The following is a 55815-nucleotide window of genomic DNA, read 5'->3' on the forward strand; positions in this document are numbered from 1 at the left end:
CCCGCGGTGACGCGGTCGATCGCCATCCTGCGATTGCTGGGCCGTGGCGGCGAGGCCATGACCTTGAAGGCGATCTCGCAGGAACTGGGCATGGTGACCAGCACCTGCCTGCACATACTTCGCGTGCTGGTCGAAGAGGGGCTGGTCAAGGTCGATGCCGGCAGCAAGCGCTATAGCCTGGGTGTGGGGATGCTGACGCTGGCGCGCAGCGTGATTGAAAGCAGCCCGTTCCCGGCGCTGGTGCAGCCGGTGCTGGACAAGCTATCCAGCAGCGCCAACGTCACGGCCATCGGCGTGGAAGTGGCCGGCAGCGATCACATGGTCGTGCTGGCGCTGTCGCGCTCGACCGCGCCGTTCCGTCTGCATGTGGATGTAGGCAGCCGTTTCCCGGCGCTGATCAGCGCGACGGGCCGGCTGGTCGCCGCGTTCTCCGATCTGTCGGACAAAGAGCTGGAACGCCGCTTCAAGGCCTTGCGTTGGGACCAGGCTCCGGAATATGCCGAGTGGAAAGCGGACTTGGACGCCGTGCGCCGCGATGGCTACAGCCTGGATCGCAACCACTACATCAACGGCGTGGTCGTGATCGCGGTGCCCGTGCTGAATCCGCAGAACCGGATGACGCATTCGCTGGTGGCGGCGGGCCTGGCCGAACAGTTGGACGATGCGCGCGCGCATGCCTTGGCCAAAGAGCTGCAAGCCGAAGCGCACACGCTGTCGCAACTGCTGTCTGCCCGGAGCTGAGGCCATGGACGCCACCGCCGAATCGCTCGCCGCCCAAGGGTGGCATCAACGCAAGCTGCCGGGCTTCGCCGGCTTGATCGGTCCCTTGTGGGTGCGCAAGGAAGCAGAGGCGTGGTCGTATGGCTTGTTGGCAACCTCAGATCACCTGAACCCGGCCGGCGTGGTGCATGGCGGCTTGCTCACCGCGCTGCTCGACCACGGCCTGAGCGCCATCGCCTGGCAGGCAATGGACCGCCGCGCCTGCGTGACCGTGCAACTGGACACGCATTTTCTGGCGGCGGCAGAGGCGGGACAGTTCCTGGAGGTGCGCGGGCAAGTGATGCGCGCCACGTCCAGTCTGGTGTTCATGCGCGGGGAGTTGAGCGTCGCCGGCAACGTGGTGGCGACGGGGGCGGCGGTGTGCAAGCTTGTTGGCGCGGCGACCGGCCGCACGCCTGCGGATAACGTGGCGACAAGCTGATCGCATCTGCCGCCGTGTCGGGCAGCGCATGTCGAGCCGCCGGCGGGAACTTGAACCGCCGGCGATCCAGATCGTCAGAGTTGCACGTCTACATGCACGCGGCCTTCCATCAGCACGCGCGCGCTGCGGCTCATGATGGCCTTGGTGACTTTCCATTCGCCATCCACCAACTGCGCTTGCGCGCCGACGCGCAGGGTGCCGGACGGATGGCCGAAGTTGACGTTGTCGCGCTCGGTGCCGCCAGCGGCCAGATTGACCAGCGTGCCGGGCACCGCGGCGGCGGTGGCGATGGCGACCGAGGCCGTGCCCATCATCGCGTGATGCAGCTTGCCCATCGACATTGCGCGCACCAGCACATCGATATCATCCGCGCCGATCTGCTTGCCGCTCGATGACACATACGCCTTGGGCGGCGCCACGAAAGCGACCTTCGGCGTGTGCTGGCGGGCAGCTGCTTCTTCCAGTTTTTCGATCAGGCCCATGCGCAGCGCGCCATGCGCGCGGATGGTTTCGAAGCGGGCCAGCGCGGCGGCGTCGCCATTGATGTCGTCCTGCAATTCCGTGCCCGTATAGCCCAGCGCGGACGCTTCCAGGAAGATGGTCGGGATGCCGGAGTTGATCATCGTGGCCTTGAACGTGCCCACTCCCGGCACTTCCAGGTCATCGACCAGATTGCCGGTGGGGAACATCGAACCGCCATCGCCGTCTTCGGCCGGGTCCATGAATTCCAGACGCAATTCGGCGGCGGGAAAGGTCACGCCATCCAATTCAAAATCGCCGGTCTCCTGCACCGCGCCGTCCGTCATCGGCACGTGCGCGATGATGGTCTTCTTGATGTTGGCCTGCCAGATGCGCACCACGGCCACGCCGTTCGCGGGCACGCGCGCCGGGTCCACCAGGCCGTTGGTGATGGCGAAGGGGCCGACGGCCGCCGACAGGTTGCCGCAATTGCCACTCCAGTCCACGAACGGCTGATCGATGGAGACCTGGCCGAACAGGTAGTCCACGTCGTGATCCGGCTGCGTGCTCTTGCCGATGATGACCGTCTTGCTGGTGCTGGACGTGGCCGCGCCCATGCCGTCTATCTGCTTGCCATAGGGGTCGGGGCTGCCGATTACGCGCAGCAATAGCGCGTCGCGCGCCGGGCCGGGCACGCGCGCGGCCTCGGGCAGGTCGGTAAGTTTGAAGAACACGCCTTTGCTGGTGCCGCCGCGCATGTAGGTGGCGTTAATCTTGATCTGGGGTGCATGGGCCATGGGGATGTCCTGATGTCTTGAAAGAGTCGCGGCGGGCGCATTGGCGCCCGCCAGTCCGAGTGCGGGTCAGCCGGCCTTCTTGGTCGAGCCCGTCACGGACTCGGCTTCCAGGAAGTCTTGCGCAAAGCGTTGCAGCACGCCGCCGGCTTCGTAGATCGACACTTCTTCCGCCGTGTCCAGCCGGCACGTCACGGGCACCTGCACCGTTTCGCCATTGCGGCGATGAATCACCAGGGTCAGGTCCGCGCGAGGCTGGCGTTCGCCGATGACGTCGTAGCTTTCGGTGCCGTCCAGCGCCAGCGTCTTGCGATTCACGCCCGGCTTGAATTCCAGCGGCAGCACGCCCATGCCGATCAGGTTGGTGCGATGGATGCGTTCGAAGCCTTCGGCGACGATGGCCTCCACGCCCGCCAGCCGCACGCCCTTGGCCGCCCAGTCGCGCGACGAGCCCTGGCCGTAGTCCGCGCCCGCCACGATGATCAGCGGCTGCTTGCGTTGCATGTACGTTTCGATCGCTTCCCACATGCGCATGACGCGGCCTTCCGGCTCCACGCGCGCCAGCGATCCCTGCTGCACCGCGCCGTCCGCGCCCGTCACCATCTCGTTAAAGAGCTTGGGGTTGGCGAAGGTGGCGCGTTGCGCGGTCAGGTGGTCGCCCCGATGGGTAGCGTAAGAGTTGAAGTCCTCTTCGGGCAGGCCCATCTTGTGCAGATATTCGCCGGCCGCGCTATCCATCAGGATGGCGTTGGACGGCGACAGGTGATCGGTCGTGATGTTGTCGCCCAGCACCGCCAGCGGCAGCATGCCGCGCAGCGTGCGTTCACCGGCCAGCGCGCCTTCCCAGTACGGCGGACGGCGGATGTAGGTGCTTTGCGGGCGCCAGTCGTACAAGGGGCTGACCGCCGCCTTGCGCTCGTTCTGGATGCCGAACATCGGCGCATAGACCTTGCGGAATTGTTCCGGCTTGACGGCGGCCTTGACCATGGCGTCGATCTCTTCGTCGCTGGGCCAGATGTCTTTCAGGCGGATTTCCTTGCCGCTGGCGTCCACGCCCAGCACATCGCGTTCGATGTCAAAGCGGATGGTGCCGGCGATGGCATAGGCCACGACCAGGGGCGGCGACGCCAGGAACGCCTGCTTGGCGTAGGGATGGATGCGGCCATCGAAATTGCGATTGCCCGACAGCACGGCCGTGGAATAGAGGTCGCGGTCGATGATCTCTTGCTGGATCGCCGGGTCCAGCGCGCCCGACATGCCGTTGCACGTGGTACAGGCAAACGCGACCACGCCAAAGCCCAGCGCTTCCAGATCGGGCAGCAGGCCGGCCTCTTCCAGGTACAACTGCACGGCTTTGGAGCCGGGGGCCAGCGAACTCTTCACCCAGGGCTTGCGCGCCAGGCCCGCGCGCCGTGCGTTGCGCGCCAGCAGGCCGGCGGCGATCACGTTGCGCGGGTTGCTGGTGTTGGTGCAGCTGGTAATGGCGGCAATGATGACGGCGCCATCGGGCATGCGGCCCGGTTCGTTCTCGACGACGCCCGAGATGCCGCGTTCGGCCAGGTCGGACACGGGCAGGCGGCGATGCGGGTTGGACGGGCCGGCCAGCGTGCGCACGACGGTCGACAGGTCAAAGCGCAGCACGCGTTCGTATTCGGCGGTCGCCAGGCTGTCGGACCACAGGCCCGCCGTCTTGGCGTAGGTTTCCACCAGCGCGATCTGTTCGTCTTCGCGTCCGGTCAGGCGCAGGTAGTCGATGGTCTGCTGGTCGATCGAGAACATCGCGGCGGTGGCGCCGTACTCGGGCGCCATGTTCGAAATGGTGGCGCGGTCGCCCAAGGTCAGGCTGGCGGCGCCTTCGCCGAAGAACTCCAGATACGCGCCCACGACTTTTTCGCGGCGCAGGAATTCGGTCAGCGTCAGCACGACGTCGGTGGCGGTGATGCCGGGCTGCGCGCGCCCGGTCAATTCCACGCCGATGATGTCCGGCAGGCGCATCCACGACGCGCGGCCCAGCATCACGTTTTCAGCTTCCAGACCGCCTACGCCGATGGCGATGACGCCCAGCGCATCCACGTGCGGGGTATGGCTGTCGGTGCCGACCAGCGTATCGGGAAACGCCACGCCGTCCTGCGTGTAGATCACGGGTGACATCCGTTCCAGATTGATCTGGTGCATGATGCCGTTGCCCGGCGGCACGACTTCGATATTGCGAAACGCCTGCTTGGTCCAGTCGATGAAATGGAAACGGTCTTCGTTGCGGCGGTCTTCCACCGCGCGATTGCGGGCGAAGGCGTCCGGATCTGTGCCGTCGAATTCCACGGCCAGCGAATGGTCGACGATCAGTTGTACCGGCACCACCGGGTTGACCTTGGCGGGGTCGCCGCCTTTTTCGGCGATGGCATCGCGCAGGCCCGCCAGGTCGACCAGCGCAGTCTGGCCCAGGATGTCATGACAGACCACGCGCGCCGGAAACCACGGAAAGTCCAGATCGCGGCGGCGTTCGATCAACTGCTTGAGCGCGTCGGTCAACATCGCCGGATCGCAGCGGCGCACCAGGTTTTCGGCCAGCACGCGCGACGTGTAGGGCAGGCCGGCGTAAGCGCCGGGCGCGATGGCTTCGACGGCGGCGCGCGCATCGAAATAATCCAGGCGAGTGCCGGGCAGGGTCTTGCGGTACGAATGATTCATCATGCCTCCGTGCGCTGTAGCGTGCTTTGCGCGATCTGTTGTTCGATGTTGATGCGGGATGCGCGGATATGTCGGCGCATCAGGATTTCGGCAAGCTCGCCATCGCCGTCGGCAATGGCGTCAAGAATGCGGTGGTGTTCGGCATAGGCCTGCCGGGGGCGGTTGGGCGTGGTCGAGTATTGGATGCGGTACATGCGAGCCAATTGATAAAGCTCGTCGCACAACATGCGGAACAGCATCTGGTTGCCGCTGCCCTTGACGATGCGATAGTGGAAATCGTAATCGCCTTCCTGCTGGTAGTAACCCACGCCTGCCTGAAAGGCGGCATCGCGTTCGTGCGCGTGCAACACCTCGCGCAGCTCGGCGATTTCAGACGGGGGCATGCGCTCGGCCGCCAGCCGGCACGCCGTGCCTTCCAGCGATTCGCGGATTTCATATAGCTCGGACAGTTCCTGGCGCGATAGCGACACGACCCGCGCACCCGCATGCGGCACGCGCACCAGCAGCTTCTGGCCTTCCAGCCGATGCAGCGCTTCACGCAAGGGGCCACGGCTGACGCCATACAGGCGCGCCAGCTCGGGCTCGGAAATCTTGCTGCCCGGCGCGATCTCGCCTTTGACGATAGCGGCCTGGATCTTCTTGAAGATGTGATCGGACAGGGTCTCGCCGTCGCCGGGTGCGGTGCCGGGGAGGGTCAGCACTTTGCTCATTGTGTTGACAATCTTGGTCAGTTTTACGGGCTTTGGCCGACGGAAGCGTCGGTTTGGCGCTGGATTGTCAACAATTTAACGTGAGTGGGTGACGGGTGCAAGCGCCGGGGGCCGGGCGGCGTGCGGCAGATCCTGGACAGCTAACTCGCGTATCGCGGTCTCCCTGCCAGTGGGTCGTGCTTAACCAGCCGTCTCGCGGTCCATCGAGCGCAATGCGCGCGGGATGCGGTAGCGCTTGCCGTCGTACGTCAGCGTGTGGCGCGCCTTGCCTTGCTTGATGGTCTTTTCCATGCAGTCGCCTTGCTGCACGGCGGCGCGGCTGGCCGAGTGCGATTCGGTGGCGATCAGGTCGCGGTAGCCGTGGCGTTGCCCATTGCCGATGGCCAGGCTGACGGCGCTTTCCGAAAACTCGCCGGCGCAGGTGGTGTCCCATTGGCCGGATGAGCGGTTGACGCTCAGGCCGTCCAGCACCAGGCGCAACTGGTCGCCTTGCACGGCGAACAGCCGCAAGCTGGTCTCATCGAACGGGTTGGCGCGCGAGGCGCCCTCGCGTTCGATGCGGATGCCGAACGCGCGCTGCTCGGGCGTGAGGTCGTAGCGGGCGGTATCGAACGCCAGGCTGGCGATGCGCACGGCGTCGTCGGACATCAGATCGGGCAGGCGTTGCCGCTGGCGCACTTGCAGCGTGCCGGCATCGAGCACCAGCACGTCCAGATCGCCGACGTGGCCGTTTTCCGGGTCGGGCGTGTCTTGCATCAGCGGCACCGCCACCAACAGCAGGTCCGGGTTCGCCGGCCATACCTTGCACGCGACGGCGAAGGGCGCGCCTACGTCAGCATCGGAGAACGTGATGATGGCGTGGTTTTCCTTCAGGCGTATGCGGCCGTGCGCGTCGGGCTTGTCGCTGTTCTGGTAGACCGCGCGGACGATGTCGGCCGCCTGGGGGCAAGGGCCGCTGGCGGCTTGCGCCGCGTTGGCGGCCAGCGCCGCGCACAGGGTCAAGGCACCGGTCAGAAGCGTATAGGGACGGAGCATGGAGTCGCGGGCGGCAAGGGAGAAGACCGAATTCTAATCAGGCCCTTGTTGCGCGTCGCGCCCCTTCGCTACCGCCCGCTACAGATCGCTACAGGTCGACCCGCACCTTGCCCGCCTGCACCAGTCCAGCCACGTCGCGGATTTCAGCCAGCAGCGATTGTTGCAACTGCGCGGGCGTGCCGCCCGTGGGCTGGAAACCCTGTTCGGCCAGCTTCGCGTGCACCGCTTCGGTTTTCAGGGCGCGGTTGATGCCCTGGTTCAAGGCCGCGATGGTCGCCTCGGGCGTGCCGGCGGCGCAGTACGTGCCGAACTGGATCTGCGCGTCGAAGCCGGCATAGCCGCTTTCCGCGACGGTGGGAATGTCGGGATACTTCGCCAGCCGTTCGCGGCTGGTCACTGCCAGCACGCGCAGCCGCCCGCCTTTCAGATAAGGTTCGACCGCCGCCACCGTGGCCACCACCACCTGGATCTGTCCGCCCAGCAGGTCGGTCATCATCGGGCCGGTGCCGCGATACGGCACGTGCAGCATGTCGATGCCGCAGCTCGCTTGCAGCAATTCGGTGGCCAGATGTTGCGGCGTGGCGTTGCCGGGCGATCCAAAGGTCAGACCCTTGGGGTCGCGTTTGGCCTGGGCGACCAGTTCGGCCAGCGTCTTGACGGGCAGGTCGGCGTTGACGGCCACCATATAAGGCGAGCGCGCGATCGGGCAGACGGGGGCCAGTTGCTTGAGCACGTCCTCGGGCGGGCGGGCGTAATAGCGCACCGACGGCACCAGGCCGGCGAACAGCAGCACGCTGCCATCCTTGGCGCCGTTGGCGGTGTAGTCGGCGCCCAGCATGCCGCTGGCGCCCGGCTTGTTCTCGACGACGACGGGGCGGTCCAGCGCGCCTTCCAGGGTGGCGGCAATGACGCGGCCCAGCACGTCGGTACCGCCGCCCGGTGGAAACGGCACGATCACGCGCAAGGGCGCTTCGCGTGCCCAGACGGGGCGGCCCAGCGACAGCGCCACGGGCGCCATCGCGCCCAGGGCCAGGTGCTTCAAAACGGTTCTGCGATTCATGGTTTGTCTCCTTTGCGCCCCTTAGTCCGGGCGTGGGCCTGTCGCCTCTATCGAGCGGGCGATTCAGCGGGGGCTTCGGTGTTCAGGTCGTCATGCGGATGGGGGGTCGGCAAAAGAAAGGCATGCAAGGCCGTGGCGATGGCGTCGGGAGCTTCAACCGGCAGCATATGCCGCTGGCCGTCGACCACGCGCAGGCGGGCGTCGGGCAGCGCGCGCGCCAGGCCGCGCGACATGCGGGGCGTGGAGCCGACGTCCTCCTCGCCCGTCATCACCAGCGTCGGGCACGCGATGTCGGGCGCGGCCTGCGCCAGCACCGGGTCGCCATGGGCAAAGAGCCGATAGGCCGCCAGGAAGTTGGCGCGGTCGTTCTGCACCAGGCGCTGGCCGATGGCGGCGACGCGTTCGGGGCGCGCGGCCTGGAATGCGGGCGTGAACCAACGCTGCAGCGATACCGCCGCCGCAGCCTGCACGTCCTGCGTGGCTGCGGCTTCCAGGCGCGCCATCACGGCTTGCACTTCGTCCGGAGTGCGTTGGAACACCGTGCTCAACAGCACCAGCCGATCGACGCGCTGCGGCCTGGCGGCGGCATACGCGCCCGCGATCAGGCCGCCCATCGAATAGCCCAGCACGCAGGCCTTGCGCCAGCCGGCCAGATCCAGTTCCGCATCGAGCTGCGCGATGAAGTCTTCGATGCGGGCGACTCCATGGATGCCGGGCGCTGCGCCGTGACCCAACAGGTCGTAGCGCAGCACGTCGAAGCGCGCTTCCAGCAACGGCGCCAGCTCATCCCATAAGGTATGGTCCAGCCCCACGCCGTGCAGCAGCACCAGCGGCGCGCCCCGGCCGGATCGACGGCGCGGCGTGCTCATTTCGCTTGCGCCTCTTGCGCCAGTTCCTGCAAGTCGGAATAGCGGTTGCCGATGCGGTGGTGCGGCCTGCCGGACGTCGCCGCACCCAGTGCGATCACGATTTCATCGGGGGCAGGCGCGTCGTTGATGTTGGTCTGCACGGTCAGGTAGTGCGAACGCAGGCCTTCGTCCTCTTTGTGCATCAAGGGCACGGAAATCACGCAGCCGGGGCCGCCACGCGTGTTCGTGAAGGCCAGGTAGCTGGTGCCGCCCACGGCGTTGCGGTAGGCGTTGCCAAAGCGCAGCGTGTGGATCAGCGCGGACGCGTGTTCGACTTCGCCCGCCGTGCCCACCACGGCGGCCTTGCCATAGGCTTCGATCTGGTCGGCGGAACCCGCTTGGCGCAGGATCTCGGCCACCAGCAGCTCGCCCAGCGGCGGCGCGTTTTCCATGATCTGCGGGCGCAGGTCTTCCTGGAACGGCAAGCCTGCCCACGGGTTGCGGATCACGGCAGCGGCCACGATCATGATCAGCGGCCGCTCGGCCGGCTTGCCGCCTTCGATGCAGGTCTTTTCGACGTAACTGACGATCTTGCGTACTTGCAGGGCCATTCCAATGCTCCAAACGTTAGGGCTGACGATGCACCTATTGTTCAGGCCGGGCCCAAATTTTGACAATCCAAATTAACTCAAGTTAATTTCAGAAAACCTGAATTTGTCCGCGTGCCGCCATGCCTGTTCCCTTGAAGATCCAACACCTGCGCCAGTTCTTGCTGGCTGCCGACCACGGCAGCTTTCGCCTGGCCGCCGAAGGCACGCATCGCTCGCAGGCGGCCGTGTCGGCGGCTATGCAGGATCTTGAGCAGCAGCTGGGTGCGCCGCTCTTTGAAGCCGGCAAGCGCGCGCAGCTGACGCCGCTGGGCGTGGCGGTGGCGCCCCTGCTGCGAGAGCTGCTGGCCACGCACGACCGCGTGCTGGATGCGGCGCGCCAGTTGGGCATGGGCCATACCGGGTCCGTGTCGATGGCGGTGATGCCGTCGCTGGCCGATGAGTGGCTGCCGCGTCTCTTGGCTCGCTATGCGCGCAGCCATCCCGGCATCCGGATTCGCGCGCTGGACGAATCCTCGCAGGATGTACACCGGCTGGTGCTGTCCGGCGAAGTCCACGTCGGCGTGGCGGGACAGGTGCCGCGCACGGCGGAAGTGGCGTTCACGCCCGTTGCACGCGATGCGTTCGGCTTGGTGTGCCGCAAGACGCATCCCTTGGCGCGTCGGCGCGGGCCGGTGCCGTGGTCGGCCTTGCAAGAAGAACGGCTGATCGGTAACGCCACCTTCGACACGTTGAAGAACCGTCAGCTGGGCGGCTATATCGACGATCCGGCCATGGTGGTGTCGAACCGGGCGTCGCTGCTGGCCAGCGTGGTCGGCGGGCTGGGGGTGACGGTGCTGCCCGTGCTGGCGCGCCCGGCCGTCAGCAGCGGGCTGGCGTTCGTGCCTTTATGCGAACCCACGGTCGAGCGCATCGTGGGCGTGCTGACCCGCAAGGAAGAAACCCTGCTGCCCTCGGTGGCCGCCATGCACGAGCTGGCCTTGGGGTCGCTGGCCCAATTCACCCGGCGCAAAGGGGCGGTGCGGGTGTAGTGCCTGCTTCCCAGGGCCTAGGGTTGTCACTACTTCGGCCGCCGTGAAGCCCAGCTTAATAAATCCTTAATTGGCAGTCCCTCGGCGCTGCGTCAGAGTGCGCAACAGAGAAAACGGCCGTCAGATGCCGTCCTGGTCGGCAGACCTTTTTGCCGCACCGATCACCCCGCACAGCAAAACCCTGACAAAACCAACCCGGGATACACCGGGCGGCTTGCTATCGACCGTCGCCACGTGGTGGCGGTTACCCCGTTGGTCCGAGGAGACAACAATGAGCAAGAGCTGGAAGATGTTTGCAAGTGCGGTGGGCGCGGTGGCGATCATGGCGGGCGCGCAGGCCGCCGATCCACCCCCCGATATCAAGCTGATGCAGCTGTCCGTGGGCAAGATCGAACTGGACAAGGGCTTCATGACCGCCATGGTCGATGTGGGCACCAAGATCAAGATTCCCGTGCCGGCCTACGTGATCCAGCATCCGCGCGGACTGGTCCTGTTCGACACCGGTATGAACCAGGCCACCGCCGACGGCAACTGCGCCAACTACTGGGGTCAGGGCCTGTGCGGCGCGTTCAATTCGATCCAGGGCCGCGACGAAGTCGTCGACCGCCAGCTGAAAGCCGCCGGCTTTGACGTCAGCGACGTGAAGTACGTGGTGTATTCGCACTTCCACCTGGACCACGCCGGCAACATCAAGATGTTCCCCAAGGCCAAGCACGTCGTGCAGAAGGCCGAATTGCGCGCCGCCTGGTGGCCCGAAAAATTCCAGCGCGCCGCCTATGTCATGAAAGACTTCGACACCACGCGCGACTACGACTTCATCCAGGTCGATGGCGACTTCGACCTCTTCGGCGACGGCACCATCGTGCTGCTGGACACCAAGGGCCACACGCAGGGCCACCAGTCCTTGCAGGTCAAGCTGAAGAACACCGGCACGGTGCTGCTTGCGGCTGACGCCATCTACACCGGCGAAAACGAGGCAGGCGTGATCCCGGGCATCACCTGGAACACGGCGGCGTCCATGCAGTCCATCGACCGGCTCAAGCAGATCCGCGATGCGCGCCAGGGCCAGCTCTGGTACAGCCACGACGCCGAGCAGCACGCGCAGAACGCCAAGACCAAGGTCTTCGACTGAGGCCCGGCGCGCGCCGTCACCGATGCACTGACCACGTACCGACCAACGCAAGTCCGACCCAAGGCGTCCCATGCAGCCGGCTGTTGCTTTGCACGAGGTCTGCAAGTCGTTCGGACCCCGTCAGGTCCTGCATTCCCTCAGCCTGTCCGTGGCGCCGGGGGAAATCGTGGGCCTGTTGGGGCCGAACGGCAGCGGCAAGACCACCACCCTGCGATTGATGGCCGGGTTCTACACACCCGACAGCGGCCGCGTCACGGTGCGCGGGCAGGAACCCGCGCCGGGCCGGGGCAATGCCGACATCGGCTACCTGCCTGAACGCGCGCCGCTGTACGACGCGCTGACGGTCATGCAGTACCTGCAATTTGGCGCGGGCGTGAAAGTGCCTGGCGGGGCGCGCGCGCGTCGCCAGGCCATCGAGCGCGCCATCGACGGTTTCGATCTGCAAGCCGTGGCCGGCAGCGCGATCGGCCGCTTGTCCAAGGGTCAGCGCCAACGCGTGGGCCTGGCGCAAGCCGTGCTCAACGACCCGCCCGTGCTGTTGCTGGACGAAGCCACCAACGGCCTGGATCCGCTACAGATCATCGAAGCGCGCGCCATGATCCGTCGCTGCGCCGAAGGCCGCGCGGTGGTGTTCAGCAGCCATCTGATGCAGGAGGTGGAGGCGCTGTGTACTCGCATCGCCATCCTGCAACAGGGACGGCTGATCGAAGACGCCGCGTTGGGGCAGGCGCAGGCCGCGCTGCAATTGCAACTTGCCTTGCCCACGGCCCATCACGCCGCGTTGCGCGCGGCGCTGCTGGCGTGCCCGGAGGTACGAGGCGTGGACGCCATTGCGCAGGATGGCGCATCCAGCAAGTGGCGCATCAGCTGGAATGCAGAGGGCGCGCCCGACGCTGCCGTGTGCGACCGCGTGCTGCGCATCGTGTTGGCGCATGCGCAGGTGCGCGCCGTGCTGTCGCTGCATGACGCGGTGGAAGCGCGATTGCTGGCCGCGCTGGCTCCGAACGATCCCGTGATGCGGAGGCGGGCATGAAGGGCTTTCTGGCCTTGTACCGAAAAGAATTGCGGACCGACTTCGGCTCGCCGGTCGCGCTGGTGGTGGTCGCCGTGTTCTGGGCGCTGTCGGGTTATCTGTTCAGCTTCAACCTGTTCTTCGTCAGCACCGGGCAGATGGTGACCGCGTTTCACAACATGACGATTCTGTTGATCCTGGTGATGCCGCTGGTCAGCATGCGCGCGTTTGCCGAAGAGGCGCGCCAAGGCACGCTGGAACTGCTCTTGACCTTGCCGTTGTCCGACGCCACGCTGGTCGCCGCCAAATACGCGGCCGGCCTGACCGTGCTGGCCCTGATGCTGGCGGGCACGACCGCCGCCGTGCTGCCGCTGGCCTGGTACGGGCAACCCGACTACGGACCCATCGCGGGCGGCTACATCGGCGTGTTCCTGTACGGCGCGCTGTTCCTGGCCATCGGCATCGCCGTGTCCAGCGCCTGCACCAATCAGATCGTCGCGGCCAGCGCCACCTGGGGCATCCTGGTGCTGCTGTGGTTCATCGACTACCCGGCCGCGCTGGACGCGTTTCCCGCCTTGTCGCCGTTCTTCCAGGCGCTGTCGCTGTCTGCGCAGCACGTGGACTTCATACGCGGCGTGCTGCCAGGGCCCGCCACCGTCATGCTTGCCAGCGTGGCCGTGCTGGCGCTGATGGTGGCGGCCGTCAACCTCAAGCGCTGGAGGCTGCGATGAACCGGGCGCGTGTCGGCAAACGCATGGCGCTATGGCTGCCCGTGCTGGCGGTGGCCGCGCTGTTGCTGGCGCTGAACCTGTGGGCCTCGCGCCACCTGGGCCGGCTGGACCTGACGGCGCAGCGGCTCTACAGCCTGTCGCCCGAAAGCCTGGAAGTTGCCCGGCAGATCAAGCAGCCGGTGGACGTGACCTGGTTCTACGACCTGCGCAACAAAAGCATGGTGGATGCGCTGGAGCTGCTGCGCCAGTACGAGCACGCCAATCCGCTGATCCGGGTGCGTGGGGTGGACCCCGCGCTGCGGCCCGCCGAGGCGCGTGAAGCCGGCATCCAGTTTGCAGGCAGCGCGGTGCTGGCCGCCGACGCCCGCCGGATGACGATCAATGGCGGCACCGAAACCGACTTCACCAATGCGCTGATCCGCATCAGCCAGCGCGGCGCGCAGACGGTGTGCTTCACGCAAGGGCATCGCGAAGCCATGCTGGACAGCCTGACCTCGCTGGACGATCTGGAAGATCACGGCGACGACGAAAATCTGGTTGCGCGCGTCGAAGTCCACGAGCAGCACGGCCTGGCGATGGCGCGCAACGCTTTGCAGACCTTGGGGTTTGCGACGCGCGCGGTGAATGCGGGCGGCCTGGCGCAAGCCTTGCCGGCCTGCGCCGTCGTCGTGGCGGCCGGGCCGCGCACGGCGTTCGGCAACGATGACGCCGACGCGCTGCGACGCTGGACCGCCAGTGGCGGCAAGACCCTGTTGCTGTTGGAGCCCGACACGCCCCACGGCCTGGCCGCGCTGCTGGCCGATTTCGGCATCGCGCGGCCGATGGGCGCGTTGATGGACCCCGGCAGCCATTACCGCAACGATCCCGGCAGCCCCGCCGTCAGCGACTACACGCGCCACAAGATGACGCGCGGCCTGCCTCTGAGCTTCTTCCCCGGCGCGGCCGGCCTGGAACCCGCGGGCGAGGGCTTGCCCCAAGGCGTGACGGTCACGCCGCTGGCGCAAACTTCTGCTCAGGCGCATCTGCCTGGGCAGGCCCCGGGACGCTACACCTTGATGGCGCTGGCCACGCGCAACGCCCAGGCATCCAGCGCGGACGGGTCGGCGCGGCCCACGCTGCTGGTCGCGGGCGACAGCGACTTCGCCACCAACCGCCATTTCGCCACGCTGGGCAACGGCGCGCTGTTCACCAGCGCCGTCACGCTGCTGGCGGGCGAAGATGCCTTGCTGACGATCCGCCCGCGCAATTACGAGAACCGCCGGGTCGAACTCACCAATCGTCAGATGCGCACCGTGTTCTGGACCAGCACCGTCGCCTTGCCGCTGCTGGCGCTGATGACGGGCCTGCTGCTGTGGTGGAGGCGGCGTTGAACCTCGCTCGCCGTCGTCGGCCGCTTGCATTGGCTTGGCCACTATTGCTGGCCGCAGGTCTTGCGCTGTCGGCCTGGCAATGGCGCGAGGCGATGGAGTCGCCTGGCGCGCAAGCCGGCCACAGCCATCTGCACGACGACACAGGCAAGCCCGCCCGGTTGTACGCCTGGAATGCGGCCAACGCCGCGCGCATCACGCTGTCCACGCCCACGGCGACTTCCATGCACGCGCGCGCCGGCCAGGGCTGGACCACGACGTCCGGCGACGCGGCGTCGAACTTTGATGCGGACGACTTCCTCTCCTTGTTCTCGCAAGCGCGCAGCGATCGCGTCCTGGTCCCGCATCCGGGCGAATCGTATGGCCTGAACCCGCCCGCGCTGCGCATCGCCATCGACGATGCGCGAGGGGTTGCGCTGGCCCGGATGGACGTCGGCGCGCTGACGCCGGATGGACTAGGCCGTTACGTGCAATTGCCGGATGAACGCGAGCTGCGCATCATCCCCGATTACCAGACGCGCGCGCCGATGGCCGCGATGATTCAGGTAAACCCGAATGCGGGCGGCGCCACCTCCACGGCCACTCTATCGCTTGTGAAACCCGGCTTGCGCAAAGATAAATAGGCGCTGAAAAGGGGCATCCCTATACTTCGATTCCACATCGGATAAGTACGAAAAGTGGCTTCGTGCCAGTGATCGGACCCGTCCATATAAGCGCCTGCCGTCCTGCTCCGATTCGCGTTGGAGCAGGGTTCGGCAAGGTTCATAACGAGACAAGGGCGCGCCCTGCGCGTGCCCCGGGCTGACAGCCCGCGCCGCCTTGCCGGCGATGCACGTTGCCGCGGCAACGCATCGCAGACGGGCAGGTGTTCAGCGTATTGGGAGAAGACGCTTGACCTTGGATCTACTGCCTCTCGCCTTGGTGGACGGCGTGGCATACGCCAGTCTGCTGTTCCTGGTGTCGATGGGGTTAACCCTGGTGTTCGGCGTGATGGGCATCTTGAATGTGGCCCATGGCGCGTTCTACGCCTTCGGTGGTTACGCCGCCGCCAGCCTCGTCATGTTCCTGGCGCCCAAAACAGATTCCCCATTCCTGCTGTTCGCCTCCTTGTTCGTGGCCGCCATCGCCATCGGCCTGGTGCTGGGCAGCATCATGGAATTCGTGCTGATCCGCCGCGCGCAGAACTACGACCCCATCCTGAAACTGCTCATCACCTTTGGCGGCTTCCTGATGCTGGAAGACATCCAGCGCATGCTGTGGGGCGCGCAGCCCTATAGCGCCAGCGAAGTCGTGAACCGGCTGGGCAATATCGAAATCGGCGACATCACCTACACCACGTATCAGTTGGTAGTGGTGCCGGTGACGGCCGTGCTGGCCTACGTATGCCTGGAATTTTTCCTGCGCCACACGAAGCTGGGCAAGCAGACGGTAGCCACCACGCACAACCGCGAAGTGGCCACATCGCTGGGCATCAACGCCAAGAAGATCGGCTACGTCACCTTCGTGATCGCCACCATCCTGGGCGCGCTGGGCGGGGCCCTGGCCGCGCCCACCACGTCGCTGGTGCCCGGCGCGGGCACCGACATGACGGTGCTGTCGTTCGCCGTGGTCGCCACCGCAGGGCTGGGGCAGATTACCGGCGCGCTGATCGCCGCGCTCTTGATCGGCATCATCCGCGCCATCGCCGTGTACGCCGCGCCCGAACTGGAAGTGGCGGTGCCGTACATCATCATGGTGCTGGTGCTGATCATCCGGCCGCATGGCTTGTTCACCGTCGCCCAAGCCCGGAGGATCTGATGAAAGTCGTCGTACTCAGCCTCGTGGCCGCGCTGGCCACGCTATGTCTTGGCTATACCTTGTCGTGGACCATCACGCCGATCGTCATCGGGCTGACCTACGCCATCGCGGCGCTGGGCGTCTCGGTGATGGCGCGCGCCGGCCAGATCTCGTTCGGCCACGCCATGTATTCCTGCATCTCGGCCTACACCGTCGCCTTCCTGGCGCGCGCCATGCCCGGCACGGATGCGCTGGTGCTGATCCTGGCGGGCGTTGCCGCCAGCTTCCTGGCCGCCATCGTGATCGGTCTGTTCGTCGTGCGCTATCGCGGCATCTTCTTCGGCATGCTGAACCTGGCGTTGAGCATGGTGCTGTTCGCGCTGCTGGGCAAGCTCTACACCTTGACGGGCGGCTCGGACGGCATGCGCATCGTGCGTCCGGCGATGGCCGGCGTCTTGATGGAGCGCGAATCTTTCGAGCGCGCCTTGCTGGTGCTGACGCTGGTGTTGTCGATGGTGCTGGCCTGGTGGGTGCAGCGCTACTTCCGTTCGGGCAGCGGCCAAGCCCTGTCCGCCATCAAGACGAACGAAACGCGTATCGAATACCTGGGGTTCTCCGCCTACTTCATCATGTGGAAGGGCTATCTGCTGTCGGCGGTGGTCGTGGGCTTTTCGGGTGCGATCCTGGCCTTGATGCAGGGTTTGGTCACCCCCGAAATCGGCTCGTGGCTGCGCTCGGGTGAATTCGTGTTCATCACCATTCTGGGCGGCGCGGGCCATGCGGCCGGGGCCTTCCTGGGCGCGGTGGGCTTTGAAACCGTGAAGCTGGTGTCGGCGGCGTACTTCCCCGGCCTGTGGCAGTTCCTGCTGGGCCTGACGCTGATCCTCGTGATCTTCATGTTCCCCACGGGCTTTGTCGGCCAGATCATGAAGCGCGTGGCCACGCGCAAGCGTGACGAGGCGCGTGCCCGGGCGCGCGCCAACGCCAGCGTGCAGTCGCGCGTCCAAGCCCATGCGCAAGCACCGGTCAGGAATTGAAGATGAAACCGCTTATCCAAACGAAAGACCTCTACCTGGCCTTCGGCGGCGTGATCGCGGCCGACAACATCAACTTCGAACTGCACGAAGGCGAACGGCTGGCCGTGATCGGCCAGAACGGCGCGGGCAAGACCACCTTCATCAACATCTGCACGGGCTACCTTGCGCCGTCCAAGGGCCGCGTGTTCTTCGACGGGCGCGACGTCACGGCGATGGCGCCGCGCAAGATCGTGCGGCTGGGACTGGGCCGCTCGTTTCAGTTGCCGCAGCTGTTCACCGAACACACCGTGCGCCAATGCGTGCAGATCGCCGCCGCGCGCCGCAACAAGGAACTGAGCTGGTTCCGTTCGCTGGAAAGCACCATCGACGACAAGGAAGTGGACGCCACGCTGGACCTGGTGGGCCTTTTGCCCGAGGCCGATGAGGCGTCCATCGAATTGCCCGAGGGCAAGCGCAAGCTGCTGGACGTGGCGATGGCGCTAGCGCTGCGCCCCAAGCTGCTGATCATGGACGAGCCCACCAGCGGCGTGGCGTCCGAAGACAAATTCGCCTTGATGGAAACCGTGATGCATGCGCTGGATGAACGCCGCGTGACCAGCTGGTTCGTCGAGCACGACGTGGACATCGTGTCGCGCTACGCCACGCGCGTGGCGGCCTGGATTGCGGGCAAGGTGGCCGCCGACGGCACGCCGGACGAAGTCTTGAACAACCCGCAGATCAAAAGCGAAGTGCTGGGGGCCTGAACCATGTTGAACCTATCGGCCATCAATGTCGACCTGGCGGGCAATCGCATCCTGCGCGATGTCAACGCCAGCTTCGAATCCTCCAAGACCATCGGCATCGTGGGGCGCAACGGCGCGGGCAAGACCACCTTGCTGCGCACCATCATGGGCCTGACCAAGATCAAGTCCGGCAAGATCGCGTTCGATGGCGCGGACCTGACCGCCATGCCCGGCCACAAGCGCGCCGCGCTGAAAGTGGGCTATGCGCCGGAAGACCGCGTGATATTTCCCACCATGACCGTGGCGGAAAACCTCAACCTGCCATGCGAAGTGCAAGGGCAGTCCAAGAGCGATATCGCCGCCCGCATCCAGACCGTGCTGAAGGTGGTGCCGCAGCTGGAACCGATGCTTGGCCGCTCGGGCTCGGCGCTCTCGGGCGGGCAGGGCAAGATGGTGGCGCTGGCGCGCGCCATCATGGTCGGCACGCGGCTCTTGATGCTGGACGAACCGTTCCAGGGCCTGGCCCCGAAGCTTGCGCGCGACTACACCGAGGCGCTGGGCCGCCTGAAGGAATTGCAGCCTGACCTGTGCGTGGTCATCACCGAGTCGAACGTGAAGCTGCTGGGCGACATCCCTGACCAGATCTGGACGATCGAGCGCGGCTCGATCACCTTGAATTGAACTCCCGGAGACATTGCATGACGCAGATGATTATCAACGGCCGCCAGGTCGATGCCCATGACGGGCGCACCATCGAGGTGGTGTCGCCGGTCGATGGCGACGTGTTCACCACCATTCCGCGCGGCCAGCAGGCCGATGTGGACGCCGCCGTCAGCGCCGCGCGCGCCGCGCTGGAAGGCGACTGGGGCCGCATGACCGCGCTGGAGCGTGGCCGCCTGCTGCTGCGCCTGGGCGAATCGGTGCTGGCGCATCACGAAGAACTGGCGCAGCTGGAATCGCGCGACACCGGCAAGCCCATGTCCACCGCGCGCGGCGACATCACGGTGCTGGCGCGCTATTTCGAGTTCTATGGCGGCGCGGCCGACAAGGTGCACGGCCAGACCATCCCGTTTCAGAAGGACTATTCCGTCCAGCTGATCCGCGAGCCGCTGGGCGTGACCGCCCACATCATTCCGTGGAACTACCCGGCGCAGATGTTCGGCCGCAGCGTCGCGCCGGCCCTGGCCATGGGCAACGCCAGCGTAGTCAAGCCGGCCGAAGACGCCTGCCTGTCCATCATCCGCGTTGCCGAACTGGCGCTGGAAGTGGGCTTTCCGCCCGGCGCGCTGAACATCGTGACGGGCCTGGGCGAAGAAGCGGGCGCCAGCCTGTCGCGCCACCCGGACATCAACTTCATCACCTTCACCGGCTCGAACGAAGTGGGCGTGCTGATCCAGCAGGCCGCCGCCGTCAACGCAGTCAAGTGCGTGCTGGAGCTGGGCGGCAAGTCGGCGCACATCGTGTTCGACGACGCCAACTACAAGCTGGCCATCCCTGCGATCGTCAAGGGCATCGTGCACAACACGGGCCAGACCTGCACGGCGGGCAGCCGCCTGCTGGTGCAGCGTGGTGTCTATGCCGACTTCATGCGCGCGCTGGCCGAGGAATTCTCGAAGGTGCGCGCGGGCACGCCCGACATGGACCTGACCTGCGGCCCGGTGGTCAACAAGGCGCAGTTCGAACGCGTCAACCGCTACATCGCCAAGGGGCTGGCAGATGGCCTAACCGTGGCGGCCGAAGGCGCGATTGCGGACGGCGTGCCGGCGGGCGGCTACTTCGTCAAACCAACCTTGTTTTCCGCGCCGTCGCATGACAGCACGCTGCTGACCGAAGAGATCTTCGGCCCGGTGCTGGTGGCGCTGCCGTTCGACACCGAAGCCGAAGCGATCAAGCTGGCCAACGCCACCGACTACGGCCTGTTGGGCGCGGTCTGGACCGAGAACGGCGGCCGCCAGCAACGCGTGGCGCGCGGCATCAAGTGCGGCCAGGTCTACATCAACGGCTTTGGAGCGGGCGGCGGGGTGGAGTTGCCGTTCGGTGGGGTCAAGAAGAGCGGCCATGGCCGCGAGAAGGGCTTCATCGCGCTTGAAGAAATGAGCACGACCAAGACGCTGATCCAATTCTATGGCGAGTGATCGCCGCGCTATCCGGAGTCAAAAATGAGCCAGTTGCAAGGTAAGGTCGCCATCGTCACGGGTGGGGGCAGCGGTTTCGGCGAAGGCATCGTCAAGCTGTACGCCAAAGAGGGCGCCAAGGTCGTCATCGCCGACATCAACAAGGAAGCCGCCGACCGCGTCGCCGGCGAAGTGGGCGCGTCCGCGCTGGCCGTCAAAGCCGACGTGTCCAGCCGCGCCGATATCGACAACGTCGTGCGTCAGTGCCAGGAAAAGTTTGGCTCGGTGGACATCGTGGTCAACAACGCCGCCATCACCCACAAGAACCAGCCGATGCTGGACGTGGACGAGGCCATGTTCGACCGCATGTTCGAGATCAACGTGAAGTCCATCTATCACATGGCGCAGGCCGTGGTGCCCGTGATGCGCAAGCAAAAGCGCGGCGTCATCCTGAACGTGGGCTCCACCGCCGGCATCCGTCCGCGTCCCGGCCTCAGTTGGTACAACGCGTCCAAGGGCGCGGTCAACGTGCTGTCCAAGTCCATGGCCGTGGAACTGGGTCCGGACGGCATCCGCGTGAACGCCATCTGCCCCGTGATGGGCATCACCGGCATGTTCGAACTGTTCATGGGCCTGCCCGACACGCCGGAGAACCGAGCCAAGTTCGTTTCCACGATTCCGCTGGGCCGCTTCTGCCAGCCTTCGGACGTGGCGGCGGCGGCCTTGTTCCTGGCCAGCGATGCGGCCGAGTTCATCACCGGCGTGGAATTCCCCGTGGACGGTGGACGCACGGTTTAAGGGTCTTGCCGCGGCCGGCAAGCGCCGGTCGCATGGCTTCTACTTGGATGTCAGGCGCATGAAAATCAGAGCGGCGTTGTTGCGTACTACAGGCGTGCAGGGTCCGTATGCCCAGACCCGGCCATTGACCATCACCGAAGTCGAACTGGATCCGCCCGGCACCGGCGAGGTGCTGGTGCGCATCAAGGCGGCGGGCCTGTGCCATTCGGACTTGTCCGTCATCAACGGCGACCGCCCGCGCGGCGTGCCGATCGTGCTGGGGCATGAGTCGTCTGGCGAAGTCGTCGAGACCGGCCCCGGCGTCACCGACCTGAAACCCGGCGATCACGTGGCCATGGTGTTCGTGCCCAGCTGCGGCTGCTGCAACCCCTGCATGGAAGGCCGGCCGGCGCTGTGCGAACCGGGCGCGGTCGCCAACACCCAAGGCACCTTGCTGGGCGGTGACCGCCGTTTGCACATCGGCGATGAATACCTGAACCATCACACGGGCGTGTCGTGCTTTGCCGAATACGCCGTGGTCTCGCGCCGCTCTTGCGTCAAGGTCAACGTTGAACTGAGCCACCGCGAGGCCGCGCTGTTCGGCTGCGCGGTGCTGACAGGCGCGGGTGCGGTGCTGAACCGCGCGCGCATCAAGGCGGGCGACACCGCCGCCATCGTCGGCCTGGGCGGCGTCGGGCTGTCGGCGTTGCTGGCGGCGGTAGCGGCTGGCGCGCGCCGCGTCGTCGCCATCGACCTGAGCGACGAGAAGCTGGCGCTGGCGCGCGAGCTGGGCGCTACGCACGTCGTAAACCCCAAAGAGGTCAAGACCGATGACGACCTCTTCGACATGGCGGGTGGCCGCGTGGACTACGGCTTTGACATGGCCGGCGCCGTGCCCGCGTTTGAAACCGCCTACAAGCTGACCCGACGCGGCGGCGCGACCGTCACATCGGGCCTGCCCAATCCGAAGTTCAGCTTTCCGCTGTCGCTCTCGCAGATGGTGGGCGAAGAACGCGAGATCCGGGGCAGCTACCTGGGCTCGGGCGTGCCCGCCATCGACATCGGCCGCTACATCGACCTGTACAAGGCTGGCCGCCTGCCGGTGGATCGGATGATGGGCAAATCGTTTTCGCTGGACCAGATCAACGAGGGGTTCGATCACCTCGCCACCGGCGGCAGCCTGCGCGACGCCATCGTTTTCTAAGGGCATAGACCCGACTACAACACTGGAGACAAAACCATGAAGACTTCAAGACTGGCTGCCTTGCTGGGCGCCACCCTGCTGTCGGGATTCACGGCGCTGGCCGTGGCCGCCGACAAGCCCAAGGAATTGAACATCGGCATCTCGACGTTCCTGTCGGGCTCGGCGTCGGTGTTCGGCGTGCCCGCGCGCGACGCGGCCGAGATCCTGATCCAGGACATCAACGCGGCCGGCGGCATCGACGGCGTCAAGCTGGTGCCCAGCTATATCGACGAAGGCGGTGGCGGCGAGAAGCTGCTGTCCGAATATCGTCGCCTGGCCGAAGGCGGCACGCGCGTCATGCTGTCGGCGATTTCCAGCGGCCACTGCAACATCGTGGCCCCCGTCGCCGAAGACCTGAAAGTGCTGAACGTGTTGTGGGACTGCGGCACGGAGAAGGCGCTGGAAGGAAAGAAGTACAAGTACGTGGTGCGCACGCAAGCCAACGCCACCACCGAAATGGTCGCGCAGGTGCTGTACCTGATGAAGGTCAAGCCCGACTTCAAGACGATCGCCATCGTCAACCAGGACTACGCCTGGGGCCGCGATTCGCGCGATATCTTCCTGGCCGCCTTGAAGAAGTTCAAACCCGACGTGAAGGTCGTGGCCGAGATGTTCCCCAAGTTCGGCGCGGCCGACTTCTCCACGGAGATCAGCCGCCTGCAAGCGCTGCGTCCGGACGTCATCGTGTCGACGTCGTGGGGCGGCGACCTGGACAACTTCGTGCGCCAGGCCTCGCAACGCAACCTGTTCAAGAACTCCACCTTCGTGCTGTCGCTGGCCGAAAGTTCGCTGGAGCGCCTGGGCAACGCCTTGCCCGAAGGCGTTTACGTCGGCGCGCGCGGCGATCACTACTTCCTGCATCCTGAAACCCGCGATGACCCGCAGCATCAGGCCTTCGTGAAGAAATTCCACGACAAGACCGGCGCCTACCCGATCTACTCGGTCTATCACATGGTGCAAGCCATCCAGGGCCTGAAAGCCGGCTACGAGAAGGCCATCAAGGACAACGGCGGTGCCTGGCCCACGCCGGAACAGGTGGCTGCCGCCATGCACGACGTGACCTTCAAGGGCTACGGCCGCGACGTCAAGATGCACCGCGCCGACGGCCAGGGCCTGGAAGCGCAGCTGTTCGGCGTGACGAAAAAGAGCGACAAGTACCCGTTCAAGGTGCTGGCCGACATCACCATCGTGCCGGCTGAACTGGTCACCCCGGGCGTGGAAGATACGTCGATGGGCTGGATCGAAAAGAGCCTGACGCCGGATGTGCTGAAAAGCGATCAGATCAAGGTGTATTCGAACTGAGCAAGCTGTGTTGTGTGTGCAGGGACTGCCCGGCGAGCAATCGCCGGGTTTTTTTATGCGCGCGTCAACGCGCCAGATAGGCGCGCGCGAGCTCCATCAGATACTGGCCCTGCGGCGTGGGCGTGCTGTCTCGCCGCCGCACGATATACACGTCGCGCGTGATGTCGGGATCCAGCACCGGAATCGACTTCAAGCCATAGCCATGCGCTTCGAACAGCGCCGGCATGATGGTCACGAAATTGCCCGACTGCACCAGTCCGATCATGGTGGCCAGCTGATCCACCTCGATGGTCCAGGGCAAGTCCAGCCCACGTGCATTGAGCACGCTGTCGATCTGCAAGCGGGTGGAACTGACCGGGTTCAGTCCGACCACCGGAAGGCCATGCAGCTTTTTCCATGACAGCTTGCGGCTGCGTGGGGCCAGCGCGGAACGCTCGGCGTAGACCAGGTTGAAGCCATAGGTGGCGATGCGTTCGGCTTGCAGGGTGGGGCCGAATGACACCGGCGTGGTGATGCCGAATTCCACCTCGCGCTCTTCGACCAGTGCGGTCGTGACGGTGGCGTTGCCGTCTCGGATGGACAGATACACCTGCGGATGGCGGGCGTAGAACTCGGGCAGCACATTGGGCAGCACCGAATAGCCGACCGAGGCCACCGTGCTCACCATCAGCGTGCCTTCGTGCCCACGCGCGCGGCGGGCGGCTTCGGTCAGGCTGGCATCCATCTGGGTCACGATAGGCAGCACGCGCTCGTACAGCGCGCGGCCCACCGATGTCAGCACCACGCTGCGCGTCGTCCGTTCGAACAAGCGCCCGCCAATTTCCGATTCCAGCTTGGCAATGCGCCGGCTCAACGCCGACGTCGTAACGCATAGCAGCGCGGCGGCCGAGGTGTATTGCCCCATGCGCGCCACGCAGCAGAACGCGCGGATATCTTCCAGGTCGTAATTGATTCGCATGGATCAATAATTATTGAGATTTTTTCGATAGACGTAATTATATCCGCTGCCTGAACATGCTGGCATCACATAGACGAGCCATCATGAATTCACAAGGCAAGGGCATTTCCCTGAAATCGATGCGCAGCTTTTTCGTGGGCGGTGCAACCGCCGTGCTTGAAGGGCTGCCCGTCGAATACCGCAGCATGGTCCTGAACGGATCGCCGCGCGAGGTCAACCCGAATGGCGAGCAGGTCTACGGGCAGATGTACGTGCAGGAATACCGTCTGGCGCAGCCGCGGCACCCGGATCCGGTGCTGTTGTGGCATGGCGGCGGCATGACGGGCTGTACGTGGGAAACGACGCCCGATGGCCGCAACGGCTGGCTGTGGAAATTCCTGGAAGCGGGCTACGACGTGCTGGTCAGCGATGCGGTGGAACGCGGCCGTTCGTCCTGGGCACGCTTTCCGCAGGTGTACCGTGAAGCGCCGGTCTTTCGCACCAAGCGCGAAGCCTGGACAACGTTTCGCATCGGCCCGGCCTACGACCCGGATCCGCAGCGGCGCGAGGCTTATACGGGGCAACAGTTTCCCATCGAGGCGTTCGACGCATTCGCCAATCAATGGGTGCCGCGTTGGCCGGGGCACGAGTCGATGATCCTGGCGGCCTATGAAGCCTTGATCGATCGCGTGGGGCATTGCCATATCGTCGCTCACAGCCAGGGCGCCGGCTTTGCCGCCGAGATTGCGCGCCGCCGGCCGCAAGTGGTGCGCAGTGTGGTGGGCGTGGAGCCGGGCGGCATGCCGCAAGCGGCGCCGATCGAGGCGCTGCCGCCGCATCTGGTGGTGTGGGGCGACTTCATCGAACCCTCGGGCTCGCACTGGGTCGGCTACCGCCAGCAGGCCGAGCGTTACCTGGAATCCATACGCACGTGTGCCGACGTATCGGTGTTGGACCTGCCCGCCAGCGGCGTCGCGGGCAATTCGCACCTGCCGATGATGGACCGCAACAGCGACGAGATCTTCCAACGCGTCCTGGCGTGGTTGCAGCGCTGAAGAACGATCAACGACAACAACAGGAGACAAGCATGACCATTCGAACGCTTTCCCGCGCGGCGCTGCTGGGAACATTTATGTTGGCAGGAACAGGTGCGGCGCATGCGCTGGCGTACCCCGCGCATCCCATCAAGCTCATCGTGGGCTACGCGCCTGCCGGCTCCGTGGACACGTTCGCCCGCATCATCGCGCCCGAACTGGGCCGCGAGCTGGGCCAGACCATCGTCATCGAGAACGTCGCGGGGGCTGGCGGCATCATCGGTGTCACTCGCGCCGTCAATGCCAAGCCCGATGGCTACACGGTGCTGATGGGCATCGTGTCCGACGTGGTGATCGCGCCCATCCTGCAATCGTCGGCCAAGTACACCTACCGCGATCTTGCCGCCGTTGCGCCGCTGGGCACGAGCGGCGTCGGCGTGGTGGCGAACCCGAACCTGGGCGTGAAGTCCTTTGGCGACCTGATCGCCCGCGCCAAGGCGAACCCGGGCAAGCTGACCTACGGCGCCACCGGCGTCGGCTCGCTGCCCGCCATCGCCATGGAGAGTTTCAAGCTCACGACCGGGACGGACATCACGTTCATCCCGTATGCGAGCGCTTCGAAGATCGCAACCGACGTCATCGGCGGGACCGTGGATATCGCGGTGTCGGGGCTGCCGGCCTTGCTTGAACTGATTAAAAGCGGGCGCGTGACGGGCGTGGGCGTCATGAGCCACGACCGCGACATCGGCAGCCCGGACTTGGCGTCAGCGGGCGAAACACCGGAACTCAAAGGGATGGACTATTACTTCTGGACCGGAATTTTTGCGCCGACGAACATACCGGAACCCATCGTCCAGACATTGAATGCCGCGTTCAGCCGCGTCATGGCAAAGCCGGATATCCAGGCGCGGTTCAAGGAGCTGGGCGTCAAGGTCAGCCCGGCGACCTCGCCGGCGGAGTTTGGGAAGTTCGTGGCGAGCAGCGATGCGCAATGGCAGAAGCTGATCGAAGAGGCGAAGATTCCGCGTCAGTAGCATGAAGGAACGGAGCGCGCGGAGGGCAGGAGAGTGGGCGCCCGCTACGTGCGTTCCACCGGCAAGCCTTCCAGCGCCTCCAGGAACTCCGGATAGTCCTTAAGATACGCCGCATTCGCCGCTGCCCGCTTGACCACCCGTTCGTCCACCGTCAGGTTCAACACCGTTTCACCGTCCCAGACCCTGGGCCGCTTCTTCACATGGATCAACACCTTCTCGGTGAATTCCTTGTACGAATCGTGCGGCTCGCACTGGTCGTAATCGGTGGAGATGCGTTGCGCGACACCGGCTTCCAGGCCTACCTGGCGCGCCTTTTCCTGTAGCCAGGCAGCCGGCAGCGTTTGCAGGCTGCCGTCACGATAGCCGCCGCCGACATCCGAATGCGCGCCGATGAACCAGCGTTGTTCGACGGGCCGATCGGCCGGGCGAGGGTCGGAAGTGGCCAGCCGTGTCCAGAGGGTCGGGAAGTACGGCTCGCGGTATTCGTTGGTGGCGATGGCGTGATACGCGTTGCGTACGTGGTTGCTCAGTTCGGTGTCGTGGAAGTTATAGAACTTCGAGAAGCCCGGGACCGAGATGCCGCCGACCGGGATGCCCAGGCTGCCCACCGTGTCCCAGACGCCGACGAAATGCAGATCGGTTTCACGCGAGAATTGCGCGCGAAAGGAAATGGCGTCGATGGACGAGGGCAGGCAGTCGTCGCGGTACAGCGCGTAAGCCTCGGCGACGTGGTCGTCGCTGGGATCCTTGAGCAAGCCGCATTTGCGCACCATGCCGGCCAGGCTGCGCGCGGAATAGGCGCCGCGGCTGAAGCCGAACAGGAAGATGTGGTCGCCGGCTTCCTGACGCTGGCATAGCCATTGGTAGCCGTGGCGGATGTTGGCGGACAGCCCGGCGCCGAATGCGCCACCCAGGAATTTGTCGAGCGCGGCCCAAAGCCCTTGGCCTTGCGTGCCGACGCCTTCGATGTACAGCGTTTCCTGCGTGCTGGTTTCCGGCGCGGCCTTATAGAGCTCGTAGACGTTGGTGCGGTCGTTGGGTTCGTTCCACGTACCGTCAAAGAAGATGGCCAGGTTCTTCTGCATGTTCGGCTCTCCACAGATCGCGTCTTTCGCTACCTCTGCTGCTGGCCGGGATGATGCCCGCCTGACGCACGCTATCACGCGGGTTGCGCGCTTGCCGTCCGCGTGCTTTCCCTGCTGGGCGCATGTACACCATCTTTTTTACTAGTCGGATGGGCGAACAAAAGCCGCCTGCGCGGGGCAATGCGCGCAGGCGGCGACATGAAGCGGGATAGGCGGACTAGATAATGCGTAGCCATCCATGATGCTTCGGATGGTATCTATGCAGCAGCGGTTGGTATCCGCGCCGCAAGATGATGCGTTACAGCTCCAGCACGATCTTTCCGCCGCCGCACGCACGCGAACAACACGCCATCATCTTGTTGTTCGCCTCGCGTTCGGCGCGCGTCAGCACTACGTCTCGGTGGTCGATATCGCCTTCCAGGACGCGCACTTCGCAGGATCCGCAAAGCCCTTCCTCGCAGTCGCTTTGCACGTCGATGTTGGCCCCGCGCAGCGCCGTCAACAGGGTCTGGTCGGCGGGCACGTGTACGACGATGCCCGAGTCCTTCAGTACGACCTCGAAAGCCTGTTCCCGCGACGGGTCCAGCGTGCCGAGCGTGGAATGGAAATGCTCGACGCGCAGCGCATCCTCGGGCCAGCCTGCGCAGCAAGTGGCCAGCGCATCCAGCAGGCCTTGCGGACCGCAGGCATAGATCTGCGTATCGGCGTCGGGTTTGGCCAGCATTGCCGCGTAATCGGCGCGCGTGCCTTCGTCCTTGACGTGCAGGTGCAGCCGCTCGCCATGCAAGGCGGAAAGCTCGTCCAGCATCGCCATGCATGCGAGCGACCGGCCGCTGTAATGCAGCTGGTAGTCCAGGTTCAGTTCCTTGGCGCGCCGGGCCATCGCGCTGATCGGCGTGATGCCGATGCCGCCAGCGATCAGGATCAGCTTGGCCGCCGCTTCGTTCATGCGGAAATGGTTGCGCGGCCCCCGGATGCGCAGTCGCGCGCCGGTCACCGCGTTCGCATGCATCCACGCGGAGCCGCCACGGCCTTCGGCTTCCTTCAACACGGCGATTTCAAACGCATCGGTCTGCGCGGGATCGCCGCAAAGGGAGTACTGGCGCGACAGGCCCGTGTCGCCGCATTCCACGTCGATGTGCGAGCCGGGCGTCCAGCGCGGCAGCGGCTTGCCGTCGGGCGACACCAGCCGCAGGCGCACGATGCCGTCGGCCGCCTGCACGGCGCTTTGCACGACGACGGGCCGCGTGATGGCGTGCGAGGAAGGTTCGCCGATGCGCACGGGGTGCGCGGTGTTCAAGATCTCGGGCGAGCGTAGTTCCGGATTCTTCGTCGGATCCCACTCCACCCACAAATGCTCGGGCCCCCGGAATGACGTGTTCGGCACGTAGGTAAACGACTGTTCCGACAACTTCATATGCGGCAGGCGGCGCGTGAGTTCTTCCAGGAAGATCTGCATTTCCATGCGCGCCAGGTTCTTGCCCATGCACTGGTGCGAGCCATAGCCGAAGGTGAGCTGGTCACTGGCGTTTTCGCGGCGGATGTCGAAGAGGTCGGCGTCGTTGAACTGGCCTTCGTCATGGTTGGCGGAGGACGTGACGATCAGCAGCTTGGACCCGGCGGGTATCGGTACACCGGCAATCTCGACGTCGCGCGTGGCCAGTCGGCGCCACGCGGCGACCGAGCCGTTGTGGCGCAGGCATTCTTCGACGGCGTTGGGAATCAGGTCGGGGTCGTCGCAGATTTCGCGCCAGGCGTCGGGGTGTTGCAGCAGCAGCTTGATGGCGTTGGCCGACGCGTTGGCGGTGGTTTCGTGAGCGGCGACGATGCCGGCCATCATCATGGAATGCAGATAGGAATCGGTGACGACGTCGGGGTGCGTCTGCTGCTTGCGCAGGCCGTACTGCATCCAGCCGGGGCCGGACGGGTCCTGGCGCATCTTGTCCAGGATCTTGCCCGCCAACTGCCAGAAGTTGCCCACGGCATGCGCCACGGCGACCTGCTCTTCGGGCTTGGGGCGGCCCCAGGTGTTGACCGTGTGCGCGATGGAATACTGGCGCAGCAGGTCCATGTCTTCTTCGGGCACGCCCAGAAAGTGCAGCGCGACGGTCAGCGGCACTTCCCAGAGCATCTGGTCGACCAGGTCGGCGCGGCCGTCGTTGACGAAACGGTTCACGTATTCGCGCGTCAGGCGGCGCACCATGGGTTCGTGGTGCTTCAATTCTTCGGGGGTGAACGGGTCCATCAGCACGCGGCGGCGCGGCATGTGGGCGGGTTCGTCTTCGTTGACCAGCGTGCGGTTCATGGCGTAGCCATAGGAGGCCAGCACGGCGTTGGCTTCGGCGCCGGTGGGGGTGATCTTCTCCAGCGCAATGGACGGGCTGAAGGTGAGGTTGTCGCGGAAGATGGCCTTGATGTCGTCGTAGCGCGTCACCACCCAGTAGCCCAGCTTGGGGCTGTAGAACACGGGCTCCTGCTCGCGCGCCCAGCGCACGTAGTCGGGCGGGTCTTGCTGATAGCCATCGCCGAAGGGGTCGAATTCGGCCGCGCGCGCGCTGACGGGGCAGCCGGTGGGGCTTTGCATCGCGGCAAGCGCCGCGTGATCGATGGGACAGCCCGACGGGCGCGAGGAAGAGGGCGATTGGCTCATGATGCTTTCCGTGTATTCGTGATGCATCGGCCTGCCGCGCGGGCGGCAGGCCGCGTGTACTGGCTGCGGCGTTCAGTCCAGCGTGATGTGCAGATCGGTGATCAGCTTTTGCCAGCGGGCGCGTTCGCCCTTGAGCATGTCGGCGTATTCGGCCGGCGTGTTGCCAACCGGTTCGATGCCGAATTCCACCAGGCGTTGGCGCGTGGCCGGGTCATTGATGGTGGCGACAACCTGCTTGTTCAGCGCGTCGATGACGGCGGGGGGCGTGCCGGCCGGCACCACTACGCCAACTTGCGCGGCGGCTTCCACGTTCTTCAAGCCTATCTCGGCGAAGGTGGGCACGTTGGGCAGTTGCGGCAGGCGCGTCGGGTTGGCGACCGCCAGCGCGCGAACCTTGCCGCCGTTGATGAAGCCCGCGCCTGCCGCCAGGTCGACCATCATGGCGGGGATCTGGCCGCCGGCCACGTCGGCCAGCGCGGGCGATGCGCCGCGATAGGGCACGTGGGTCATGGTCAGGCCGCCTTCGACCTTGAGCAATTCCATGGCCAGGTGATGCGGGCTGCCCGCGCCGGCCGAGCCGTAATCCAGGCCGTCCTTGCGCGATTTGGCTTCGGCCAGGAATTCCTGCACGGTGTTGACCTTCATGGACGGACCGACGACCAGGATCATCGGAAAACGGCCCATCAAGGTGACGGGCGCCAGGTCCTTGACCGGGTCATACGACAGCTTCTTGTACAGCGCCGGGTTGAACACCAGCGTGCCATTGTCGGCCGACAGCATGGTGTAACCGTCGGCGGGTGCGCGCGCCGTTTCCGAGGCGGCGATGGCGGTGTTGCCGCCGGGCTTGTTCTCGATCACCACGGGCTGGCCCAGCCGGCCGGTCAGGCCTTGGCCGATGCTGCGCGCCAGGAAGTCGGAACCGCCGCCTGCGGCATAGGGCACCACCCAGCGCACGGGCTTGGACGGGTAGTTGGTCGGCGCTTGTTGCGCCCAGGCGCTGGCCGATGCCAGGAGGGGCAGGGCCAGCAAGCCGGCCAGGACGTGGTTTTTGAGGGTGCGCATAGGCTGTCTCCGTATTGGGATGACCTGATGGCATCCCTTCTTTTGCGTAAATCATATACGCAATGCGTAATTTTTCAAGAAGGGTTAACCTTGGATCCGCTGCGGCGGCGCGACGCGCCGCCGCGCACCCGTATTCGCCAGGAAGCACCGCCGCTATGACCCCTACCAAGCCGTCCAAGACGACGCCCGCCAAGTCCGCCCGGACGTCCTCCAAGGCCACCAAGACGCCTGCAAAGACGTCTGCGAAAGCGCTTGAAAAGACTCCCGCCAGCGCGCCCGTGCCGTCCAACGCCCTGGATTTCGAATCGGATTCCCGTCCGCGCGAACGCCGCCAGCGGGTGCAGGCGGCGGAAACCGGCATGGTGGTGCTGAAAGGGCTTGCGCGCCTGGGCGGGCGCGCAAGCCTGACCGCGCTGGCTGCACACGTCGACGAAAGCCCCGCCAAGGTGCACCGCTATCTGATGAGCCTGATCGCCGAGGGCCTGGTAGACCAGGAAGTGGCCACGCAGCAGTACCACCTTGGGCTGGAAGCGCTGATGGTCGGCGTGGCGGCGATGCGTCAGGCCGACCCGCTGCGCATCAGCGAACCCGTGCTGATCCGCTTGCGCGAAAGCCTGGCGGTGACCTGCTTCATCGCCGTCATGGGCAACAAGGGGCCAACCATTGTCCGCTTCGAGGAACCGGCGCTGCCCGTCACCGTGAACGTGCGCGTGGGATCAGTGCTGTCGATGCTGTGGTCCGCCACCGGCCGCGCTTTCCTGGGCGCGTTGGACGAAGCGCCCATCCAGCGCATGGCCTTGGCCGAACTGGCCGAGGCGCCCGATGATCTGCGCGCCTTGCTGGACCGCGACGACCCCATCGGTGGGCTGCGGCGTCGCGTGCGCGCGGCGGGCTGCGCCACCGTCAAGGACACCAACCTGCGCGGCATCAGCGCGGTGTCCGCGCCGCTGTATGACCACACCGGCCGGCCATGCGCGGTGCTGACGGCGCTGGGCGCGACGGGCGGCTTTGACGTGTCGCCCAACGGCAAGGTGGTGGAGGCGGTAAAAAGGGAAGCCGCCGCCGCCAGCGCGGCGCTGGGATATACGGGATAGCCGGCAAGCTCGGCGACGACCGCACGCCATCCCACTCTCTAAACCACCCGCCATCAAGCAGAAGACATCATGGAACGTATCGCCATCCTGGGCGCCTTGCACGAAGAAATCGCCGACCTGTTGGCCGCGATGGAGCCGGGCGCGACGACGCACCGCATCGCCATGCGCGATTTTCACGTGGGCACGTTGTGGGGCACGCCATGCGTGATTGCGTTAAGCCGCATCGGCAAGGTTGCGGCGGCGGCCACCGCGTCGATCGTCATTCAAGAATTCCAGGTCTCGCGCGTGATCTTCACCGGCCTGGCGGGCGGCCTGCACGCCGATGTGAACGTGGGTGATGTGGTGGTGGCCAGCGCGCTGATGCAGCACGACATGGACGCGCGGCCCTTGTTCGAGCAGCACCAGATTCCGCTGTTGGGGCGCGTGTGTTTCGACACGGACCCGGCCGTCAGCCGGCTGCTGCAAGACAGCGCGACTCGCTTCACGCAAGACCGTGGCGCGGCGGCCGTGCGCGACGGCGAAACCATGCCCCAAGTCCACGTCGGCTTGATCGCCACCGGCGACGTCTTCGTCAGCCACAACGACGAGGCCCAGGCGCTGCGCAAACGTCTGCCCGACGCCTTGTGCGTCGAAATGGAAGGCGCGGCGATGGCGCAGGTCTGCTATGAATTCGGCGTGCCGTTCGCGGTGATGCGCGTGATCTCGGATCGGGCGGACCACGCGGCCAAGACGGATTTCACCGTGTTCCTGGAAAACGTCGCGCGGGTCTACACGGCCGGCATCCTCGAACCCCTGCTGAGGTCGGGCGCCTTGCTGAACGTCGATGCCACGGCATCGGCACGGCAGGGCTGACGCGCCCGCCGCAGGAACAACGCCTGCGCCATCCGGCTGATCGCCTCGGGCGCTCGGGCTGCCGCCGCCTTGCGCCGCGCAAAGCAGATATGCGATACCGCGCATAGCGTCGCCCTGGCCCCGCGCATACCATGCTCCAAACACAAAAACCCAAGGTTTGGAGACAGCATGAAGATCGCAAGCGCGCTGACGTCGGTCAGCCGGTGGCTGGGAGCAGGGATGGCGGCATCCGCCCTGGGCGTGATGGCCCCCGCGTTGGCCGGGCCTTACCCCGACCACCCCATCAGGCTGGTGGTGCCTTTTCCCGCTGGCGGCGCCACGGACTTGATGGCCCGCGCGCTGGCGCAAGGGTTGGGCGACAAGCTGGGCCAGGCGGTCGTGGTGGAAAACCGGGGCGGAGCGGGCGGCGCGATTGGCGCGGAAGCCGTGGCCAGCGCCGCGCCCGACGGCTATACCTTGCTGTACTCCACGATGGGCGTGCTGACCATCAATCCTTCGCTGTACGCCAAGCTGCGCTATGACCCGCAGACCAGCTTCGCGCCCATCTCGATGACCAACCTGACGTCGAACCTGCTCGTCGTCAATCCGGACCTGAAAGTCAATTCCGTCGCGGAGCTGGCGGCGCTGGCCAAGGCGCGGCCGGGTGAATTGACGTTCAGCTCGTCGGGCAACGGCACGACCAGCCATCTGGCCGGCGAAATGTTCAAGTCGACGGCCGGCGTGGACATCCGCCATATCCCGTACAAGGGCACGTCGGGCGCCATCAACGATTTTCTGGCGGGACGCATTTCGATGATGATCGACACGTCCTCCAATTTCATCGAGCAGGTCAAGCAGGGCAAGGTGCGCGCGCTGGGCGTGACCAGCCGCCAGCGCTTGCCCGTGCTGCCGGATGTGCCGTCGATTTCCGAGACGCCGGGCTTTTCCTCTTACGAAGTCAGCTTGTGGTCAGGCGTGTTGGCGCCGGCCGGCACGCCGCGCGCCGTGATCGACAAGCTGAACCAGGACATCGGCGCGGTGATGACGTCGCCGCAGATGGTCGAGCGCATGGCGGGCTACGGCATCCAGACCACGCACAGCACGCCGGAAGCGTTCGCCGCCCAGATCAAGATCGATACGGCGAAGTGGGCCAAGGTGATCGAGCAGTCGGGCGCGCGGGCGGATTGACGCCGGCCCGCCCACGCACGACACGCTGATCGCCGACAAGGGGAACTGCATGACATTGACGATTCCATTCCGGCTGGTCCAGGCTTGCGCCCCGCTACGCGCCGCCATCCTTTGCGCTGCCACCGCAGTCACCGCGCTGATGATGCCCGCGGCCCAGGCAGCGTCGTACCCCGACCGGCCGCTGACGCTGATCAACCCCTACGCGGCAGGCGGCCCGGCCGACGTGGTTGCGCGCAGCCTGGGCCGCGCGCTGGAAAAGCGCCTGGGCCAGCCTGTCGTCGTCGAAAACAAGCCGGGCGGTGGGGCGTCGATCGGCACGGGTTTTGTGGCTCGCGCCAAGCCGGATGGCTACACCTTGCTGCTGGGCACGTCCGCTGGCCACGTCGTCACGCCGCTGATGCAGAAGACGACTTATGACGGCGTGGACGGATTCGCCTTTTGCTCGGTGGTCGCGGTGCAGCCCATCATGCTGGTGGTCAATCCGGCGCGCGGCATCCGCACGGTGGCGGAACTGCTGGCGCGTGCCCAGGCCGAACCGGGCAAGCTCAGTTACGGTTCGGCGGGCGTGGGCGGCGCGACGCATCTGGGCGCTGAACTGTTCCAGCAGGTCGCGCACGTTCAGCTCAACCATATTCCTTACGCCGGCGCATCGCCCGCCATCAACGACGTGGTAGGCGGGCAGATCGATCTTGCCATGCTGAACCTGTCGGCCAGCCTGCCGTTCATACGCCAGGGCCGCCTGATTGCGCTGGCCTACGCGGCCGACAAGCGCTCGGCGCTGTTGCCGGACGTGCCCACCCTGGCCGAGGCGGGCGTGGCGGGCGCGCAGGCGGCCACCTGGTACAGCCTGGCCGCGCCAGCCGGCACGCCGCCCGACGTCGTGCAGCGATTGAGCAACGCGGTTCGGGCCGTCAACGACGACCCCGACTATCGCCGCGTCATGCAAGAGCAGGCCATCGAGCTGATGTCGCTGACGCCCGCCGAGGCCGACGCCTACGTGCGGCGGGATCGCGCCGACATGCAGCGGCTGTTGGGTTCGCTGGGGCTGCTGGCAAAATGACCCACGCCCATCACGTTTCTCGCAAGGCGATGCCCACATGAACTTTGATTTCAGCCAGCTGGCATCCGCCGACGCGTTCAAGCTCTTGTCCAGCGTCGTCGTGCCCCGGCCGATCGCTTGGGTGGTCAGCCAGTCGGCGCAGGGCGTGCTGAACGCCGCGCCGTTCTCGTTCTTCAACGTCGTCAGCAGCGACCCGCCCATTGTCGCGCTGGGCATCGGCCCGCGCGGCGGTCAGTGGAAGGATTCGTCGCGCAACATCCTGGACACGGGCGAATTCGTCATCAATGTGGTATCGGCGGAATTGGCCGACGCCATGAATCACACCAGCCTGGACTACGACGCCAGCGTCAACGAGCTGGCGCGCGCCGGGCTGACGACGCAAGCGTCGCTGCTGGTTGCGCCGCCGCGCATCGCGCAAAGCCCGGCGGCGCTGGAATGCAAGGTGTGGCAGGTCATCGAGGCCGCGCCGCATCGCGTGATCGTGCTGGCGCGCGTGGTGGGCATGTACCTGCGCGACGATGCGCTGCTGAACCGCGAACGCTTTCATGTGGATACGCCCGCGCTGGGCCTGCTGGGCCGCATGCACGGCGCGGGCTGGTACGCGCACACCAGCAACCTCTTTCAGATGCTGGCGCCGAGTGCGGCAAACGACCCGTCCGTGCGGCCGGCGCAAGGACATTGATGCGCGTGGCAGCGCGCAAAGGAGATTTACGATGAAGCTGCATTGGTCGCCCCGATCGCCCTTTGTCCGCAAGGTGATGATCGTGCTGTACGAGGGCGGTATCGAAGATCAGGTGCAATGCGTGCGCACGCCGGTTGCGATGGACAAGCCCAACCTGGACCTGGTGGCAGACAACCCGCTCATCAAACTGCCCACGCTGATGCTGGACGATGGCACGGCCCTGTACGACTCGCGCGTCATCTGCGCCTATCTGGACGGCTTGACGGGTGGCCGGCTGATGCCCGCCGCCGCAACCGCGCGCCTCGTAGCCGAACGGCGGCAGGCGCTGGGCGATGGCTTTCTGGACGCCTTGCTGCTGTACCGGCAGGAACGCAACAAACCTGTGGACAAGCAGACGGCTGCCTGGCTGGACGCGTTCGCGCTGAAAGTGCGCGCCGTGCTGGCCGCGCTGGAGGCCGAGGCCCCGGCACTGGAAGCAACGCCTTTCGATCTGGGCGTGATATCCATTGGATGCGCGCTGTCCTACATGGACTATCGTTTTCCCGATATCGACTGGCGCGGCGGACATCCCCGTCTGGCGGCGTGGCACCAGGGCTTTTCAGAACGTCCGTCGGTGGCGCGCAGCCTGCCCGATGAGTCGCCCTGATCGCCGCCTTGCTCCCTTAGACCCTGGCGCCCGCACCCTGGCGTTGCGCCGACCCGAACCGAGGATGATGATGAGCCGTATCCCGCTGCCCAGCCCCGACAGCATGACCGACGACCAGAAACGCGTGTACGAGAAGATCGTCTCCGGCCCGCGCGGCCGTCTCGTCGGCCCCTTGCGCGCGGCGCTGCACAGCCCAGAGCTGGCCGAACGCTGGCAGGCGCTGGGCGCGTTGCTGCGCTTTGGCACCAGCCTGCCGCCGCGCGTCAGCGAGCTGGCCATCGTGGTGACGGCGCGCCGCTGGAACAGCCAGATCGAATGGCACATCCACGCGCAGGCGGCGTTTGCGGCCGGTATTGCTCAAGCCGTGTTGGACAAGATCCAGGCGCGCGAGACGCCGACGTTCGACACGCGCGATGACGAAGTCGTCTACGAATTTGCGCGCCAGTTGCAGGAGACCGGCCAGGTCGATCCCGTGCTGTATGCCGAGGCGGTGACGCGTTGGCAGGCGGTCGGCGTGGTCGAGCTGACGGCGGTGATCGGCTACTACACCATGGTTTCCATGACCTTGAATGCACACGAGATTCCGATGCCCGATGACGCGCCCGCGCCCTTGGACACGCCCCGACAAGCCGGCGTGCCGGCCCTGAGCGTGCTGGCCGCGCTGCCTGCCAAGGAGGCGTCATGACGATTGAAATGCCCCGCATGCCCGTGCCTCCCCGGCACGCGCTGCCCGCGCTGGCTTGCGACGCGCATTGCCACGTGTTCGGTCCGTACGATCAGTTTCCCTTGCAGCATCCTTCGTCCTACGCCGCGCCCGATGCACCCGCGCCGCGTTATCTGCAAATGCTGGACACCTTGGGCGCGGCGCGTGGCGTGCTGGTGCAGCCCGCGCCTTACGGCGTGAACCCGGCCGCCTTGCTGGACGCCTTGGCGCATGGCGGCGAGCGCTTGCGCGGCATCGCCGTGGCCGATCCGTCCGTCACCGATGCGCAGTTGCAGGCGCTGGTGGACGGCGGGGTGCGCGGCCTGCGCTTTCTTGAGGCGCGCGACCCCGCGGGCAATCTGTTCCCGGGCAGCGTGGGCTTTGGCCAGATCGCCGCACTGGCGCCGCGCATGAAGCAGTTCGGCCTGCATGCGCAGCTGTGGGCGCCTTGCGATGCCTACGTGCAGCACCTGCCCGCGCTGGCCGCGCTGGATCTGCCTATCGTCATCGACCATCTGGGCAGCCTCGTGCCGGCGCGCGGTGAGCAGGATCCGGCCTTCCAACTAATGCGCGGCCTGCTGGCCGACGGCCGCATCTGGATGAAGCTCACGCTGTGCCGCGTGGGCGCGGCGCCCGGCTACGACAATGCCCGCTTCATCCACGACGCGTTCACCACCGCCAACCCCGATCAGGTGTTGTGGGGATCGGATTGGCCCTTCGTGCGCATGGGCGCAGCCGCGCCGTCGGCGGACGCCTTGGTGGATGTGGCGTATGAATGGCTGGGCAACGATAGCCTGCGCAAGAAGGTCTGGGTGGACAACCCGGCACGCTTGTACGGCTTCGACTAGGGGGCGCGCGCCAGCCATCAAGGGCTAGCGTGCCACACGCCTTCGCCGCCGATTTCCCGCACCAGCGCTTCGATCTGCGCCGCGACTTCCATCACGGTGCGCCCCGGCCCCTTGGACCGCGAAAACGCCATCGAGATGATGCGGCCCATGGTCGGGTCGCGCAGTGCCGCGATACTCAGCCGGCCTTCCTGCACTTCCTGCCAGACGGCGTGCAGCGGCAGCACGGTGTACATGTTTTCGTGCTCGACGATGGACTTCATCAAAGGCAGCGAGTCCGCTTCGATCAGCGGCGCGATGGTGATCTTGCGCGCCCGCGCCAACCCGTCCAGCGCATTGCGCAAGCCGTTCGGCGCGCCCGGCAGGATGAAGGGCAGGCCATTGAGCTGATCGAACGTGACCTCGCCCGACGCGGTGCGCGCATCGCCCGCCGCACCCACCAGGTAGGAATCCACATAGGCCAGCGCCTGTTCGCCGGGCGGGCACTTGTCGCCGTATCGGTACAGGATGGCGATGTCCACGCGGCTGTCGGTCAGCCACTCTTCGATCTGGCCGCTGGAGCCCTCCAGTATCTTCAGATGAACTTTGGGATAGTGTTTGCGCAGCCGCGAAAACAGGCGGCGGATGAGCGGGTGCGCGGTGGACGGCAACAGCCCCAGCGTGACCTCGCCGGCTGGTTCGCGCGCCTGACCGTTAAGCTCCAGTTCCAGCCGCTCGGCATCGGCCAGCAGCGTCTGCACCAGCGGGAACAGGCGTTCGCCGACCTCGGACAGATTCACGCCGCGCCCGGTGCGGTTGAACAGCCGCGCATTGCACTCGCGTTCCAGTGCGTTGATGCGGCGGCTGAGTACGGATTGATCCTGGTCCAGATGGAGCGCGGCGCGCGTGATGCTGCCCAGCTCCGCAATCGCCAGGAACGCCCTCCATTTGTTCAGGTCGGCGGTCAGGTCCAGGCTTAACCCGGTGGCTTTGGCGATGGGCATGGTGGCGGGGCAGGGTCGCAGGCAAAAGGAACGGCATAAGCGTACGGCAAAGCGCGCGGCAACGGGTCATTCCAGGCCCAGCTTGCCGCGCCGGATCACCTCGCCCCATTTCTTCGATTCGCTCTCCATCAGGCTGCGGTACTGGTCGGGCGTGGTCGCGGCCGGAATGGCGCCCTGGTCGATCATCTTTTGACGCAGTTCGGGTTCGGCCAGCGACTGAGCGATGGCCTCGGCCATCTTGTCCACGATCTCCTTGGGCGTACCGGTCGGGGCAATGATGCCGTAGTTCGATTCGACGATGACGCCGGGAAAGCCTGCTTCGCGGGTAGTCGGCACGTCGGGCAGGCCCTCGAAGCGTTCCGGGCTGGCCACCGCCAGCGCGCGCAGCTTGCCCGCCTTGATGAAGCCCAGCGCCGCCGACGCGTCGCCCGGGAACATCTGCACCTCGTTGGACAGCAGGGCCGTCACGGCGGGGGCCGCGCCCTTGTACGGCACGTGCATGATGTCGATGCCGGTCTGCTGCTTCAGCAGTTCGCCGCCCAGATGCGGCGTCGTGACGTTGCCGGCGGACCCGTAGTTGTACTTGCCCGGATGCTGCTTGGCGCTGGCGACGAAGGCGGCCAGCGTGGTGTCCGGCAGCGACGGGTTGACCATGACCACTTGCGGCACGCGCGCGACCAGCGACACGTACTGGATGCTGCTGACGTCGTAAGGCACCTTCATGACGTGAGGCAGGCCCGTGATGGCGCCCGGCACGCCAAATCCGAACGTGTTGCCATCGGGCGCGGCGCGCACGGTGGCGTCCACGCCGATGGTGCCGCTGGCGCCGGCCTTGTTCTCGATGACGATGGTCTGGCCCAGCCGCTTGCCCAGCGCGGGCGCGAGCAGGCGCGCCAGGTTGTCGACCGAGCCGCCGGGCGGATACGGCACGATCAGGCGGATCGGCTGGTTGGGCCAGGGCTGCGCGGCCTGCGCCATGGGCGCCAGCGTTGCCGCCAGCAATGCCGCGGCCACCGTCAAGGCGGATGCTTTTTTCATCGTCTCTCTCCTGATGGCGCCCGGTCGAGCGGGCGCGATGTTGTTATGCGCCGTCCAGGCCCAGGACCTGTTTGGCGTAGATGTTGCGTTGGATCTCGTTGGTGCCGCTGAAGATGGTCGCGGCCAGCGCGTTGACGAAGGGCGCCAGCGCCTGCACGCCGCCATCGCCATAGCCCAGCCGCATCTGCACGCCGCCGTATTCCTCGGCGATCTGGATCAGCAGCGCGCCCAGCCGTTCATGGGTTTCGGTGGCCCAGATCTTCAACAGCGACAATGCGGGCGGCAAGGGCCGTTCGGCGCGCGCCATATCGGCGAAGACGCGGTACATGGCGGTCAGGTCGGCGCTGTCCAGCCGCAGTTCGGCCAGCCGGTCGGTGAAGGCCGGATCGGCCAGCAGGCCGCGTTGCCGGGCGATGTTGAAGATCTGTTGCAACGCGTGGTTGGCGTGCTTGGGGCTGCCCGAGAACAGGCGTTCGAAACCCAGCAGCGCCTTGGCGATCGTCCAGCCGGCGTTGAGTTCGCCCACGACATTCCCGCGCGGCACGCGCACCTGATCGAAGAACACCTCGCAGAATTCCTCGTGGCCCGACAGCGTGCGGATGGGCCGACGGCTGACGCCGGGGCTGGCAAGGTCAACCAGCAGAAAGCTGATGCCCGCCTGCTTTTTCACCGTCTTGTCGGTGCGCACCAGCATGAACATGTGCGTGGCGTCCTGCGCCAGCGTGGACCATGTCTTTTGGCCGGTCACGACAAGGTCGTCGCCGTCGATCACGGCTTCGCATCGCAACGCCGCCAGGTCCGAGCCCGCGTTCGGTTCGGAATAGCCTTGAGCCCACACCGCCTCGCCGGACAGGATGCCCGGCAGGAAGCGCGCGCGCTGCGCCTCGGTGCCGTAGCGGATCAGGATGGGACCCAGCATGACCAGGCCCTGGTCCGGCGCGCGCGCCACGCCGTATTGCTCGGCCTCTTCGATGAAGGCGATCTGCCGCGCCGGCGACAAGGCCATGCCGCCGTGCTCGCGCGGCCACGACGGCGCAATCCAGCCCTGGCGAGACAGCGTGTAGTACCAAGGCTTGATCTCGTCCCAATGCAGCCGCCAGGGCACGTGCCGCAAGTGCGCGGGGTAGTGCGCGCGGAAGAAGCGGCGCAGCAGGGCGCGAAATTCCGCTTCGGGCATATCGTTCCAGTCTGCATCGCGGGGAAACGGTTCCGCTGAGGGCGACGGCGCGTCGTGCCCGTCATCCATCGGGGGCGATGGCGCGTCGGCCAGCGCGCCGTAGCGTTGGCGGTGCGCGGCGGCATTGCCCAGCCACGCGGCCAGGTGCAAGGCGCTGCGAAAGTACAGGCTGACGTCGCATTCCTCGGTGTAGCCGATGGCGCCGTGCAGCTGGATCGCCAGCCGCGTTGCGTCAAGGCCCGCGCGCGCCGCGCGCGCCTTGACGCGGCTGGCAAGCACCTTGCGCGTCGTGGTTTGATGCGCGGACTGCGCGTGCGTCGTCTCGGCCAATGTGTTGAGCGCATCCTGCAAGCTGCTTGCCGCCAGCTCGACCTGCATGGCGGCGTCGACCAGGCGATGCTGCAAGGCCTGGAACGAAGCCAAGGGCTTGCCGAATTGCTGGCGGGTGTTCAGGTAGGCGACCGTGTCGGCCAGCACCTGCCGCGCCCCGCCGATCATCTCGGCCGACTGCATCAGGCGGCCGTAGTCCAGCGCCTCATCCACGGCATCCAGCACGCCGTCCGACGCCAGCAGCGCGGCGGCGGGCACGATGGCCGCTTCGATGCTCAGGTGGCAGGCCGGCGTGCCGTCGGCGCGCGCATGCGGCTGCACGGTGACGCCGGGCGTGCCGGCCTCCAGGTAGAACAGCAGCGTGCCGTGTTCGCCATCCGCCGTGACCAGCCAGCCATCTACGTCGTCGCCGCCGATCACATGGCGCTTTTCGCCATTGAGCACATACGCGCCTTCGCGCGCCGTGACGCTGACGCCGAAGACGCCGGCCGCCTCGCCCGCTTCCAGCTGGCCTTCCGTTTCCTGCCAGGCCAACCCGATCATGCGCGTGCCATCGCACAGCGTTTGCAGCAGCGTGTCGCGTAGCGGAGAGCCGGACAAGGGCTGGAGGTTCGCGAGCAGCGTCGCGCCCAGCACGCCTGCGCCCACCAGCGGCTCGGGCAGTTGTGCGCGTCCCGCTTCTTCGATCACGGCCGCCAGCGCGTGCCAGCCCAGGCCGAGTCCGCCCAGCGATTCCGGCACGCTCATGCCCAGCCAGCCGGCCTCGGCCAGCTCGCGCCAATAGGCGCGGTCCACGCCGCCTGCCGCGCGCTTGCGCTGGCGCTGGTCGCGGCGGGAAAGCAGATCGCGCGCGCTGTCGCGTATGGCTTCGATCAGGTCCAGGTCCACGGCGCTCATACGATACCCTCGGCTTGCAGGCGCGCGATGTCCTCGTCGGACAGGCCAAGTTCCGCTCGCAACACGGCGGCGGTGTGTTCGCCCAATTGAGGCGGCGGCAGGCCGGGCGCAATCGGCGTGCGCGAAAAATGAATGGGGTTGTTGATGACGGGCATGTCGCCCAGCTCGGGATGCGCGATGCTGCCCAGCACCTTGCGATGCTTGACCTGCGGGTCTTCGAACACCTGATCCATGGTGTAGATCGGGCCGCAGGGCACGTTGACGGCGGCCAGCGAGTCGTTCCATTCGCGCACGGTGCGCGCGAGCATCGCCGGTTCGATGAGCCGCGATAGTTCGGCTTGCGCGGCGGCCCGCTTTGGGTTGCTGGCAAAGCGCGCGTCGTCGGCCAGGGCGGGCAGGCCGATCTCGGTGCAGAAGGCGCGAAACTGCGTGTCGTTGCCAACCGCCACCATCAGGTGGCCATCGCGGCACGCAAAGGCCCGGAACGGCGCGGTGATCTGCGAGGCCGACCCCATGCGCGCCGGCACCTGGCCGTTGGCCAGGTAGTTCATGCCGATGTGCGACATCGCCGCAATCTGCGCGTCCAGCAGCGCCAGGTCGATATGTTGGCCCACGCCCGATAGCTGGTCGCGATGGCGCAAGGCCGCCAGAATGGCCGCCACCGCATAGAAGCCGGCGGTCAGGTCGGAGACCGAGTAGCCCGCCTTCACCGGCCCCGCGCCGGGCTCGCCGTCGGGCACGCCGGTGACGCTCATCAGGCCGCTCATGGATTGGAAGATGGGGTCGTAGCCGGGCAGGTGGCTGTACGGGCCGGACTGGCCGAAGCCCGTGATCGAGCAATACACCAGCCGGGGATTGACGGCGGACAGGGCTTCGTAATCCAGGCCGTAGCGGCGCAGGTCACCCGCCTTGAAGTTCTCGATCACGATGTCGGCGCGCGCGGCCAGTTGCCGGACCAGCGCCTGGCCCTCGGGCCGCGAGATGTCGATCGTCAGGGACTTCTTGCCCCGGTTCATCGCGACGAATGATGAGGTTTGCCGGCTGGGTTCGCCGTGCCGGTCAGGCATCGGATAGCCCTGGTGCCGCACGTCGTCGCCCCGGCCTGGGCGTTCCACCTTGATGACGTCGGCGCCAAAATCGGCCAGCATCTGCGCGGCCCACGGCCCCGAGAAAACGCGGCTCAAGTCCAGCACCTTCACGCCTTCCAATGCACGGCTCATCGGTCCGCTCCTTATTTGCCCTGGAACACGGGTGCGCGCTTTTCCAGAAAGGCGCGGCGCGCTTCCTGGGCGTCTTCGGTCTTGCCGATGGCGGCGGTCATGTCCTGCTCGTAGCGGTAGCCATCGCGCAGGCTCATGTCTTCGATGGCGTTCAACGTCTGCTTGGCCAGCACGGTCGCCAGCGGGCTTTTGGACGCCAGCTCGTGCGCCAGTTCCAGCGCGCGGTCCATCAAGGCCTCGGCCGGAACGGAAGCCTCGACGATGCCCAGCCGGTACAGCTCGTCGCCGTCCACGCGCAGGCCCGTCAGCATCATGCGGCGCAAGCGGGAATGGCCGAAGAGGCGCATCCCATGGCGCCCGCCGCCCAGCAGGCCGACGTTGATTTCCGGCAGGCCCACCACCGCCGTGGACGCGGCCAGCAGGATGTCGCACGAGGCCACGATGGCCAGGCCCGCGCCCAGCGCCGCGCCGTTGATCGCGCCGATCACGGGCTTCGCGCATTCGCGGATCGCGTGAAAGCACTCACGGGTGCGGCGCGAGTGTTGCGGCAGGTCGCCCGGGCCCTTGATGGTGGCGGCGCGATTCTTTAGGTCGGCGCCGGCGCAGAATATCTTGCCTTGGCCGGACAGCACCACGGCGCGCACCTCGGGCGTTTCCGAGATGCGGTCCAGCACCCACGACAGCTCGTTCATCATGTCGGTGGACAGCGCGTTCACCGGCGGGTTGGCCAGCAGGATGACGGCCACGCCGTCGTTCACCGTGACATCCAGCGCGGTGTAGGGGCCGGCCAGGTTTTCGGGCATTGTCATTTCCTGTCTCCGTCTTTTTTTTAAATGATCTTGCGTTGGCGCAGATCGTCGATCTGCTCTGCGCTCTTGCCCAGCTCTGCAAGCACATCGGCGGTGTGCTGGCCCAGCAGTGGCGGCGCGCGGTCGGCGCGCAGATCCGCTGTGGCAAAGCGCAGAGGGTTCATCACCTGCGGCACGCTCTTGGCGGTGGGATGCGGCAGGTGGCGCAGCATGGCGCGGTGCGCGACCTGCGGGTCGTCAAAGACTTCGGGCACGGTATTGATGGAACCGGCCGGCACGCCCGCGCTCTTTAACGCCGCCAGCCAGTGCGCGCGCGGCTGTGTGATGAAGATGGCGTCCAGGATCGGGTCCAGCGTGGCCTGGTGCGTGACGCGCTGGCTGTTGCTGACAAAGCGCGGGTCTTCCGCCAGTTCCGGCTTGCCCAGCAGGCGGCACAGGGCGGCGAATTGCGCGTCGTTGCCGACAACGATGACGATGTCGCCATCGGCGCACGCGAAGGTGCGTTGCGGCTGGATGTTGGGATGCGCGGTGCCGGTGCGGCGCGGCACGCGGTTGCCCAGCAGGAAGTTCATGGCCTGGTTGGCCAGCAGGCCGACCTGCACGTCCAGCATGGCGACGTCGATGTATTCGCCCTGGCCCGTCTGCGAGCGCCGCAGCAACGCGGCGACGATGCCCAACGCGGCGTAGACACCGGTGGTCAGGTCCACAATGGGCACGCCCACTTTTTGCGGACCGCCGCCCGGGCGGTCGTCGCGTTCGCCCGTCACGCTCATCAACCCGCCCATAGCCTGGATCAGGAAGTCGTAGGCGGGTTCGGCGGCGCGCGGGCCGGTCTGGCCGAAGCCGGTGACCGAGCAATACACCAGGCGCGGGTTGATCTTGGACAGCGAGTCGTAGTCCAGCCCCAGGCGCGCCAGGGTGCCGACCTTGTAGTTCTCCAGCACCACGTCGGCGTCGCGGCAAAGCTCCTTGACCAGCGCCTGGCCTTCAGCCGTTTGCAAGTCCAGCGTGATGGACCGCTTGCCTCGGTTGGTGGCGATGAAATACGCGCCGTCGGTGGTGTCCTGGCCGGCTTCGTCTTTGAGGAACGGCGGACCCCAGGAGCGGGTGTCATCGCCCTGGCCCGGCCGCTCGACCTTGATGACGTCCGCGCCTAGATCGGCCAGGATCTGGCTGGCCCAGGGGCCGGCAAGAATGCGGCTCAGGTCCAGCACTTTCACGTTTGATAACAGCGGCTGCAAAGCCTTCTCCTTGACTCCTGTGATGTGCAGGTAGTCTAGGATTTCCGGCTGGCGGCGGGATGCACCCGGCGCACAAAGCTGTTATGCGTTTCGCGCACCAGCCGAGGCCAATGCGCAATGCCGACACGCGTTTTGCGCACCGGCGATGGCCGATGCGCAAGGGGGCAGGCGGGTTCTGGAGGGAAGCGTCAGCGCCCCGTGTCGGGGTAGTTGGGGCCTGCGTCGTGGAAGCCGCCGCTGCTGTAGGGATTGACGGCGCCGGGGTGGGGCGGGCCGCCCGGGCTGTAGGTGCAAGCGCTTACCAGGCCGGCCAGGGCAAGCGTGGAAAGCAAAACAATCAATCGCGATTTCATGACGGTCTCCTGCGGCTGCCCCCGAGCAGGCTTGTGCGGATCCGCAGCGTATGTGCGTCACGGCGCGCTCGGAACAGGCGTAAAGAATTATAGGGCGGCGGCCGCCTGCCAGCGCTTGCGCTTGGTCCGGGGCGCGTCGCAACGCTGCCGATACGCTTTGACCGCGTCGGACTCCACCGGCTGGAAATAAGGATGCGCGTATTGCACTTCAAGCATGGCGTCGTGCAGGCGTCGGCCCCACACGCATTGCGTCTGGGCCTCGTCCCACAAACGCACCGCCTGTTCCGGGCGGCCATGGCGCCAGAGCGCCAAACCGTAGTCCGCCACCAGCTCTTCGTTGCGCGACAGGTCGCGGTACGACAGCTGCAACAGGCGCAGGGCTTCGTCGGTATCGCCTCGCAGGCTGAGGATCCAGCCCAGCGTGCCCTGGTTGAACGCGTTGGGACCCGACACGCGGATCGACCGGCGCGCCTGGGCTTCGGCTTGCGGCAGGTAGTCGGGAAAGTCCGCCAGGTAATAGGCGATGTCGTTGGCCCAATCGGTGTCGCCTTGCTGCCAGGCGCGGCCGGGTTTGGATTGGCGCTGTTGCAGCGTCTGCGCGTCGGCCAGCGCCAGCTCGGGCATGCCCAGGAGCCGTTCGACGTCCAGCCGGTCGCGCAGCACCGAGGTGTCGACCGGCTTGAGCGATTCCGGAAAGCGCCATTCGCGCGCGCGCATCAGCCAGTGGCGCGCGTCGTCGGGCCGGCCGACCATCAGCAGCAACTGCGCCAGGTCCAGTTGCTGCTGCGGGGTGGCGGCGCAATGCATGGCGCTTATCAGCGCATGGGCGCCGTCGACGTCGTCCTGGGCGAAGCGGCGGGTGATGGCGTCCAGCTCGTCAAAGCAGGACCGGTCGTAAACGACGTCGGCGTCGATCGACAGCGAAAGCGATGCCGCCGGCACGTCGTGGCTGAAATACGCGGTGGCGCCCTGCTGCGTGGTGTAGCCCAGGTCCACCCATTGTTCGCCCCAGCGTTGAGGCATGGTCATGATGTACGGCCAGGCGGGCACAGGCGTTTTGTCGTTGCTGGAATTGAGTTGGAAGAAGTGGCCCCACGCGCCGTCGCCGATGCGGCGGATCAGGGTGAAGTCCTCGGGCGGGTGCGGCTGTTCGGTCCAGACCCAGGCGGTGCGGCCCAGTTCGTCCGTGACACCGTGCAAGATGCCGTCCTGGCTGGGCGTGCCCTGGATGGAGTCGCCCTTGCCCGTCAGGAACAGGCGATAGGGCGTGTTGGGGGCGGGCGCTGCGTCGCGGTTGTTCAGCAGCGTCAGCGTCAGGAATCGCCCGTAGGGGCCGCTGCCGTATTGGGGCATGCCGGGGGGCGGCGCGGTGGGCGCTGCGGTGTGATCCGGCGCGGGTTCCGCGTGGACGACGGCCGGGGCGAACAGGCAGGCCGCGGCCAGGATCAGCGGGGTCAGGCGATGCAGCGGAAACAAGGTCATGGAAAGGCGAGGGCGGTGAGGGCGGGGGGCAAGGGCGGGCACGATTGTGTCACGAACGCGAGCGATGGACGCCGCGTCTGTCGGCGATTGCTTGCCGCGCGTCGCTTATCGACTGCTGCCTGCGCTTGGCGCCAGACGCCGGCGACCGAGGTCTGACGCAAACGCCAACGCGTAGGACCTGCGCGCGACGCCAGATGCCTACTGCGTACCGCCTATCGCCCGATCCTTGCCGTGATGAAGGCATCGATCGCCCGGGTAGCGTCGTTATCGGCCCCCACGTCGCTGTTGACCTGCGCGTGGTTGCGGGCCAGTCCGAACAGCTCGGCCTGGCCGCCGCGAGCTTTCAGCATGTCGGCGTAGCGCTGCGCCCGTCGGCAGGGATCGGGCCGCAAGGTCGAACAGACGAACAGCGTGGGCGGTTGTGTTCCGCTCAACTGAGCGGCGGGCGATGCCTGGCCCCATTCGGCGGGGTTCGCGCCGAAGGCTTCGTCGTAGAACGGCGCGTGCTGGCGTGGCATGACGTCCAGCAGGTCGAAGCCCGCGCCATCCAGGATGATGCTGGCCCGCCAGAGCGGCGCGCCCGTGCGTTGCCGCATCGCGGCATCCGCGGCCAACAGCGTCACAAGGTGGCCGCCTGAGGAATGACCCATGACGACCAGCTTGTCCGGATCGGCACGCCAGCGGGCGGCCTGCTGGTGGATCCACGCGACGGCCAGGCCCAGGTCTTCGGCCTGCTCGGCCGGGCGGGCTTGCGGCAACACGCGCGTGTTGACCGAGATCACGACGTAGCCCTGGGGCAGCCAGTAGGCCAGCTTGTCCTGCACGACGTCGGACGTGGCCTTGTCGCCGCCTTTCCAGGAGCCGCCGTGCACGACGAGCAGTATCGGGGCCGGCCCGCCTTGCGGCGGCGCGGCGGCGGGCAGATACACGTCGGCAAGCTGGGCGGGGTCGGGGCCGTATTGTTCGTCGGACAAGACCGCAGCCCCCGATTCGCCTCTCAACGCGGCGGCCCAGCCCGGCACGGGCAGAGGGGCGGCCACGGAGGTGGCCACAAGCAGGACAAGCAGCAGTCGGGACGCGCGCATGGACAGTGACAGTAGCGTAGGCGGAACGCCGATCAATGTAGCGCAGCCGCTGGCCGTGCCGCGCATTTCCCGGCATCGATCGACCCGCTTTTTTCCCACCCCGCGCGCCTTGTGGCATGCTGCGCCGTCCGCCGTCCATCCTTGAACGTCATGCCCTCCGCTCTGCTTCGTCTTTGCGATCTCATCCTGCTGGCCGCCGCCGCCGCGCTCTTTGGCGCTTGCCTGACCTCGCTGCTGACCACTGGCGCCTACGGCTGGGCGGTGCCCGATGCGCCCTACCTCTACACCTCCCGCGATTTCTACGCCGACGCCGTGCTGGCGGGTGTGGCAGGTTTGCTGCTGTCCTGGGTCCTTGAACGGCTGACCCGGGCACGCCTGGGCGGCCCCGGCCGCGCGCTGCTGTTCCTGGCAGCGGCGCTGCTGGCGCTGTACCTGGCGCCGCCCGCCCCGGTCGTTTTCGGCAACACCTGGGGGCCCGGCGAAGCCACGCGTGAATTGTTCCTGGCGCAATGGCGCCTGGTGCTGCCGATCGCCGTGGCGACGACGGCGGCGCGGTGGGCCTTGTGGAGGCTGGCCGGCCCCCGGCCAGCCTGACTGGCCGACCGGGCAGGGCGCAGTCCAACGGGACAACCCTGGGGGTTTTCAGCGGAATTTGCCCCCGTTTGCGCTAGGATTGTCGGCGCAATCTTCCCGACACGATTTCCGCCCGCCCTGGAGAAACCCCGCATGACCTCCCTAGACTCGTTCGCCATCACCAAGAAGTGGCCCGCCCAGCACCCCGACCGCATCCAGCTGTATTCGCTGCCCACGCCCAACGGCGTGAAAGTGTCGATATTGCTGGAGGAAATCGGCTTGCCCTACGAGCCGCATCGGGTCGCCTTCGACAAGCAGGATCAGCTCTCGCCGGAATTCCTGTCCCTCAGCCCGAACAACAAGATCCCGGCCATCCTTGACCCCAACGGCCCGGGCGGCAAGCCGCTGGCGCTGTTCGAATCGGGCGCCATCCTGGTCTACCTGGCCAGCAAGACCGGCCAGTTCATTCCGGTGGACACGGCGGAACGCTACGAGACGCTGCAATGGCTGATGTTCCAGATGGGCGGTATCGGCCCCATGTTCGGCCAGCTGGGCTTTTTCCATAAGTTCGCCGGCAAAGAGTACGAGGACAAGCGCCCGCGCGACCGTTACGTGGCCGAAGCCAAGCGCCTGCTGGCCGTGCTGGACCAACGCCTGCAAGGCCGCGATTGGGTCATGGGCGACGAATACACCATTGCCGACATCGCGATCTTCCCGTGGGTGCGCAATCTGGTCGGCTTCTACGAAGCGGGCGAGCTGGTCGGGTTCCAGCAGTTCAAGAACGTGGCGCGCGTGCTGGAAACGTTTGTCGCGCGTCCGGCCGTGGTGCGCGGCCTGACCATTCCGAGCAGCTAGGCATGGAACTGCGCCAGCTGCGGTACTTCGTGCGCGTGGTCGAGGCAGGCAGCATCGGCCGCGCGGCGATGTCCATCGGCATGGTCACCTCCGCCCTCAGCCAGCAGATCAGCCGGCTGGAAGGCGAGCTGTCGACGCGGCTGCTGCAACGCAGCGCCAGCGGCGTGGTGCCCACGGACGCGGGGCTGGCGTTTTTCCGGCAGGCGCAACTGGCGCTGCGCCATGCGGACGACGCGGTGCAGGCCGCGCAGCAGGCGCGGCTGGCCGGCCACGTCAGCGTGGGCCTGTCGTCCACCACCGCCGCCATCCTGGGCGCGCCGTTCCTGCAAGCCATGAACGAGCGCTATCCCGACATCCGGCTGCATCTGGTCGAGGCGCTGTCGGGCCATCTGGCGGACATGCTCAACGGCCGCCTGCTGGACCTTGCCATCGTGTTCCAGGCCGAATCCGCACGCCGCTGGAGCATCATGCCGCTGCTGGACGAACCCTTGTTCCTGTGCGCGCGCCGCGACATGCCCGAGCTGCCGGCCGGCCAGACCACTCGGCTTGCCGACATCGCGCACCTGCCGCTGGTGCTGCCCAGCCCGCGCCATGGCCTGCGCGCGCTGGTCAACAACGCGTTCCTGCAATTGGGCCAGACGCCGCGCGTGGTGGCCGAAGTCGATGGCCTTTCGCTGTTGATGGACGTGGTGCAGCTGGGCAGCGCCGCCACCATCCAGCCCAGTTCGGCCACGGCGCGCATCGCGCCGGGCCAACTGCACATGGCGCGCATCGATGACGCGCAGCTGTTCCGGCCGAATCTGCTGGTCAGCCTGTCCGACGACGAACTTTCGCCCGCCGCGCTGGCCGCCCGGCTGGTGCTGGCCGACGTCTCGCGCACCTTGGCGCGCGAGGGCAAATGGGCCGTCGTGACCCTTCACGATTCGTGAATACCCGTTGACGCCCGCCTGATATCGCAGGCGCGGCCCCGTCGGTACAGTCGTCCCCTACATTTGGGGACGATGGCATGGTTGACGTCTTGGTGGTGGGTGGGGGCAATGCGGCGCTGTGCGCGGCCCTGATGGCGCGTGAAGCAGGCGCCAGCGTGATGCTGCTGGAAGCCGCGCCGCGTGAATGGCGTGGCGGCAATTCGCAGCACACGCGCAATCTGCGCTGCATGCACGACGCGCCGCAAGACGTGCTGGTCGAGGCGTATCCCGAAGAGGAATATTGGCAAGACCTGCTCAAGGTCACGGGCGGGCAGACCAACGAACATCTGGCGCGGCTGGTCATCCGCGAATCCTCCACCTGTCGAGACTGGATGCGCCGCCACGGCGTGAACTTCCAGCCGCCGCTGTCGGGCGCGTTGCACGTGGCGCGCACCAACGCCTTTTTCATGGGCGGCGGCAAGGCGCTGGTGAACGCCTATTACCGCAGCGCCGAAGCGCTGGGCGTACAGATCCGCTACAACGCGCCGGTCGATGCGCTGGAACTGGAAGATGGCCGCTTCAAGGCCGCGCGCATCGGCGACGAACGCATCGAAGCGCGCGCCTGTGTGCTGGCGGCAGGCGGCTTCGAATCCAACCGCGAATGGTTGCGCGAGGCCTGGGGCCAGAACGAACGCGGCGAATGGCCGGCCGACAACTTCCTCATCCGTGGCACGCGCTTCAACATGGGCGTGCTGCTGAAATTCATGCTGGACGCGGGGGCGGACGGCATCGGCGATCCTTCGCAATCGCACTGCGTGGCGATCGATGCGCGCGCGCCGCTGTACGACGGCGGCATCTGCACGCGCATCGACTGCGTATCGCTGGGCGTGGTGGTCAACCGCGACGCCGTGCGCTTCTACGACGAAGGCGAGGATTTCTGGCCCAAGCGCTACGCCATCTGGGGCCGGCTCACCGCCATGCAGCCCGGGCAGATCGCTTATTCCATCATCGACGCCAAGGCCATCGGCCGCTTCATGCCGCCCGTTTTTCCGGGCGTCAAAGCCGATACGCTGCCGGAACTGGCCGACAAGCTGGGGCTGGACCCGGCCACCTTCGCGAAGACCCTGAGCGACTACAACGCCGCCTGCCGCGTCGGCACGTTCGATCACACCGCGCTGGACGACTGCCACACCGAAGGCATCGCGCCGGCCAAGACGCATTGGGCCCGGCCCATCGACACCGCGCCGTTCTATGGCTACGCGCTGCGCCCCGGCATCACGTTCACCTACCTGGGATTGAAAGTGGACGACACCGCCGCCGTGCGCTTTAACAACGTCCCCAGCGACAACCTGTTCGTTGCCGGCGAGATGATGGCCGGCAACGTGTTGGGCAAGGGCTATACGGCTGGCGTGGGCATGTCCATCGGCACGGCGTTCGGCCGCATCGCCGGCACCCGGGCCGCCGCCGCCGCGCGCGCCCAGACTCATGCAAAGAGCACGATATGAAGCAGCTTGAAGCCCTGGCCCGCGAGGCGCAGTCGTTTTCCACTTCCCATGCGCCGTCGTCTTCGGCCCCGGCCATGGTCGAACAACCCGTCAAGTGGTTGGGCAAGAACGCCAAGCCGCAGGCGGACGTGTTGACGGACGATGAGGCCGAAGTCGCGCGCGTCATGCAGATCTGCAACGCCTGCCGTTATTGCGAAGGCTTTTGCGCGGTGTTTCCCGCCATGACGCGCCGCCTGGAATTCGGCAAGGCGGACCTGAACTACCTGGCCAACCTGTGCCACAACTGCGGCGCCTGTCTGCACGCCTGCCAATACGCGCCGCCGCATGAATTCGCGGTGAACGTGCCGCAGGCGATGGCCAAGGTGCGGGTCCAGACCTACACCGACTACGCCTGGCCCCCCGCGCTGGGCGCGCTGTACAAGCGCAACGGCCTGGCCTTGTCGCTGGCCACCGCTGCCGGCCTGGCGCTGTTCCTGGTGCTGGCCGTGTTGATGGCGGGCGGCTTGTTCCATGAGCCGATGGCCGGCAACTTCTACGCGGTGTTTCCGCACAACACGCTGGCGCTGATGTTCGGCGTGGTGTTCGGCTTTTCGATGCTGGCGCTGGGCGTGGGCGTGACGCGCTTCTGGCGCAACGTCAGCCCGGGGGCGGCCTCGGGCGCGGCGGTAGCCGAGGCCGCGCACGACGCGCTGCGCCTGCGTTACTTGGATGGCGGGCACGGCAAGGGCTGCAACAACGCGGACGATGCGTTCACCTTGTGGCGGCGGCGCTTTCATCACTTCACGTTCTACGGCTTCATGCTGTGCTTCGCGGCAACCTGTGTGGCCACGCTCTATCACTATCTGCTGGGCCAGCAGGCGCCGTATCCCGTCTTGAGCGCGCCGGTGCTGCTGGGCACGGCAGGCGGCATCGGACTGCTGATCGGGCCGGCCGGCCTGCTGTGGCTGAACATCAAGCGTCATCCGCAACAGGGCGACGCCGCGCAAAAACCGATGGATCGCGGCTTCATCGCGCTGCTGTTCCTGACCAGCGCAACGGGCCTGGCGCTGTTGGCCGGCCGCGATGGCGGCGCGATGGCGCTGCTGCTGGCCATACACCTGGGCGTGGTGATGGCGCTGTTCCTGACCTTGCCCTACGGCAAGTTCGCGCACGGCATCTACCGCTCGGCCGCGCTGCTCAAGTGGTCCATCGAAAAGCGCCAGCCCAACAAATTGCAGCTGGGGTCCGACTGACGCGGCCCCGCGCCAAGCAGCCATGACGGCGACCCGCGAGGCCGCCGCATCCCATTACAAACGAGGAGACTTGCATGACCTACCACCCCCTGCTGGCGCGCTTTGCGCTGGCCGCCTGTCTGCTGCCTGCGCTGCACGCGGCGCACGCGCAGTCCTATCCGTCCAAGCCCATCACGCTGGTCGTGCCGCACTCGGCGGGCGGCACGTCGGACATCCTGGCGCGCACGGTGGCGGCCGAAGCCGCCAAGACGCTGGGCCAGACCATCGTCGTCGAGAACAAGGGCGGCGCCAACGGCACCATCGCGGCCAAGCAGGTGGCGTCCTCCGCGCCGGACGGCTATGTGCTGCTGCTGGCCACGGCCAGCACGCATGGCATCAACCCGTCTCTGTACTCGCGCATTTCCTATGACGCGGTCAAGGACTTCACGCCTGTCACGTTGCTGGCGACGGTGCCCAACGTGCTGGTGGTCAGCCCGAACGTGAAGGCCGCCAACGTCCAAGAGCTCATCGCCTACATACGCGGGCAAGGCGACAAGACCAACATGGGATCGGCGGGCGCGGGCACGCCGGGCCATCTGGCCGGCGAGATGTTCAAGAGCGAGGCCAAGCTGCAATTCACGCACGTGGCTTACAAGGGCGGCAGTCCCGCCATCACCGACTTGATCGGCGGCCAGATCGATTTCATGTTCACCACTATTCCCGGCGTGTTGCCGCAAGTGAAAGCGAAGACGCTGCGCGCATTGGCGGTGACGTCGCCGGAGCGCTCGCCTGCCATGCCCGATATACCCACGATGGCTGAATCCGGTCTGCCCGGTTTCCAGGCCGTGTCCTGGCATGGCGTGGTCGCGCCCGCTGGCACGCCGCCCGAGGTGGTCGCCAAACTGAACGCCGCATTGAGCGGCGCGCTGGCGGCGCCTTCGGTCAAGCAGCGCCTGATGGAAGAGGGCGCGGCGGCCTCCACCCTGAACACGGCGGCGTTCGGCACGTTCATCCAGAACGAGATGGCGGCCTGGGCCAAAGCGGTGAAGGATTCGGGCGCGACGGTGAACTGACGCGAGCCTTGTCCTTTGCTGGGCGCATGCTAGGATTTCCGGCATGTTGAAGACCCTGCTGGTTTCCCTGCTGGCGGCTGCGCCTGCCGCCCCATCCTTCGCCGCCCCATCGCTCGCCGCCCCATCCGACGCCGCCTATCCGCTGCAATGCCTGTACGCCGCCAAAGCGCAAGGCGGCGAGTTGCAATCCAACGAGCACTGCGCGCGCCCGGACGGCGACACGGTAGCGTTCGCGGCCCCGGCGCTGGCCAGCATGGACTTCGATGCGGACGAACTGTCGCCGGTGTACACGCACGGCTCATGGCGATGGGTGCGGCCCGATGGAAAATCGGCGGCCGTCGTCACCTTCGACAATTTCGCGGACGACTTTCAAGACGGGCTGGCGCGCGGGCCGTGGTCAGGCGGCATGGCCTACTACGACACCCAGCTGAACCGCGTGCTGGCCACGCCCTACGATTGGGTCGACCGCTTTCGCGACGGCCTGGCCCTGGTGTGCCAGGGCTGCCGCAAGGTCTATACGGCCGGGGGCGAGCACAGCGTCATGGCGGGCGGGCAATGGGGCGCCATCGACCGCCAG

The 55815-nt window shown here is 66.4% G+C and carries 53 protein-coding genes (2 of these 53 only partly in view); 33 read left to right on the forward strand and 20 right to left on the reverse strand.

Annotated elements, in window-relative coordinates; all coding sequences use genetic code 11:
- Together API01S_RS13705 and API01S_RS13710 are read left to right on the forward strand one after the other, a co-directional pair.
- Nucleotides 1–741: the 3' portion of an IclR family transcriptional regulator gene (locus API01S_RS13705; protein ID WP_061304829.1), read on the forward strand. Its footprint begins 60 nt before the window's first position; the window shows 741 of its 801 coding nt (coding positions 61–801); the start codon falls outside the window, past its left edge; it ends in the stop codon at nt 739–741.
- A gap of 4 nt (nt 742–745) precedes the next feature.
- Nucleotides 746–1201, forward strand: a complete 456-nt coding sequence (locus tag API01S_RS13710) for a PaaI family thioesterase (RefSeq protein ID WP_061304831.1) — start codon at nt 746–748, stop codon at nt 1199–1201.
- Nucleotides 1202–1275: 74 nt separating this feature from the next.
- Here API01S_RS13710 and prpF read toward each other — a convergent pair whose 3' ends face one another.
- The 7 genes from prpF to API01S_RS13745 all read right to left on the reverse strand — a co-directional run bounded on the left by prpF (nt 1276) and on the right by API01S_RS13745 (nt 9406).
- On the reverse strand, nt 1276–2457 hold the full coding sequence (prpF, locus tag API01S_RS13715; protein WP_061304833.1) for a 2-methylaconitate cis-trans isomerase PrpF: 1182 nt from the start codon (nt 2455–2457) through the stop codon (nt 1276–1278).
- 66 nt (nt 2458–2523) lie between these two features.
- Nucleotides 2524–5142: a Fe/S-dependent 2-methylisocitrate dehydratase AcnD gene (gene acnD / locus API01S_RS13720; protein ID WP_061304835.1), complete on the reverse strand. Its 2619-nt coding sequence runs from the start codon at nt 5140–5142 to the stop codon at nt 2524–2526.
- Nucleotides 5142–5852, reverse strand: coding sequence for a GntR family transcriptional regulator (locus tag API01S_RS13725; RefSeq protein ID WP_050729612.1), 711 nt, complete (start codon nt 5850–5852; stop codon nt 5142–5144). Before API01S_RS13725 ends, acnD begins: the two co-directional genes overlap by 1 nt.
- Before the next feature lie 180 nt (nt 5853–6032).
- On the reverse strand, nt 6033–6887 hold the full coding sequence (locus tag API01S_RS13730) for a PA3715 family protein (protein WP_061304837.1): 855 nt from the start codon (nt 6885–6887) through the stop codon (nt 6033–6035).
- An 88-nt stretch (nt 6888–6975) separates the two neighbouring features.
- Nucleotides 6976–7947, reverse strand: coding sequence for a Bug family tripartite tricarboxylate transporter substrate binding protein (locus API01S_RS13735; RefSeq protein ID WP_061304839.1), 972 nt, complete (start codon nt 7945–7947; stop codon nt 6976–6978).
- Nucleotides 7948–7994: 47 nt separating this feature from the next.
- Nucleotides 7995–8816, reverse strand: a complete 822-nt coding sequence (locus API01S_RS13740) for an alpha/beta fold hydrolase (RefSeq protein WP_061304841.1) — start codon at nt 8814–8816, stop codon at nt 7995–7997.
- Entirely contained in the window at nt 8813–9406 is a 594-nt protein-coding gene (locus tag API01S_RS13745) for an amino acid synthesis family protein (protein WP_006221822.1), read from the reverse strand. Before API01S_RS13745 ends, API01S_RS13740 begins: the two co-directional genes overlap by 4 nt.
- 119 nt (nt 9407–9525) lie before the next feature.
- Between API01S_RS13745 and API01S_RS13750 the strand changes: the two genes are divergently transcribed.
- From API01S_RS13750 to API01S_RS13815, 14 genes are all read left to right on the forward strand, one after another.
- Nucleotides 9526–10434, forward strand: coding sequence for a LysR family transcriptional regulator (locus tag API01S_RS13750; protein ID WP_061304843.1), 909 nt, complete (start codon nt 9526–9528; stop codon nt 10432–10434).
- A 271-nt stretch (nt 10435–10705) separates the two neighbouring features.
- Nucleotides 10706–11566 (forward strand): N-acyl homoserine lactonase family protein, encoded by an 861-nt coding sequence (locus tag API01S_RS13755; protein WP_061304844.1) that lies wholly within the window; start codon nt 10706–10708, stop codon nt 11564–11566.
- A 70-nt stretch (nt 11567–11636) separates the two neighbouring features.
- Nucleotides 11637–12599: an ABC transporter ATP-binding protein gene (locus API01S_RS13760; RefSeq protein WP_061304845.1), complete on the forward strand. Its 963-nt coding sequence runs from the start codon at nt 11637–11639 to the stop codon at nt 12597–12599.
- Nucleotides 12596–13309 (forward strand): ABC transporter permease, encoded by a 714-nt coding sequence (locus API01S_RS13765; RefSeq protein WP_050729607.1) that lies wholly within the window; start codon nt 12596–12598, stop codon nt 13307–13309. The genes API01S_RS13760 and API01S_RS13765 overlap by 4 nt, the downstream gene beginning before the upstream one ends.
- The gene (locus API01S_RS13770) at nt 13306–14679 is read left to right on the forward strand and encodes a GldG family protein (protein WP_061304846.1); all 1374 of its coding nucleotides are present in this window, start codon (nt 13306–13308) and stop codon (nt 14677–14679) included. Before API01S_RS13765 ends, API01S_RS13770 begins: the two co-directional genes overlap by 4 nt.
- Nucleotides 14676–15299, forward strand: a complete 624-nt coding sequence (locus API01S_RS13775) for a DUF4340 domain-containing protein (RefSeq protein WP_254598446.1) — start codon at nt 14676–14678, stop codon at nt 15297–15299. The genes API01S_RS13770 and API01S_RS13775 overlap by 4 nt, the downstream gene beginning before the upstream one ends.
- 268 nt (nt 15300–15567) lie before the next feature.
- Complete coding sequence (locus tag API01S_RS13780) at nt 15568–16473, forward strand: branched-chain amino acid ABC transporter permease (RefSeq protein ID WP_006221814.1); 906 nt, start codon at nt 15568–15570, stop codon at nt 16471–16473.
- On the forward strand, nt 16473–17489 hold the full coding sequence (locus API01S_RS13785) for a branched-chain amino acid ABC transporter permease (RefSeq protein ID WP_050729604.1): 1017 nt from the start codon (nt 16473–16475) through the stop codon (nt 17487–17489). The genes API01S_RS13780 and API01S_RS13785 overlap by 1 nt, the downstream gene beginning before the upstream one ends.
- A 2-nt stretch (nt 17490–17491) precedes the next feature.
- Entirely contained in the window at nt 17492–18232 is a 741-nt protein-coding gene (locus API01S_RS13790) for an ABC transporter ATP-binding protein (protein WP_006221812.1), read from the forward strand.
- Between the two features lie 3 nt (nt 18233–18235).
- Nucleotides 18236–18892: an ABC transporter ATP-binding protein gene (locus tag API01S_RS13795; protein WP_006221811.1), complete on the forward strand. Its 657-nt coding sequence runs from the start codon at nt 18236–18238 to the stop codon at nt 18890–18892.
- 17 nt (nt 18893–18909) lie between these two features.
- Nucleotides 18910–20346, forward strand: coding sequence for an aldehyde dehydrogenase family protein (locus tag API01S_RS13800; RefSeq protein ID WP_006221810.1), 1437 nt, complete (start codon nt 18910–18912; stop codon nt 20344–20346).
- Nucleotides 20347–20370: 24 nt separating this feature from the next.
- A complete protein-coding gene (locus API01S_RS13805) occupies nt 20371–21123 on the forward strand; it encodes a glucose 1-dehydrogenase (protein WP_006221809.1) in 753 nt (250 codons plus the stop codon).
- A 58-nt stretch (nt 21124–21181) separates the two neighbouring features.
- On the forward strand, nt 21182–22306 hold the full coding sequence (locus API01S_RS13810; RefSeq protein ID WP_061304848.1) for a zinc-dependent alcohol dehydrogenase family protein: 1125 nt from the start codon (nt 21182–21184) through the stop codon (nt 22304–22306).
- A gap of 36 nt (nt 22307–22342) precedes the next feature.
- Nucleotides 22343–23647, forward strand: a complete 1305-nt coding sequence (locus tag API01S_RS13815; protein ID WP_006221807.1) for an ABC transporter substrate-binding protein — start codon at nt 22343–22345, stop codon at nt 23645–23647.
- Nucleotides 23648–23711: 64 nt separating this feature from the next.
- Here the strand turns inward: API01S_RS13815 and API01S_RS13820 are convergent, their stop codons facing one another.
- On the reverse strand, nt 23712–24605 hold the full coding sequence (locus API01S_RS13820; RefSeq protein ID WP_006221806.1) for a LysR family transcriptional regulator: 894 nt from the start codon (nt 24603–24605) through the stop codon (nt 23712–23714).
- A gap of 83 nt (nt 24606–24688) precedes the next feature.
- Here API01S_RS13820 and API01S_RS13825 point away from each other — a divergent pair, with 83 nt between their 5' ends.
- On the forward strand, nt 24689–25639 hold the full coding sequence (locus API01S_RS13825; RefSeq protein WP_061304849.1) for an alpha/beta hydrolase family protein: 951 nt from the start codon (nt 24689–24691) through the stop codon (nt 25637–25639).
- Nucleotides 25640–25671: 32 nt separating this feature from the next.
- Nucleotides 25672–26652, forward strand: coding sequence for a Bug family tripartite tricarboxylate transporter substrate binding protein (locus API01S_RS13830; protein ID WP_061304850.1), 981 nt, complete (start codon nt 25672–25674; stop codon nt 26650–26652).
- Nucleotides 26653–26696: 44 nt separating this feature from the next.
- On the opposite strand, the gene API01S_RS13835 is transcribed toward API01S_RS13830, so the two are convergent.
- The 3 genes from API01S_RS13835 to API01S_RS13845 form a co-directional block, all read right to left on the reverse strand.
- Complete coding sequence (locus tag API01S_RS13835) at nt 26697–27737, reverse strand: DUF2235 domain-containing protein (RefSeq protein WP_006221803.1); 1041 nt, start codon at nt 27735–27737, stop codon at nt 26697–26699.
- 298 nt (nt 27738–28035) lie between these two features.
- The gene (locus API01S_RS13840) at nt 28036–30387 is read right to left on the reverse strand and encodes a cytochrome P450/oxidoreductase (RefSeq protein WP_061305564.1); all 2352 of its coding nucleotides are present in this window, start codon (nt 30385–30387) and stop codon (nt 28036–28038) included.
- A gap of 72 nt (nt 30388–30459) precedes the next feature.
- Complete coding sequence (locus tag API01S_RS13845; RefSeq protein ID WP_061304852.1) at nt 30460–31449, reverse strand: Bug family tripartite tricarboxylate transporter substrate binding protein; 990 nt, start codon at nt 31447–31449, stop codon at nt 30460–30462.
- A 155-nt stretch (nt 31450–31604) separates the two neighbouring features.
- Between API01S_RS13845 and API01S_RS13850 the strand changes: the two genes are divergently transcribed.
- The 8 genes from API01S_RS13850 to API01S_RS13885 all read left to right on the forward strand — a co-directional run bounded on the left by API01S_RS13850 (nt 31605) and on the right by API01S_RS13885 (nt 38501).
- A complete protein-coding gene (locus API01S_RS13850) occupies nt 31605–32543 on the forward strand; it encodes an IclR family transcriptional regulator (RefSeq protein ID WP_254598447.1) in 939 nt (312 codons plus the stop codon).
- A gap of 69 nt (nt 32544–32612) precedes the next feature.
- On the forward strand, nt 32613–33395 hold the full coding sequence (locus API01S_RS13855) for a 5'-methylthioadenosine/adenosylhomocysteine nucleosidase (protein ID WP_006221796.1): 783 nt from the start codon (nt 32613–32615) through the stop codon (nt 33393–33395).
- Nucleotides 33396–33563: 168 nt separating this feature from the next.
- Nucleotides 33564–34562: a Bug family tripartite tricarboxylate transporter substrate binding protein gene (locus tag API01S_RS13860; RefSeq protein ID WP_061304854.1), complete on the forward strand. Its 999-nt coding sequence runs from the start codon at nt 33564–33566 to the stop codon at nt 34560–34562.
- A 49-nt stretch (nt 34563–34611) separates the two neighbouring features.
- Entirely contained in the window at nt 34612–35622 is a 1011-nt protein-coding gene (locus API01S_RS13865) for a Bug family tripartite tricarboxylate transporter substrate binding protein (RefSeq protein WP_061304856.1), read from the forward strand.
- 37 nt (nt 35623–35659) lie between these two features.
- Nucleotides 35660–36304 (forward strand): flavin reductase family protein, encoded by a 645-nt coding sequence (locus API01S_RS13870; RefSeq protein ID WP_050729594.1) that lies wholly within the window; start codon nt 35660–35662, stop codon nt 36302–36304.
- 31 nt (nt 36305–36335) lie between these two features.
- Nucleotides 36336–36950: a glutathione S-transferase family protein gene (locus tag API01S_RS13875; protein WP_061304858.1), complete on the forward strand. Its 615-nt coding sequence runs from the start codon at nt 36336–36338 to the stop codon at nt 36948–36950.
- A 70-nt stretch (nt 36951–37020) separates the two neighbouring features.
- Nucleotides 37021–37635: a carboxymuconolactone decarboxylase family protein gene (locus API01S_RS13880; protein WP_061305569.1), complete on the forward strand. Its 615-nt coding sequence runs from the start codon at nt 37021–37023 to the stop codon at nt 37633–37635.
- Nucleotides 37632–38501, forward strand: a complete 870-nt coding sequence (locus API01S_RS13885; protein WP_061304860.1) for an amidohydrolase family protein — start codon at nt 37632–37634, stop codon at nt 38499–38501. The genes API01S_RS13880 and API01S_RS13885 overlap by 4 nt, the downstream gene beginning before the upstream one ends.
- Before the next feature lie 17 nt (nt 38502–38518).
- Here the strand turns inward: API01S_RS13885 and API01S_RS13890 are convergent, their stop codons facing one another.
- The 9 genes from API01S_RS13890 to API01S_RS13925 form a co-directional block, all read right to left on the reverse strand.
- Nucleotides 38519–39481 (reverse strand): LysR family transcriptional regulator, encoded by a 963-nt coding sequence (locus API01S_RS13890; RefSeq protein WP_061304862.1) that lies wholly within the window; start codon nt 39479–39481, stop codon nt 38519–38521.
- Nucleotides 39482–39547: 66 nt separating this feature from the next.
- Nucleotides 39548–40519: a Bug family tripartite tricarboxylate transporter substrate binding protein gene (locus API01S_RS13895; protein WP_050729590.1), complete on the reverse strand. Its 972-nt coding sequence runs from the start codon at nt 40517–40519 to the stop codon at nt 39548–39550.
- Between the two features lie 43 nt (nt 40520–40562).
- Nucleotides 40563–42923 (reverse strand): acyl-CoA dehydrogenase, encoded by a 2361-nt coding sequence (locus tag API01S_RS13900; RefSeq protein WP_084802426.1) that lies wholly within the window; start codon nt 42921–42923, stop codon nt 40563–40565.
- Entirely contained in the window at nt 42920–44143 is a 1224-nt protein-coding gene (locus tag API01S_RS13905; protein WP_061304864.1) for a CaiB/BaiF CoA transferase family protein, read from the reverse strand. The genes API01S_RS13900 and API01S_RS13905 overlap by 4 nt, the downstream gene beginning before the upstream one ends.
- Before the next feature lie 11 nt (nt 44144–44154).
- Nucleotides 44155–44952: an enoyl-CoA hydratase/isomerase family protein gene (locus tag API01S_RS13910; protein WP_006221785.1), complete on the reverse strand. Its 798-nt coding sequence runs from the start codon at nt 44950–44952 to the stop codon at nt 44155–44157.
- A gap of 20 nt (nt 44953–44972) precedes the next feature.
- Nucleotides 44973–46193, reverse strand: coding sequence for a CaiB/BaiF CoA transferase family protein (locus API01S_RS13915; RefSeq protein ID WP_061304867.1), 1221 nt, complete (start codon nt 46191–46193; stop codon nt 44973–44975).
- A gap of 188 nt (nt 46194–46381) precedes the next feature.
- Nucleotides 46382–46546 carry a hypothetical protein gene (locus API01S_RS29330; RefSeq protein WP_006221783.1) on the reverse strand — a complete coding sequence of 55 codons (165 nt, stop codon included), beginning with the start codon at nt 46544–46546 and terminating at the stop codon, nt 46382–46384.
- Between the two features lie 87 nt (nt 46547–46633).
- The gene (locus tag API01S_RS13920) at nt 46634–48028 is read right to left on the reverse strand and encodes a tetratricopeptide repeat protein (protein WP_061304869.1); all 1395 of its coding nucleotides are present in this window, start codon (nt 48026–48028) and stop codon (nt 46634–46636) included.
- 212 nt (nt 48029–48240) lie between these two features.
- Nucleotides 48241–49113, reverse strand: coding sequence for an alpha/beta hydrolase (locus API01S_RS13925; protein ID WP_254598448.1), 873 nt, complete (start codon nt 49111–49113; stop codon nt 48241–48243).
- A 150-nt stretch (nt 49114–49263) separates the two neighbouring features.
- On the opposite strand from API01S_RS13925, the gene API01S_RS13930 reads away from it, so the two are divergent.
- From API01S_RS13930 to API01S_RS13960, 7 genes are all read left to right on the forward strand, one after another.
- On the forward strand, nt 49264–49707 hold the full coding sequence (locus API01S_RS13930; RefSeq protein ID WP_061304873.1) for a hypothetical protein: 444 nt from the start codon (nt 49264–49266) through the stop codon (nt 49705–49707).
- 132 nt (nt 49708–49839) lie between these two features.
- Nucleotides 49840–50541, forward strand: a complete 702-nt coding sequence (locus API01S_RS13935; protein ID WP_006221778.1) for a glutathione binding-like protein — start codon at nt 49840–49842, stop codon at nt 50539–50541.
- A gap of 2 nt (nt 50542–50543) precedes the next feature.
- A complete protein-coding gene (locus API01S_RS13940; protein WP_006221777.1) occupies nt 50544–51470 on the forward strand; it encodes a LysR family transcriptional regulator in 927 nt (308 codons plus the stop codon).
- Nucleotides 51471–51547: 77 nt separating this feature from the next.
- A complete protein-coding gene (gene tcuA / locus API01S_RS13945) occupies nt 51548–52954 on the forward strand; it encodes an FAD-dependent tricarballylate dehydrogenase TcuA (protein ID WP_061304875.1) in 1407 nt (468 codons plus the stop codon).
- Nucleotides 52951–54186 carry a tricarballylate utilization 4Fe-4S protein TcuB gene (gene tcuB / locus API01S_RS13950; protein ID WP_006221775.1) on the forward strand — a complete coding sequence of 412 codons (1236 nt, stop codon included), beginning with the start codon at nt 52951–52953 and terminating at the stop codon, nt 54184–54186. The genes tcuA and tcuB overlap by 4 nt, the downstream gene beginning before the upstream one ends.
- 74 nt (nt 54187–54260) lie before the next feature.
- On the forward strand, nt 54261–55238 hold the full coding sequence (locus API01S_RS13955; protein ID WP_061304876.1) for a Bug family tripartite tricarboxylate transporter substrate binding protein: 978 nt from the start codon (nt 54261–54263) through the stop codon (nt 55236–55238).
- A gap of 43 nt (nt 55239–55281) precedes the next feature.
- Nucleotides 55282–55815, forward strand: the 5' portion of a protein-coding gene (locus tag API01S_RS13960; protein ID WP_061304878.1) for a WG repeat-containing protein. The gene runs 90 nt beyond the window's last position; 534 of the gene's 624 nt are visible here — the first part of the coding sequence; it begins with the start codon at nt 55282–55284; its stop codon lies beyond the right edge, outside the window.

The sequence above is a fragment of the Achromobacter piechaudii NBRC 102461 genome, from assembly GCF_001571245.1.
GTDB lineage: Bacteria > Pseudomonadota > Gammaproteobacteria > Burkholderiales > Burkholderiaceae_B > Achromobacter > Achromobacter piechaudii.

Bases quoted from the DNA above. Each gene is read 5' to 3' on its own strand.
- API01S_RS13730 (WP_061304837.1), bottom strand. From the start codon at position 6,887: ATGCTCCGTCCCTATACGCTTCTGACCGGTGCCTTGACCCTGTGCGCG.
- API01S_RS13855 (WP_006221796.1), top strand. From the start codon at position 32,613: ATGGAACGTATCGCCATCCTGGGCGCCTTGCACGAAGAAATCGCCGAC.
- API01S_RS13795 (WP_006221811.1), top strand. From the start codon at position 18,236: ATGTTGAACCTATCGGCCATCAATGTCGACCTGGCGGGCAATCGCATC.
- API01S_RS13815 (WP_006221807.1), top strand. From the start codon at position 22,343: ATGAAGACTTCAAGACTGGCTGCCTTGCTGGGCGCCACCCTGCTGTCG.
- API01S_RS13840 (WP_061305564.1), bottom strand. From the start codon at position 30,387: ATGAGCCAATCGCCCTCTTCCTCGCGCCCGTCGGGCTGTCCCATCGAT.
- prpF (WP_061304833.1), bottom strand. From the start codon at position 2,457: ATGGCCCATGCACCCCAGATCAAGATTAACGCCACCTACATGCGCGGC.
- API01S_RS13785 (WP_050729604.1), top strand. From the start codon at position 16,473: ATGAAAGTCGTCGTACTCAGCCTCGTGGCCGCGCTGGCCACGCTATGT.
- API01S_RS13890 (WP_061304862.1), bottom strand. From the start codon at position 39,481: ATGCCCATCGCCAAAGCCACCGGGTTAAGCCTGGACCTGACCGCCGAC.
- API01S_RS13750 (WP_061304843.1), top strand. From the start codon at position 9,526: ATGCCTGTTCCCTTGAAGATCCAACACCTGCGCCAGTTCTTGCTGGCT.
- API01S_RS13875 (WP_061304858.1), top strand. From the start codon at position 36,336: ATGAAGCTGCATTGGTCGCCCCGATCGCCCTTTGTCCGCAAGGTGATG.
- API01S_RS13845 (WP_061304852.1), bottom strand. From the start codon at position 31,449: ATGCGCACCCTCAAAAACCACGTCCTGGCCGGCTTGCTGGCCCTGCCC.
- API01S_RS13745 (WP_006221822.1), bottom strand. From the start codon at position 9,406: ATGGCCCTGCAAGTACGCAAGATCGTCAGTTACGTCGAAAAGACCTGC.
- API01S_RS13940 (WP_006221777.1), top strand. From the start codon at position 50,544: ATGGAACTGCGCCAGCTGCGGTACTTCGTGCGCGTGGTCGAGGCAGGC.
- API01S_RS13865 (WP_061304856.1), top strand. From the start codon at position 34,612: ATGACATTGACGATTCCATTCCGGCTGGTCCAGGCTTGCGCCCCGCTA.
- API01S_RS13740 (WP_061304841.1), bottom strand. From the start codon at position 8,816: ATGAGCACGCCGCGCCGTCGATCCGGCCGGGGCGCGCCGCTGGTGCTG.
- API01S_RS29330 (WP_006221783.1), bottom strand. From the start codon at position 46,546: ATGAAATCGCGATTGATTGTTTTGCTTTCCACGCTTGCCCTGGCCGGC.
- API01S_RS13925 (WP_254598448.1), bottom strand. From the start codon at position 49,113: ATGCGCGCGTCCCGACTGCTGCTTGTCCTGCTTGTGGCCACCTCCGTG.
- API01S_RS13710 (WP_061304831.1), top strand. From the start codon at position 746: ATGGACGCCACCGCCGAATCGCTCGCCGCCCAAGGGTGGCATCAACGC.
- API01S_RS13835 (WP_006221803.1), bottom strand. From the start codon at position 27,737: ATGCAGAAGAACCTGGCCATCTTCTTTGACGGTACGTGGAACGAACCC.
- API01S_RS13910 (WP_006221785.1), bottom strand. From the start codon at position 44,952: ATGACAATGCCCGAAAACCTGGCCGGCCCCTACACCGCGCTGGATGTC.
- tcuB (WP_006221775.1), top strand. From the start codon at position 52,951: ATGAAGCAGCTTGAAGCCCTGGCCCGCGAGGCGCAGTCGTTTTCCACT.
- API01S_RS13955 (WP_061304876.1), top strand. From the start codon at position 54,261: ATGACCTACCACCCCCTGCTGGCGCGCTTTGCGCTGGCCGCCTGTCTG.
- API01S_RS13850 (WP_254598447.1), top strand. From the start codon at position 31,605: ATGACCCCTACCAAGCCGTCCAAGACGACGCCCGCCAAGTCCGCCCGG.
- API01S_RS13735 (WP_061304839.1), bottom strand. From the start codon at position 7,947: ATGAATCGCAGAACCGTTTTGAAGCACCTGGCCCTGGGCGCGATGGCG.
- API01S_RS13895 (WP_050729590.1), bottom strand. From the start codon at position 40,519: ATGAAAAAAGCATCCGCCTTGACGGTGGCCGCGGCATTGCTGGCGGCA.
- API01S_RS13770 (WP_061304846.1), top strand. From the start codon at position 13,306: ATGAACCGGGCGCGTGTCGGCAAACGCATGGCGCTATGGCTGCCCGTG.
- tcuA (WP_061304875.1), top strand. From the start codon at position 51,548: ATGGTTGACGTCTTGGTGGTGGGTGGGGGCAATGCGGCGCTGTGCGCG.
- API01S_RS13880 (WP_061305569.1), top strand. From the start codon at position 37,021: ATGAGCCGTATCCCGCTGCCCAGCCCCGACAGCATGACCGACGACCAG.
- API01S_RS13760 (WP_061304845.1), top strand. From the start codon at position 11,637: ATGCAGCCGGCTGTTGCTTTGCACGAGGTCTGCAAGTCGTTCGGACCC.
- API01S_RS13725 (WP_050729612.1), bottom strand. From the start codon at position 5,852: ATGAGCAAAGTGCTGACCCTCCCCGGCACCGCACCCGGCGACGGCGAG.
- API01S_RS13830 (WP_061304850.1), top strand. From the start codon at position 25,672: ATGACCATTCGAACGCTTTCCCGCGCGGCGCTGCTGGGAACATTTATG.
- API01S_RS13805 (WP_006221809.1), top strand. From the start codon at position 20,371: ATGAGCCAGTTGCAAGGTAAGGTCGCCATCGTCACGGGTGGGGGCAGC.
- API01S_RS13870 (WP_050729594.1), top strand. From the start codon at position 35,660: ATGAACTTTGATTTCAGCCAGCTGGCATCCGCCGACGCGTTCAAGCTC.
- API01S_RS13900 (WP_084802426.1), bottom strand. From the start codon at position 42,923: ATGAGCGCCGTGGACCTGGACCTGATCGAAGCCATACGCGACAGCGCG.
- API01S_RS13800 (WP_006221810.1), top strand. From the start codon at position 18,910: ATGACGCAGATGATTATCAACGGCCGCCAGGTCGATGCCCATGACGGG.
- API01S_RS13905 (WP_061304864.1), bottom strand. From the start codon at position 44,143: ATGAGCCGTGCATTGGAAGGCGTGAAGGTGCTGGACTTGAGCCGCGTT.
- API01S_RS13930 (WP_061304873.1), top strand. From the start codon at position 49,264: ATGCCCTCCGCTCTGCTTCGTCTTTGCGATCTCATCCTGCTGGCCGCC.
- API01S_RS13810 (WP_061304848.1), top strand. From the start codon at position 21,182: ATGAAAATCAGAGCGGCGTTGTTGCGTACTACAGGCGTGCAGGGTCCG.
- API01S_RS13755 (WP_061304844.1), top strand. From the start codon at position 10,706: ATGAGCAAGAGCTGGAAGATGTTTGCAAGTGCGGTGGGCGCGGTGGCG.
- API01S_RS13935 (WP_006221778.1), top strand. From the start codon at position 49,840: ATGACCTCCCTAGACTCGTTCGCCATCACCAAGAAGTGGCCCGCCCAG.
- API01S_RS13860 (WP_061304854.1), top strand. From the start codon at position 33,564: ATGAAGATCGCAAGCGCGCTGACGTCGGTCAGCCGGTGGCTGGGAGCA.
- API01S_RS13820 (WP_006221806.1), bottom strand. From the start codon at position 24,605: ATGCGAATCAATTACGACCTGGAAGATATCCGCGCGTTCTGCTGCGTG.
- acnD (WP_061304835.1), bottom strand. From the start codon at position 5,142: ATGAATCATTCGTACCGCAAGACCCTGCCCGGCACTCGCCTGGATTAT.
- API01S_RS13920 (WP_061304869.1), bottom strand. From the start codon at position 48,028: ATGACCTTGTTTCCGCTGCATCGCCTGACCCCGCTGATCCTGGCCGCG.
- API01S_RS13790 (WP_006221812.1), top strand. From the start codon at position 17,492: ATGAAACCGCTTATCCAAACGAAAGACCTCTACCTGGCCTTCGGCGGC.
- API01S_RS13765 (WP_050729607.1), top strand. From the start codon at position 12,596: ATGAAGGGCTTTCTGGCCTTGTACCGAAAAGAATTGCGGACCGACTTC.
- API01S_RS13885 (WP_061304860.1), top strand. From the start codon at position 37,632: ATGACGATTGAAATGCCCCGCATGCCCGTGCCTCCCCGGCACGCGCTG.
- API01S_RS13825 (WP_061304849.1), top strand. From the start codon at position 24,689: ATGAATTCACAAGGCAAGGGCATTTCCCTGAAATCGATGCGCAGCTTT.